This window comes from Phyllobacterium sp. LjRoot231, from assembly GCF_964253365.1.
Lineage (GTDB): Bacteria > Pseudomonadota > Alphaproteobacteria > Rhizobiales > Rhizobiaceae > Phyllobacterium.
The window spans coordinates 3565981-3623482 of sequence record NZ_CAXUQT020000001.1 but is presented as its reverse complement, the minus strand read 5'-3'; the positions used below and the strand labels follow the sequence as shown (position 1 = coordinate 3623482).

The 57502-nt window shown below is 55.9% G+C and carries 52 protein-coding genes, 1 tRNA gene and 4 pseudogenes (2 of these 57 running past the window's edge); 22 read left to right on the top strand and 35 right to left on the bottom strand.

The window, feature by feature from the left end; translation table 11 throughout:
* Nucleotides 1–315, top strand: the 3' portion of a protein-coding gene (gene nusB / locus ACSQ3H_RS18035; RefSeq protein ID WP_436118298.1) for a transcription antitermination factor NusB. Its footprint begins 192 nt before the window's first position; only the last 315 of its 507 coding nucleotides appear in the window; its start codon lies off the left edge, out of view; it ends in the stop codon at nucleotides 313–315.
* A 572-nt stretch (nucleotides 316–887) separates the two neighbouring features.
* Nucleotides 888–3041, top strand: a complete 2154-nt coding sequence (locus ACSQ3H_RS18030; protein ID WP_436118297.1) for a sodium-translocating pyrophosphatase — start codon at nucleotides 888–890, stop codon at nucleotides 3039–3041.
* A gap of 66 nt (nucleotides 3042–3107) precedes the next feature.
* On the opposite strand, the gene ACSQ3H_RS18025 is transcribed toward ACSQ3H_RS18030, so the two are convergent.
* Nucleotides 3108–3629 (bottom strand): outer membrane protein assembly factor BamE, encoded by a 522-nt coding sequence (locus ACSQ3H_RS18025; RefSeq protein ID WP_436119488.1) that lies wholly within the window; start codon nucleotides 3627–3629, stop codon nucleotides 3108–3110.
* 125 nt (nucleotides 3630–3754) lie between these two features.
* Here ACSQ3H_RS18025 and ACSQ3H_RS18020 point away from each other — a divergent pair, with 125 nt between their 5' ends.
* The 6 genes from ACSQ3H_RS18020 (at nucleotide 3755) to ACSQ3H_RS17995 (ending at nucleotide 8151) form a co-directional block, all read left to right on the top strand.
* On the top strand, nucleotides 3755–4306 hold the full coding sequence (locus tag ACSQ3H_RS18020; protein WP_436118296.1) for a ubiquinol-cytochrome C chaperone family protein: 552 nt from the start codon (nucleotides 3755–3757) through the stop codon (nucleotides 4304–4306).
* 24 nt (nucleotides 4307–4330) lie between these two features.
* Nucleotides 4331–4897, top strand: a complete 567-nt coding sequence (locus ACSQ3H_RS18015) for a YceD family protein (RefSeq protein WP_436118295.1) — start codon at nucleotides 4331–4333, stop codon at nucleotides 4895–4897.
* A gap of 76 nt (nucleotides 4898–4973) precedes the next feature.
* The gene (gene plsX / locus ACSQ3H_RS18010) at nucleotides 4974–6059 is read left to right on the top strand and encodes a phosphate acyltransferase PlsX (RefSeq protein ID WP_436118294.1); all 1086 of its coding nucleotides are present in this window, start codon (nucleotides 4974–4976) and stop codon (nucleotides 6057–6059) included.
* The gene (locus ACSQ3H_RS18005; protein WP_436118293.1) at nucleotides 6056–7027 is read left to right on the top strand and encodes a beta-ketoacyl-ACP synthase III; all 972 of its coding nucleotides are present in this window, start codon (nucleotides 6056–6058) and stop codon (nucleotides 7025–7027) included. The genes plsX and ACSQ3H_RS18005 overlap by 4 nt, the downstream gene beginning before the upstream one ends.
* Nucleotides 7028–7138: 111 nt before the next feature.
* Nucleotides 7139–7459: an integration host factor subunit alpha gene (locus tag ACSQ3H_RS18000; RefSeq protein WP_106716952.1), complete on the top strand. Its 321-nt coding sequence runs from the start codon at nucleotides 7139–7141 to the stop codon at nucleotides 7457–7459.
* Between the two features lie 134 nt (nucleotides 7460–7593).
* On the top strand, nucleotides 7594–8151 hold the full coding sequence (locus ACSQ3H_RS17995; protein ID WP_436118292.1) for a MerR family transcriptional regulator: 558 nt from the start codon (nucleotides 7594–7596) through the stop codon (nucleotides 8149–8151).
* 149 nt (nucleotides 8152–8300) lie between these two features.
* Here the strand turns inward: ACSQ3H_RS17995 and ACSQ3H_RS17990 are convergent, their stop codons facing one another.
* From ACSQ3H_RS17990 to ACSQ3H_RS17965, 6 genes are all read right to left on the bottom strand, one after another.
* Nucleotides 8301–8612, bottom strand: a complete 312-nt coding sequence (locus ACSQ3H_RS17990; protein ID WP_436118291.1) for a hypothetical protein — start codon at nucleotides 8610–8612, stop codon at nucleotides 8301–8303.
* A gap of 16 nt (nucleotides 8613–8628) precedes the next feature.
* Nucleotides 8629–8880, bottom strand: coding sequence for a hypothetical protein (locus ACSQ3H_RS17985; protein ID WP_436118290.1), 252 nt, complete (start codon nucleotides 8878–8880; stop codon nucleotides 8629–8631).
* 45 nt (nucleotides 8881–8925) lie between these two features.
* Nucleotides 8926–9690, bottom strand: a complete 765-nt coding sequence (locus ACSQ3H_RS17980) for a membrane-anchored protein (RefSeq protein ID WP_436118289.1) — start codon at nucleotides 9688–9690, stop codon at nucleotides 8926–8928.
* A gap of 41 nt (nucleotides 9691–9731) precedes the next feature.
* Nucleotides 9732–10085 carry a hypothetical protein gene (locus tag ACSQ3H_RS17975; protein WP_436118288.1) on the bottom strand — a complete coding sequence of 118 codons (354 nt, stop codon included), beginning with the start codon at nucleotides 10083–10085 and terminating at the stop codon, nucleotides 9732–9734.
* Between the two features lie 140 nt (nucleotides 10086–10225).
* Nucleotides 10226–13339, bottom strand: coding sequence for an autotransporter outer membrane beta-barrel domain-containing protein (locus tag ACSQ3H_RS17970; protein ID WP_436118287.1), 3114 nt, complete (start codon nucleotides 13337–13339; stop codon nucleotides 10226–10228).
* Between the two features lie 231 nt (nucleotides 13340–13570).
* A complete protein-coding gene (locus ACSQ3H_RS17965; protein WP_436118286.1) occupies nucleotides 13571–14980 on the bottom strand; it encodes a DUF1254 domain-containing protein in 1410 nt (469 codons plus the stop codon).
* A 207-nt stretch (nucleotides 14981–15187) separates the two neighbouring features.
* Here ACSQ3H_RS17965 and ACSQ3H_RS17960 point away from each other — a divergent pair, with 207 nt between their 5' ends.
* The 3 genes from ACSQ3H_RS17960 (at nucleotide 15188) to ACSQ3H_RS17950 (ending at nucleotide 17449) form a co-directional block, all read left to right on the top strand.
* On the top strand, nucleotides 15188–15712 hold the full coding sequence (locus tag ACSQ3H_RS17960; protein ID WP_436118285.1) for a GNAT family N-acetyltransferase: 525 nt from the start codon (nucleotides 15188–15190) through the stop codon (nucleotides 15710–15712).
* A gap of 106 nt (nucleotides 15713–15818) precedes the next feature.
* Nucleotides 15819–15895 (top strand) — tRNA-Pro (locus ACSQ3H_RS17955).
* 507 nt (nucleotides 15896–16402) lie between these two features.
* Nucleotides 16403–17449, top strand: a complete 1047-nt coding sequence (locus ACSQ3H_RS17950) for an SPFH domain-containing protein (protein WP_436118284.1) — start codon at nucleotides 16403–16405, stop codon at nucleotides 17447–17449.
* Between the two features lie 89 nt (nucleotides 17450–17538).
* Here ACSQ3H_RS17950 and ACSQ3H_RS17945 read toward each other — a convergent pair.
* Nucleotides 17539–17736, bottom strand: a pseudogene (locus ACSQ3H_RS17945) (Cj0069 family protein); the annotation flags it as partial.
* A 392-nt stretch (nucleotides 17737–18128) separates the two neighbouring features.
* Here ACSQ3H_RS17945 and ACSQ3H_RS17940 point away from each other — a divergent pair.
* Nucleotides 18129–18344, top strand: coding sequence for a DUF982 domain-containing protein (locus ACSQ3H_RS17940; RefSeq protein ID WP_436118283.1), 216 nt, complete (start codon nucleotides 18129–18131; stop codon nucleotides 18342–18344).
* Nucleotides 18345–18664: 320 nt separating this feature from the next.
* Here the strand turns inward: ACSQ3H_RS17940 and ACSQ3H_RS17935 are convergent, their stop codons facing one another.
* From ACSQ3H_RS17935 to ACSQ3H_RS17885, 11 genes are all read right to left on the bottom strand, one after another.
* A complete protein-coding gene (locus ACSQ3H_RS17935; RefSeq protein WP_436118282.1) occupies nucleotides 18665–19495 on the bottom strand; it encodes an SURF1 family protein in 831 nt (276 codons plus the stop codon).
* Nucleotides 19492–19866 carry a cytochrome o ubiquinol oxidase subunit IV gene (gene cyoD / locus ACSQ3H_RS17930; protein WP_436118281.1) on the bottom strand — a complete coding sequence of 125 codons (375 nt, stop codon included), beginning with the start codon at nucleotides 19864–19866 and terminating at the stop codon, nucleotides 19492–19494. The genes ACSQ3H_RS17935 and cyoD overlap by 4 nt, the downstream gene beginning before the upstream one ends.
* Complete coding sequence (gene cyoC, locus ACSQ3H_RS17925) at nucleotides 19863–20498, bottom strand: cytochrome o ubiquinol oxidase subunit III (protein ID WP_436118280.1); 636 nt, start codon at nucleotides 20496–20498, stop codon at nucleotides 19863–19865. The genes cyoD and cyoC overlap by 4 nt, the downstream gene beginning before the upstream one ends.
* Entirely contained in the window at nucleotides 20495–22504 is a 2010-nt protein-coding gene (gene cyoB / locus ACSQ3H_RS17920; RefSeq protein ID WP_436118279.1) for a cytochrome o ubiquinol oxidase subunit I, read from the bottom strand. Before cyoB ends, cyoC begins: the two co-directional genes overlap by 4 nt.
* A 16-nt stretch (nucleotides 22505–22520) precedes the next feature.
* Nucleotides 22521–23726: a ubiquinol oxidase subunit II gene (cyoA, locus tag ACSQ3H_RS17915; protein ID WP_436118278.1), complete on the bottom strand. Its 1206-nt coding sequence runs from the start codon at nucleotides 23724–23726 to the stop codon at nucleotides 22521–22523.
* A 55-nt stretch (nucleotides 23727–23781) separates the two neighbouring features.
* The gene (locus tag ACSQ3H_RS17910; RefSeq protein WP_436118277.1) at nucleotides 23782–25113 is read right to left on the bottom strand and encodes an MFS transporter; all 1332 of its coding nucleotides are present in this window, start codon (nucleotides 25111–25113) and stop codon (nucleotides 23782–23784) included.
* Between the two features lie 191 nt (nucleotides 25114–25304).
* A complete protein-coding gene (locus ACSQ3H_RS17905; RefSeq protein WP_436118276.1) occupies nucleotides 25305–25481 on the bottom strand; it encodes a hypothetical protein in 177 nt (58 codons plus the stop codon).
* Nucleotides 25482–25899: 418 nt separating this feature from the next.
* Nucleotides 25900–26160: a hypothetical protein gene (locus ACSQ3H_RS17900; RefSeq protein WP_436118275.1), complete on the bottom strand. Its 261-nt coding sequence runs from the start codon at nucleotides 26158–26160 to the stop codon at nucleotides 25900–25902.
* A 20-nt stretch (nucleotides 26161–26180) separates the two neighbouring features.
* Nucleotides 26181–26858 carry a response regulator gene (locus ACSQ3H_RS17895; RefSeq protein WP_436118274.1) on the bottom strand — a complete coding sequence of 226 codons (678 nt, stop codon included), beginning with the start codon at nucleotides 26856–26858 and terminating at the stop codon, nucleotides 26181–26183.
* A 90-nt stretch (nucleotides 26859–26948) separates the two neighbouring features.
* A complete protein-coding gene (locus ACSQ3H_RS17890) occupies nucleotides 26949–27419 on the bottom strand; it encodes a chromate resistance protein ChrB domain-containing protein (RefSeq protein WP_436118273.1) in 471 nt (156 codons plus the stop codon).
* Nucleotides 27416–28387 (bottom strand): Fe-Mn family superoxide dismutase, encoded by a 972-nt coding sequence (locus ACSQ3H_RS17885; RefSeq protein WP_436118272.1) that lies wholly within the window; start codon nucleotides 28385–28387, stop codon nucleotides 27416–27418. Before ACSQ3H_RS17885 ends, ACSQ3H_RS17890 begins: the two co-directional genes overlap by 4 nt.
* Nucleotides 28388–28489: 102 nt before the next feature.
* Here ACSQ3H_RS17885 and ACSQ3H_RS17880 point away from each other — a divergent pair, with 102 nt between their 5' ends.
* The 3 genes from ACSQ3H_RS17880 to ACSQ3H_RS17870 are packed head-to-tail and all read left to right on the top strand — an operon-like array spanning nucleotide 28490 to nucleotide 32228.
* A complete protein-coding gene (locus ACSQ3H_RS17880) occupies nucleotides 28490–29473 on the top strand; it encodes a chromate resistance protein ChrB domain-containing protein (RefSeq protein ID WP_436118271.1) in 984 nt (327 codons plus the stop codon).
* Between the two features lie 16 nt (nucleotides 29474–29489).
* Nucleotides 29490–30905 (top strand): chromate efflux transporter, encoded by a 1416-nt coding sequence (gene chrA, locus ACSQ3H_RS17875; RefSeq protein WP_436118270.1) that lies wholly within the window; start codon nucleotides 29490–29492, stop codon nucleotides 30903–30905.
* Between the two features lie 3 nt (nucleotides 30906–30908).
* On the top strand, nucleotides 30909–32228 hold the full coding sequence (locus tag ACSQ3H_RS17870) for an MFS transporter (protein WP_436118269.1): 1320 nt from the start codon (nucleotides 30909–30911) through the stop codon (nucleotides 32226–32228).
* A 511-nt stretch (nucleotides 32229–32739) separates the two neighbouring features.
* Here ACSQ3H_RS17870 and ACSQ3H_RS17865 read toward each other — a convergent pair.
* Both ACSQ3H_RS17865 and ACSQ3H_RS17860 read right to left on the bottom strand, forming a co-directional pair.
* Nucleotides 32740–33120 carry a hypothetical protein gene (locus tag ACSQ3H_RS17865; protein ID WP_436118268.1) on the bottom strand — a complete coding sequence of 127 codons (381 nt, stop codon included), beginning with the start codon at nucleotides 33118–33120 and terminating at the stop codon, nucleotides 32740–32742.
* Between the two features lie 456 nt (nucleotides 33121–33576).
* Nucleotides 33577–34599 (bottom strand): IS110 family transposase, encoded by a 1023-nt coding sequence (locus ACSQ3H_RS17860; protein ID WP_436118267.1) that lies wholly within the window; start codon nucleotides 34597–34599, stop codon nucleotides 33577–33579.
* Nucleotides 34600–34834: 235 nt separating this feature from the next.
* On the opposite strand from ACSQ3H_RS17860, the gene ACSQ3H_RS17855 reads away from it, so the two are divergent.
* Nucleotides 34835–35308, top strand: coding sequence for a VOC family protein (locus tag ACSQ3H_RS17855; RefSeq protein ID WP_436118266.1), 474 nt, complete (start codon nucleotides 34835–34837; stop codon nucleotides 35306–35308).
* 135 nt (nucleotides 35309–35443) lie between these two features.
* Here ACSQ3H_RS17855 and ACSQ3H_RS17850 read toward each other — a convergent pair whose 3' ends face one another.
* From ACSQ3H_RS17850 to ACSQ3H_RS17825, 6 genes and pseudogenes are all read right to left on the bottom strand, one after another.
* Complete coding sequence (locus ACSQ3H_RS17850) at nucleotides 35444–35626, bottom strand: nuclear transport factor 2 family protein (protein WP_436119487.1); 183 nt, start codon at nucleotides 35624–35626, stop codon at nucleotides 35444–35446.
* Nucleotides 35627–35864: 238 nt separating this feature from the next.
* Complete coding sequence (locus ACSQ3H_RS17845; RefSeq protein WP_436118265.1) at nucleotides 35865–36650, bottom strand: LuxR C-terminal-related transcriptional regulator; 786 nt, start codon at nucleotides 36648–36650, stop codon at nucleotides 35865–35867.
* Nucleotides 36651–37501: 851 nt separating this feature from the next.
* Entirely contained in the window at nucleotides 37502–39202 is a 1701-nt protein-coding gene (locus ACSQ3H_RS17840; protein ID WP_436118264.1) for a S8 family serine peptidase, read from the bottom strand.
* Nucleotides 39203–39252: 50 nt separating this feature from the next.
* Nucleotides 39253–40038 (bottom strand): phosphatase PAP2 family protein, encoded by a 786-nt coding sequence (locus ACSQ3H_RS17835; RefSeq protein WP_436119486.1) that lies wholly within the window; start codon nucleotides 40036–40038, stop codon nucleotides 39253–39255.
* A gap of 232 nt (nucleotides 40039–40270) precedes the next feature.
* Nucleotides 40271–42268 carry an SARP family transcriptional regulator gene (locus ACSQ3H_RS17830; protein WP_436118263.1) on the bottom strand — a complete coding sequence of 666 codons (1998 nt, stop codon included), beginning with the start codon at nucleotides 42266–42268 and terminating at the stop codon, nucleotides 40271–40273.
* A gap of 237 nt (nucleotides 42269–42505) precedes the next feature.
* Nucleotides 42506–42756: pseudogene (locus ACSQ3H_RS17825) on the bottom strand (radical SAM protein); the annotation flags it as partial.
* Between the two features lie 299 nt (nucleotides 42757–43055).
* Here ACSQ3H_RS17825 and ACSQ3H_RS17820 point away from each other — a divergent pair.
* The 4 genes from ACSQ3H_RS17820 (at nucleotide 43056) to ACSQ3H_RS17805 (ending at nucleotide 47109) form a co-directional block, all read left to right on the top strand.
* Nucleotides 43056–44033, top strand: coding sequence for a D-alanine--D-alanine ligase family protein (locus ACSQ3H_RS17820; RefSeq protein WP_436118262.1), 978 nt, complete (start codon nucleotides 43056–43058; stop codon nucleotides 44031–44033).
* A gap of 118 nt (nucleotides 44034–44151) precedes the next feature.
* A complete protein-coding gene (locus ACSQ3H_RS17815) occupies nucleotides 44152–45996 on the top strand; it encodes a tetratricopeptide repeat protein (RefSeq protein ID WP_436118261.1) in 1845 nt (614 codons plus the stop codon).
* A 71-nt stretch (nucleotides 45997–46067) separates the two neighbouring features.
* A complete protein-coding gene (locus tag ACSQ3H_RS17810; RefSeq protein ID WP_436118260.1) occupies nucleotides 46068–46907 on the top strand; it encodes a tetratricopeptide repeat protein in 840 nt (279 codons plus the stop codon).
* Nucleotides 46908–46941: 34 nt separating this feature from the next.
* Nucleotides 46942–47109, top strand: a complete 168-nt coding sequence (locus tag ACSQ3H_RS17805; protein WP_436118259.1) for a hypothetical protein — start codon at nucleotides 46942–46944, stop codon at nucleotides 47107–47109.
* Here the strand turns inward: ACSQ3H_RS17805 and ACSQ3H_RS17800 are convergent.
* Nucleotides 47085–47171, bottom strand: a pseudogene (locus tag ACSQ3H_RS17800) (toxin); the annotation flags it as partial. The gene ACSQ3H_RS17805 and the pseudogene ACSQ3H_RS17800 overlap by 25 nt on opposite strands.
* Before the next feature lie 329 nt (nucleotides 47172–47500).
* Nucleotides 47501–47815, bottom strand: a complete 315-nt coding sequence (locus tag ACSQ3H_RS17795) for a hypothetical protein (protein ID WP_436118258.1) — start codon at nucleotides 47813–47815, stop codon at nucleotides 47501–47503.
* A gap of 176 nt (nucleotides 47816–47991) precedes the next feature.
* Here ACSQ3H_RS17795 and ACSQ3H_RS17790 point away from each other — a divergent pair, with 176 nt between their 5' ends.
* Nucleotides 47992–49431 (top strand): LuxR C-terminal-related transcriptional regulator, encoded by a 1440-nt coding sequence (locus tag ACSQ3H_RS17790; protein ID WP_436118257.1) that lies wholly within the window; start codon nucleotides 47992–47994, stop codon nucleotides 49429–49431.
* Between the two features lie 75 nt (nucleotides 49432–49506).
* Here ACSQ3H_RS17790 and ACSQ3H_RS17785 read toward each other — a convergent pair whose 3' ends face one another.
* The 3 genes and pseudogenes from ACSQ3H_RS17785 to ACSQ3H_RS17775 form a co-directional block, all read right to left on the bottom strand.
* Complete coding sequence (locus ACSQ3H_RS17785) at nucleotides 49507–51651, bottom strand: putative bifunctional diguanylate cyclase/phosphodiesterase (protein ID WP_436118256.1); 2145 nt, start codon at nucleotides 51649–51651, stop codon at nucleotides 49507–49509.
* Between the two features lie 665 nt (nucleotides 51652–52316).
* A pseudogene (locus tag ACSQ3H_RS17780) lies at nucleotides 52317–52514 on the bottom strand (SOS response-associated peptidase family protein); the annotation flags it as partial.
* A gap of 23 nt (nucleotides 52515–52537) precedes the next feature.
* A complete protein-coding gene (locus tag ACSQ3H_RS17775) occupies nucleotides 52538–52858 on the bottom strand; it encodes a hypothetical protein (protein WP_436118255.1) in 321 nt (106 codons plus the stop codon).
* A gap of 207 nt (nucleotides 52859–53065) precedes the next feature.
* Here ACSQ3H_RS17775 and ACSQ3H_RS17770 point away from each other — a divergent pair, with 207 nt between their 5' ends.
* Entirely contained in the window at nucleotides 53066–55222 is a 2157-nt protein-coding gene (locus ACSQ3H_RS17770) for a mechanosensitive ion channel family protein (protein ID WP_436118254.1), read from the top strand.
* Between the two features lie 22 nt (nucleotides 55223–55244).
* Here ACSQ3H_RS17770 and ACSQ3H_RS17765 read toward each other — a convergent pair whose 3' ends face one another.
* The 3 genes from ACSQ3H_RS17765 to ACSQ3H_RS17755 all read right to left on the bottom strand — a co-directional run.
* On the bottom strand, nucleotides 55245–55484 hold the full coding sequence (locus tag ACSQ3H_RS17765) for a hypothetical protein (RefSeq protein ID WP_436118253.1): 240 nt from the start codon (nucleotides 55482–55484) through the stop codon (nucleotides 55245–55247).
* Nucleotides 55485–55739: 255 nt separating this feature from the next.
* Complete coding sequence (locus tag ACSQ3H_RS17760; RefSeq protein WP_436118252.1) at nucleotides 55740–56999, bottom strand: O-antigen ligase family protein; 1260 nt, start codon at nucleotides 56997–56999, stop codon at nucleotides 55740–55742.
* Nucleotides 56996–57502: the final stretch of an undecaprenyl-phosphate glucose phosphotransferase gene (locus ACSQ3H_RS17755; RefSeq protein WP_436118251.1), read on the bottom strand. The gene runs 1035 nt beyond the window's last position; 507 of the gene's 1542 nt are visible here — the last part of the coding sequence; its start codon lies beyond the right edge, outside the window; it ends in the stop codon at nucleotides 56996–56998. The genes ACSQ3H_RS17760 and ACSQ3H_RS17755 overlap by 4 nt, the downstream gene beginning before the upstream one ends.

The window sequence follows — 57502 nt, the reverse complement described above, 5'->3', positions numbered from 1 at the left end:
CCGCAGTGGTTTCGCGCCATTGTTTCAGGTGTCGTCGCCGATCAGACCACGCTTGATCCGATGATCCGTCAGGCTTTGACCGAAGACTGGCCGCTGTCACGTCTTGATTCGACGTTGCGTGCGATCTTGCGCGCCGGCATCTGGGAACTGAAGAACAAAGCTGATGTTCCGACCGCTGTCATCGTTTCGGAATATGTCGATATCGCCAAGGCGTTTTATACGGAAGAAGAACCGAAGCTCGTCAATGCGGTACTGGATCGGCTGGCTTTTGAAATTCGCGGCGAGAGCAAGGGCGTCAAGAGCCCAAGGCGTTAGCGAGGATCGCGAGGGGGATGGTTAGGCGGAAACTTCCAGTCATAGAAAAGTACAGCACCGGCAACGACAAGGCCCATTACCGGCATATACAGAATCGAAATTACTTGTAGCGTGGTCACGGTCTCATCCTTTTCAGGAATCTGCTTGCTGTAAAGTGTAGTGTGAATGCGCCCAGAAAACAAATGGTGCTTACGCCCGCTAACAATCGGGTAGGACCTGTTGAACCATTGAAACTCGAAATCAGCGGCGCCAAGCATCCGACCGCGAAAATTGCAATCCCCAATCCATTCAAAAAAGTGGCAAACAGCTTGATGCGCTCATTATAGATGACGTCCACTGGCAATCTTTCAGCTGCTTATTCAGCCTATTAGTTGCCTGTAATCCATACTCCCGCTAGCCCTACTTTCGTCGCTCATTCCACTAAGATGCGAAAGACCTTGACGTTTTCACATTTGCTTCGCTACTCCTTACAGATACGGTCGCGTTTCTGCCGGCCTGGCAGATTTCTTTGTGTGCCGTACCGAACCTGACCCGGGGAGGGGTTTTTCCGGTCAAAATTCTGAGGGAGTGGCATGACAATACTGTTTTTGGTCATTGCCTGCGGTCTGCTGTCTATCGTCTACGCTATCTGGGCCACCAAATCGGTGCTCGCGGCGGACCAGGGCAATGCACGCATGCAAGAAATCGCCGGTGCAATTCGCGAAGGCGCACAGGCATATCTCACACGTCAGTACACCACGATCGCCATCGTCGGCGCCGTCGTATTCCTCGCCGTCTGGTTTCTCCTGACGGGAACAGCGGCGATTGGCTTTATGATCGGTGCCGTTCTTTCAGGGCTTGCCGGTTTCATCGGCATGCATGTTTCTGTTCGTGCCAATGTCCGTACAGCACAGGCCGCTTCCCGCAGTCTTGCCGCTGGTCTTGAAATCGCTTTCAAGTCAGGCGCCATTACCGGCATGCTGGTCGCGGGTCTGGCCCTGCTTGGCGTGTCTGTATACTACTGGATACTGACCGGCCCGATGGGCTATGCGCCCGCTGATCGGACGGTGATCGATGCCCTGGTTTCCCTCGGGTTCGGTGCTTCTCTCATTTCCATCTTTGCCCGTCTCGGCGGCGGTATCTTTACCAAAGGCGCTGATGTCGGTGGCGATCTGGTCGGCAAGGTCGAGGCCGGAATTCCTGAGGACGACCCACGCAATCCGGCAACGATCGCAGACAATGTCGGCGATAATGTTGGCGATTGCGCCGGCATGGCAGCCGATCTGTTCGAGACCTATGCAGTGACGATTGTTGCCACCATGGTTCTCGCTGCGATCTTCTTCGGTGCGACACCGATCCTTAATGTGGTCATGCTCTACCCATTGGCCATCTGCGGCGCCTGCATCATCACGTCGATCGCCGGCACGTTTTTCGTCAAGCTCGGCGCCAACAATTCCATCATGGGTGCGCTCTACAAGGGTCTGATCGTGACGGGACTTCTGTCGATCCTCGGGCTTGCCGCAGCAACGTCCATGACGATCGGTTGGGGCGAGATTGGCACCGTTGCCGGAAAGGCCGTTACCGGGTCGAACTTGTTCATCTGCGGCTTGGTTGGACTCGTCGTCACAGGTCTGATCGTTGTGATTACCGAGTACTATACCGGTACCAACAAGCGCCCCGTCAATTCGATTGCCCAGGCGTCAGTTACCGGCCACGGCACCAATGTCATCCAGGGCCTCGCGGTTTCGCTCGAATCGACCGCGCTGCCTGCTTTGGTCATCGTTGGCGGTATCATCTCGACCTACCAGCTTGCCGGTCTGTTCGGCACCGGTATCGCGGTGACGGCAATGCTCGGTATTGCCGGTATGATCGTTGCGCTCGATGCATTCGGGCCAGTCACCGACAATGCTGGTGGTATTGCGGAAATGGCGGGTCTCGATCCGGAAGTGCGCAAGTCTACGGATGCGCTTGATGCGGTGGGCAACACCACCAAAGCGGTTACCAAAGGTTACGCGATCGGTTCTGCCGGTCTTGGTGCGTTGGTCCTGTTCGCGGCCTATGCCAATGATCTGCAGTTCTTCATCACCGAAGCCAACAAGGAAGGTGCGACGGTCTTCTCCTATTTCAAGGGAATTGGTACCATTTCCTTCGAACTGTCCAATCCTTATGTCGTGGCTGGTCTGATCTTCGGCGGTCTTATTCCCTACCTCTTCGGCGCTATGGCGATGACGGCCGTGGGCCGTGCTGCGGGCTCTGTGGTTGAAGAGGTGCGCCGCCAGTTCCGCGAAAAACCCGGTATCATGCTGGGGACGGAGCGGCCGGATTATGCGAGGGCGGTGGACATTCTCACCCGTGCCGCGATCAAGGAAATGGTGGTGCCGTCACTCCTGCCGGTACTGGCGCCGCTTGTGGTCTATTTCGGGGTGTTGCTGATTTCCGGCTCGAAGGCTTCGGCTTTCGCAGCTCTCGGTGCCTCGCTGCTCGGCGTCATCATCAATGGCATTTTCGTCGCGATTTCGATGACATCCGGTGGTGGCGCATGGGACAACGCGAAGAAGTCCTTTGAAGACGGTTTCGTGGATAAGAACGGCACCCGGCACATGAAGGGTTCGGAAGCGCACAAGGCGTCCGTGACCGGTGATACAGTGGGCGATCCCTATAAGGATACTGCGGGTCCCGCAGTCAATCCGGCAATCAAGATCACCAACATCGTTGCCTTGCTGCTGTTGGCTGTACTCGCGCACTGATCACTCTCAGCTTTCCAACAAGAAACCCGCGAAACATGTTTCGCGGGTTTTTCTTTGGAGTGTTTGTTAGTCCGGTGCGCCCCCGGTAGGAGTGCCGCCGGCAGCGGGCAGAGAGCCCGGGGCCTTGCCGACGCCCTGCAGCAACTGGCCGAGGAACGAAAGGTCCTTGCCGCCTGTCGGAGTGGTGCGGGAAATGAAGTCGAATACCTTGCCATCCTGCAATCCATAATTGGAAATGCTGGCAACTTTACTGTCCTTGTCGAAATAGACGGCCAGGATGCGGCGTTCCGTAACCTTTGGCTGCATGAAGGCGACGCTGCGATGGGCCTTCTGCGAGATGTAGTAAAATACCTCATTGTCGAATGTCGCTGTCGTCGACGGACTGCCAAGCGACAGGATCACCTGTTCACGGCTGGAGCCCACAGGAACGAACTCCAGCGTCTTTTCGTCAAGGACATATCCTTGCGTCAGTGTCTCGGATGGATTGAGGTTGGCAGTATTGCAGCCAGCGAGCCCCGTAGCCAAAAAAAGGGTTCCGGCGAGAAGGTATTCCCTTGAACGGCCGGTCTTGAAAATCCGCTGCAGCAACGACATCTCCATTTCAAACTGGGCGCAAGTCTTTCGCTGCCCGCAGAACTTCGGTAAACCACCTTGAAGTCCGATGCAACACGCGACTCGTGATGCATGGAGGACTCAAGTTGAGGCCTAACTACATGATTCTCAGTCTATTCAGCCGCAAGGCCAAAGCAAATGAGGCGATTACCATTGCCCTCTACGATGCGATCGTGGCAGCGGCGCGGCAGCCGTATTTTTATTCTGACCTGGAGGTACCGGATTCGCCGCTTGGCCGTTATGAAATGCTCTCCTTGCATGTTTTTCTGTTTGTTCGGCGTATCAAGGGCAGGACCCCGGCGCTGAAATCGATCGGCCAGGAAGTGACGGACGAGTTCTTCAGGGATGTCGATCATTCATTGCGGGAACTCGGCATCGGAGATTCTGGTGTACCGAAGCGCATGAAGAAACTGGCGCGCATGTTTTACGGCCGTATCGAATCCTACGACAAGGCACTTGAAAACAATGACCACCCGGCATTGGTTGCCGCGCTTGCCCGCAATGTTCGGCCTGACAACGAAAACTGGTCGGGTGCAACCGCGCTGGCAGATTATGTCGGGCAGGTGGTCCAGCAACTGGAGAGCCAGCCGGACGATGTGCTCGCAAGCGGGAAAGTGATATTTCCTGACGCCAGCGCTCGTGAAGCGCCATAGAATTGACAGAGGAAAAGCAACGTGATGACGAGAAAAACTGACGGAGCCCTGAGCTTTCCTGTTTCAGTAAACCGGCTGCCGCAAAAGGGCGTCACCATCAAGATCGATGCCAATCAACGCGAACGCGAGGCACTGCGCGACTTTCACGAACTCGAAGATGTCAAATCCTTCAAGGCCGATCTGCAGATCGTGCCTTGGAAAAAAGACGGCATTCGTGTTCGTGGTACTGTTAAAGCAGAGATTGTCCAGTCATGCATCGTTACCTTGGAACCGATTGATGCGACCGTCGAGGCCGAGATCGATACGCTTTTTGTGCCGGAGAATTCCCGGCTTGCCCGTTTGCCGCTCGATGAGAATGGCGAACTCATTATCAGTGCCGAAGGGCCAGACGCACCGGAGACGTTTTCCGGCGACAGGCTTGACGCCGGTGCTATCGCCGAGGAGTTTTTTGAGCTTGCAATCGATCCCTATCCACGCAAGCAAGAAATAGAGGCCGCGCCACCGGTCGTGGTGAGTTTTGGTGAGGACGACGAGGCGGAAAAGCCCGCCAAACCATTCGCCGGTCTGAAGGATTGGAAACAGAAGACTTGATTGGTGCCATGTCCTCGGCATAAGTAATGCCGCCCGGATACGCGCATACGCACTGAACAGGACAGGACAATCAAGAGTGATCAGAATTTCCATTGATGCCATGGGCGGTGATTTCGGTCCTGAGATCGTCATCCCCGGCATGGCAACGGCGCTGGAGCGCCATCCTGATATCAGGTTCGTGATTTTTGGACGAGAAGAAGAGGTCCAGCCGCACCTGGCAAAACATCAGGCGCTGTCCAACGCGTCGACCTTCCATCATTGCGATGTTTCTGTGCGCATGGACGAGAAGCCGAGCCAGGCCCTGCGCAATGGTCGCTGGAAATCGTCCATGTGGCGTTCCATCGAAGCGGTAAAGACAGGCGAGGCGGATGTTTGCGTTTCCGCCGGCAATACTGGTGCGCTGATGGCTATGTCGAAGTTTTGCCTGCGTACCATGGCGAATGTCGAGCGGCCCGCCATCGCGGGCATATGGCCGACTTTGCGCGGCGAAAGCATCGTCCTTGATATCGGCGCCACCATCGGTGCGGATGCGCAGCAACTGGTAGACTACGCAGTGATGGGAGCAGCCATGGCGCGCTCCCTTTTTGACATCGAGCGTCCCACGATTGGCCTTCTGAATGTCGGGGTCGAAGAGATCAAAGGCCAGGATGACGTCAAGGACGCTGCGCGAATCCTGCGTGAAATCCCGCTGCCGAGCCTTGAATATTACGGCTTCGTCGAAGGCAATGACATCGGCAAAGGTACGGTCGATGTTGTCGTGACGGAAGGATTTGCTGGAAATATCGCGCTGAAGGCCGCCGAAGGCACCGCAAAGCAGTTCGCGCAATATCTGCGCGAGGCGATGAGCCGTACACTGATGGCAAGGATTGGCTACATATTCGCCAAGGGTGCATTTAATCGGCTGCGTGAGAAGATGGATCCCCGCAAGACCAATGGCGGTGTGTTCCTTGGCCTTAATGGTGTCGTTATCAAGAGTCATGGAGGCACGGATGCTTTGGGCTTTGCCTCGGCCATCGACGTAGGATACGACATGGCCCATAACAAGCTCCTGGACAAGATCGCTGCGGATCTTAGCCATTTCCACAAAAGCCCGGTCGGTGTTGCTTTCAAGGGCGAACCCGAGGCCGACGCAGAAGCTGAAATAGAGCAGGAAAGTAAATGATCAGATCAGTTGTCAGAGGTATAGGGGCGGCCAAGCCGGCACGCCTGGTCAAGAACGCTGATCTGGAAGGCATTGTCGAAACAAGCGACGAATGGATCGTCCAGCGTACGGGTATCCGCCAGCGTTATATCGCTGGTGAGGGCGAGACGACGGCTTCGCTCGGCGAGGCGGCGGCACGAGCCGCGCTGGACAATGCCGGCCTCACGCCCGACGATATCGATCTGATCATCCTGGCTACTTCGACGCCGGACAACACATTTCCCGCGTCTGCCGTCGACATCCAGGCACGTCTTGGCATGACACATGGCTTTGCGTTCGACATGCAGGCGGTCTGCTCGGGCTTCGTCTACGCCATTACCACTGCCGATCTCTATATTCGCGGCGGCATGGCCAAGCGCGTTCTGGTAATCGGGTCGGAGACGTTCTCGCGCATCCTCGACTGGAAAGATCGCACGACATGCGTCTTGTTCGGTGATGGCGCCGGTGCTGTTGTTCTGGAAGCCGGCGAGGGCCGTGGGCTGACCTCCGATCGCGGCGTCCTCACCGCCAATCTGCGCTCGGACGGATCGCACAAGCAGAAACTATATGTAGATGGCGGACCATCCACGACGCAGACAGTCGGGCATCTGCGCATGGAGGGCCGGGAGGTCTTCAAGCATGCCGTTGGCATGGTCACCGACGTCATCGAAGCGGCGTTTTCCGAGGCAGGAATTACCGCTGCGGACATTGATTGGTTCGTCCCGCACCAGGCCAACAAGCGCATCATCGACGCCACGGCGAAGAAGCTTGATCTCCCCGCCGAGAAGGTCGTTATCACCGTTGACCAACACGGAAATACTTCAGCCGCTTCAGTACCCTTAGCTCTTGCGACCGCTGTCGGCGACGGCCGAATCAAGCAAGGCGATCTGGTGCTCCTCGAAGCCATGGGTGGGGGGTTTACGTGGGGAGCAGTTCTGCTACGGTGGTAGCAGGTCTTTTGGGCTAGCAGTTTCGTTCAACCCGCTTGCCCGATTGGTTTTCATTCTATAACTTCCGCTGTCACCTGGTAGTTTTGCAACAAACGAGAGCTTTGAGATCGTATGGGGGGTAAGACCATTACGCGCGCTGATCTGGCTGAAGCAGTCTATCGTAAGGTAGGGCTTTCGCGAACAGAGTCAGCTTCACTTGTCGAAACGATTCTTGATGAGGTATGTGACGCAATTGTTCGTGGCGAGACCGTCAAATTGTCGTCTTTCGCCACGTTCCAGGTAAGAGACAAGAACGAACGCATTGGCCGCAACCCGAAGACGGGTGAAGAGGTTCCGATCCTCCCGCGCCGGGTCATGACGTTCAAGGCGTCCAACGTACTGAAGCAGCGCATTTTGCGCTCGCACCAGACGCGCAAGAAGAAAACGGCCTGAATATAGCTCGATTCGCGTCCTTACACGCTGCGGATGCAAGATTGCTGTGGTGTAATTCAGCGCCAGCTTGAAAAATGGTCGATAAACCGCTGAAATAGAGGTCGAATCAGAATTTCTCCTGAGAGGGTGAAATCATGGACAAGAGTCCCGACGCATTTAGAACCATCAGCGAAGTTGCCGAAGACCTCGATTTGCCCCAGCATGTCCTGCGGTTCTGGGAAACACGCTTCACGCACATCAAACCGATGAAACGCGGCGGTGGCCGGCGATATTATCGCCCGCTGGACGTCGATCTTCTGAAAGGCATCCGCCACCTGCTCTATGATCAGGGTTATACGATCAAGGGCGTGCAGCGGCTTCTACGGGAAAACGGCACGCAGTTCATCATTGCCCTGGGCAGCGGCGATACAGCGGCAGCCGAAGCGATCAGCCAGCAGAAGCAGGCCTCAGCCCGCCAGGAGGAAGCACTTGCCGCCGAGCAGGATCGGGTTGACGCCGACGAAGAGGCTGCGGTTATGGGAACGCCGAAATCTGCGCCCCACGGCAGGCGTCTGTTCGGCCTGATCAAGGGCGATGATGAAGGCCCGGTTGCCGCTGATGGCAAACGGCTTTCCAAAGACAATCGTACGCTTCTTCAGGAAACCCTGTTCGACCTGCTTGAATGCAAGCGTCTGCTTGATCAGGTCCGTTGATTTGTCACACCAATAAAAAAGCCCAGCTCCCACCGAAGTGAGAGCTGGGACTCGGGGTTGGCTGTGGGGTTGCAGCCTAGCTGGTTGGGGGACCAGTTTCCGTAAAACGCCGTTGTGCTGCAAAGGTTCCGCGGAAATAAAAATTTTTTCTAGCGAGCCAGCATGCCGATAATGACGCCGAGGCCAGCGATAATCATCAGGGTCGAAACCGAATTCTGTGTTGGCGTATCGGCGATTTTCCTCGCCTGATGGCCCAGAGCACTGGCAGCGCGGGCACCGCGTTCCTTGATTTCATCAAATGTCGAGCTTTCGTCGTCATCCGATAAATTGTCGATGAATTCGATACCCCTGTCGGACAGGGTCTTGGTAATTGCCGCCAGATCACGTTTCAAATCGGCGATTTCACGTCTGAGTCTCGCCTTGTCTGTCTCACTTTGCATCGCTTCAGTCATATCGTCCATGGGAGTCATCCTTGTATCAACGGCGTGAGAAGAGCCCGATCAGCAGGGCGGCACCGGCAACGAGCGCCAGCGTGGCCACGGGATTTTCCTTGGCGGTATCGGCGGCATAGCGCGCCTGCCGCGATGCAACACGCTTTACCTCATCGAATCGTTCGGAGCTCAGATCAGACAAACTGGCCGAAATTTTCGAAATCTCGTTGCGCAAGGCAGCAATCTGCGCCTCGACGTCACCTTGGATATCATCTGCGTTTTTGGAAAATATTGCCATTTGACGCTCCTGTTAATTACAAGAGCTATAACGGACCTTCAGCGCTTATGTTCCCGCCGGACCGATTAACCGAGCAGTTGCGGCGAGGGCTTTGCCTTCCCAGAGCGGCAGTCCTACGGACTCTGCGACTTCAGGGTCCGCGGTGTAAACCGGATAACCCTGCCGCAACAGCGCCAACAATATGTCGCTGTCCATCTGCACATGGAGCCGGGACAGGTTCTCCTGGTTATAGACGTGCCCGGTAGAATTCGGATTGATTCCGCTGATGATAACGGCTGTGGCACCGTTGAGCAGGGCGAAGAGCACAGCGATCACACCGTTCGAACATTTGGAGATTGCGTCCAGTTCGAAGACCTTCAGCCCACACACCTTTTCCACCAACGCGATACGCTCATACCGGTTGACGATCTGAACATTGTCATAGCGATAGTCGAATGCTTTCAGGTGCTCGTTCAGGCTTGCCAGACCCTTGCGCCACAGCAGAGCGTAAAGCATGCCCGTGCGTTCGCCGAAGAGTACGCGGCGAACCTCGACTGCGTTGGTGTTGGTGCCATCGAGCTGTCTATACTGCATAAGCGTAACGTCGGGCACCGCGACGCCCCATTTCCTGGTTACTGTCTGGGAACCATTGATGGTGATCACGCGAAATGTTTCGTCAAAATCGATGGGCTTGTGCGAAACCGGAGCCGAGCCGACAACAACGACGGGTCCGTCAAACGGCACCGGCAGGGTCGGCGCCTTGGGGCGGCGGAGCACATATTTTAGTCTCCGGAACAGAAGTGTCTTTTTCTCCGAAAACGATGCGGTCATTCACCAAATCTCCAGCCCATATGCCTTTACTCGACCAGAGTCTAAATTGGCGTGATGCGAACCTTGTACTGGCCGACTTTCGGTGAAGTCCCCAGAATCTGCAATTCTCCGTCCTCGAACCTGAAAATAGAGGAGGTCAGTCTGAATTCCGTATGCACGTGGACAGGATTCAAGTCACCCTTTTCGGTAAAGCGTACCGGCGAAATCTCGTCGTCCCGAAAACTTATGTGAACCCGTGTGCGTTCATCGACATCCCGATCACTTCGAAATGAAATATCGGCCTCAAACCGGCACCGGTCGCCTCGATCTCTGTTGATGCCGGAATATTCCACGAAATTGGCCAATGCTTCCCAGTTAGCGTCTTCGTCTACACTGTCTGTCTCTGGGCGTTCCATTGGATGATCTCTTGTCGGGTGCGCAGGTGAAGGCTTGAAATTCCGTAGAATCTATTGCGTTCACCATACGCGCACTCATTTCCCCGGCATACCGAAATCGGAGCATGTTCGGTGCGCAAACGCTGTCGGCCGTGAAACTCTCAGAACTTGAAGGAGATATCGGCTTTAAATCCATTGTCCTGCGCTTTGCTGCCGAACTGTCCGGTGTAGGACAGGCCAAGGGTCGCACTGTGCGTAATATTGAGTTCAAGACCCGCTTCGAGCGCCAGCGCATCCTGATCGATGGGCACGCCCCATATAGTGAAGGCATCACTGCCTGTGAAAGCGAGTCGGGATTGCGGTGTTGTATCGTCGAACGCATGACGCCAGCCCAACATGCCACGCGCTGTTGCCGACATGCCGCTCACTACGAAATCCGTGGAGGCCCGGAAGCCAAGGGTCGAAAAGGTAGTGTTCGTGGTTTCACTCGATGCCGATAGCGCCGCTGCGCCACCGGATTCGGAAAATGAATCGCTCCTGAAGTTGACATATGCCAAATTGGCGAAAGGCTCGAACGCAACCCGACTGGTATCGATGCGATAGCCGAGTTCGCCGAAGACCTGAGCTGTTCCGGCATCATAATCCGCATTCAAATCGTTGGTGAAACCCGGGAACACCACCGAGCGATCGGTTTCGATATTGTTCCAGGTATAGGCCGCACCGGCGCGGAAGCCGAGATTGCCCCATTGCGAGCCGCCATAGACGCCAAGATGATAATTGTCGCTGTCACCTGACGATGAGCGATCATCGACATCGAACGACGTGTGGCTATATCCGGTAAGCATGCCGACACGCCAGTTACCACCCACAAGAGCGTCGGCACCGACGACAAAACCGCCGGTCGAACGGTCGAGAGATGCAGCACTGCCATCGCTATCCGTCGAGCCCCAATTGCCGAATCCCGTTCCCCAGATGCCGAATTTCTCGGTTGTAGCGGGCGCGAGTTCCGGGCCGCCTTCGCCATAGGCCATAATCGGCACTGCAGCCGTGGCCACGCCACCAAAGGAACTCCGGACCCTGTTGATAGCCGCATCGCGGATGAAATGGCTGTCTTCGATCAATGCTGTCTTGGTCGAAGCGTAAATTTCGCCGGACAATGAATCGAATGCATCGCGGGCCGTTGCCGCATCGAGGACGAGAAGGCTGTTGTAGAGCGCCAGTGAGCTGCCGCTCTGAACCAGGGTGTCGAGAGCACCAGCCGTCGCGAACTGGTTGCGCGTCTGGGCAGCCGTCACAAATACCTGCGGCGGACCAGGCGGATTTGGTGGATTGGGTGGCGTCTGTTGCACCGCAATCGTCAAGTCGACGGCATTGGCAGTATTGGCGAGCGTCGCGCTCAAAAATGCGGAATTACTCAGTACGTTTGGATCAAAGGTGCCACTGACGCCGCCTTGCGCCGTCAAGATCCTGTAGGTTTGACCATTCTGGTAGCTTGTCTGCGGATCAAGTGTGGTCACCGCCACCGAACCGCCCTGCAAGGTTGCAACACCCGTAGCGGCGATGAGGTCGGATGCGCCCGATCCGGCGAGTTCAACACTGTAGATCGAACCCGCAGCAAGCGTGATGTTTCCGGCGACATTCAGCGTCCCGATCGAGTTGCCCGGCGCAATGGTAGCGCCGGAAGCCACGATGGTATTGCCGACCGTGCCGATACCGCCAAGCGTAGCACCATTCATCACGTCGACAGCGCCAATCGTGCCATTCACGGAAAGCGTGCCTTGATTGACTGTCGTTCCACCTGTGTAGGTGTTGATACCCGATAGCGTCAGCGTGCCTGTCCCGGTCTTGATCAGAGAAGCGCCGGTGCCACCATTGGCGCCACCGTCCTGGATCACGCCGGAGAATGTAGTGGACAGATTGTTTGAGCCGACGGTGAAATCGATTGCTCCGAGCCTCAACTGACCGCTGCCTTCGATCGAGCCGGCCGTATCTGCCGTATTGGCACTTCTCGAAAAGTCGACGAAGCCTGTGCCGATTGCAACCAGGCTAGCGTTCCCGGCCGTACTGTTGTCGTCGAAGAACGTGCCACCGCCATTATCATTGGTGATCGTGGCGCTTCCGGCCGTGCTTGTATTGAAGAAATTTGTGCGTCCACCGTTTAAGTTGGTGATCGACGCGTTACCCGCAGTGCTGGTGCTATCAAATTCGGTCGTCGAACTGTTAAGTGTTCCGACGCCACTGTTTGTAATAATGGCGTTGCCTGCCGACGTGCCTCCATCGGCGAATATGACCTGGCTCCCGGTAGTGTTGTTTATTATTGCAGCACCCGCCGTGCTGTTACCAAGAAAACGAACTGTTCCGGTGTCGGAGCTCATATTCATAGTGGCATTGCCGCCAGTCGCATTCTGCGAGAATAAAATTGTGGCAGTTCCGCTTAGCGTAGCATTGCCTGCAGTGCTGTTGCCTTGAAAGCGGACATCGCCACCGGGTAGGGAAAAATTGGCATTGCCGGCCGTGCTGGTATCGTTGAAGACAGTGAGACTTGGGTCGCCGGGGCTTATGGCGTTGGTGATAGTCGCGTTGCCGGCCGTGCTGCCGCTGTTGAAAACGGTTTGGCCACCTTCACGGTTTATAATGGTAGCGCTTCCAGCCGAGCCACCGACGAAAAGTGTCGCGCCTGTGGATTCGTTGGTGATGTTCAATGATTGAGCATCGAAGCCATTGGTCAACTGGAGTTCGGCAGAGGCACCCCCGAACGCATTCCCGACGCTCACGGCGCCTGTTCCGAGCGCTCCTGTTGTCGTTGCGCGGAGGAATCCGGATGTAACGTCCGTCCCGCCGGAATATGTATTGGCAGCCGTCAGATATAGAAAGTCAGTGCCTGCCTGCGTTACGGTGCCGCCGGTAATAGTGGCTGACACCAGAGTAGCCGTTCCTGTGGAGTTAATCAGCCCAGTAGCAAAACTGACGCTGCCGGTTTGTACGACGTATTGGGTCGACGCACCGGTGAATTGCCAACTGTTGACCTCGTACGCAACGCCGCCAAGATCAACCGTTGCAGAGCCTGCACCATTGAACGCGGCGCTCTCTGTCGACGTATCTGGAACATCGGCAGGCGACGACCAGTTGCCAGGCGTACCATAATCGGGGGTTGCCCCAACCCACGTCTGCGCATTTGCTTCGTCGAAAACCGAGAGGGAGACCGTGGCAGCCATGCCGAGAACCGAGACCACGGTCAGCGCAGTCGATGCGCGCAAAGCTTTGCGTAGCGTCATACCAATACCTATCCCACCTTTTTATTCGCGCGAAGCCGCTAAGGTCCCCTCCGCCGCGTCGAATCTAGAAAATGCATAAAACGGTCATTAGTCGCTCGAGTCAAAGCTCACTTATAAATCTAAATATTTAGTTTTCGAATACAATCAGGGCGGGCATTCATGTTTGCGTGCAGGTGTTGCCGAATTGATACTTAACGCTGCTGCTCTGCAACCGGAGCGCGATCCAGCTGCCTACGTCATGCGCTTCATCGGCGGCTGCTTCCACGTGCCGTCGAGCGCTTGTTCTTTCGGCCAGTAGAGGCGCATCGCAATAAAGAAGGGACCCTTTGGGGCGGGCAGCCAGTTCGGTTCCTTGTCTTTGCCCGGAGATTCATTCTGGACATAGAATGTCAGGCTGCCATCGGGGTCCTTCATGAACTGCGGCAACATCGGCGAGTTGACGAGGTAGCGGTTGATTGGATTCGCGACGAGCAGGCTTGCGGGCAGATCATACATCGTCAGCGACCAGAAGGCGTTGACAGGCGGTAGTTGGCCCGGCGCGAAGTGCACAGAATATTGATGGGTGCCGTCGAGTTTCTGACCGTCCGCATCGACGGCATACACCGGATACATCGCTTCCTGTTTCGAATTGCCGTAAATACCGAGCTTGGCAGCCGCCATGCGGTACAGATAGTTGTTCTTCAAATACTCCCGCGTGCCGAACAGTTGTCCGGAGGTCACTTCCCCCGCATCTATTCGTTTACGCAAGTTCTCAAGGTCGACCCAGGCATCAGCCATTCCTTGTTCGATGGCGTTTTTCGTTTCGGGCGACAGCTTGCTTGCGTCGAAGGTCTTCCCCGCGCCGATCCCGATCTTGGCAAAACGCGCCATCAGTTCGGTTTCTGAAGGATCGGTCGGGCAATATTGCAGGATGAAGTTGAGGACGTTGAAAAACTCCAGCGATGCTTTCTCTTCGTCCGGTGTCAACGGTTTGATGAAATCAATCGTCGGTGCGGCTTTTGGCGCGGGCTGACCGAGAAACGCAGAAAGTGGCTCAGCCTTGTAGCCAGCCTGGATTTTCTTCACGTTGTCCAGATCACCGGGGTTGAAAAGTTGCGTGCGGTAGGCGGCGAGCACCAACTCGGTTTCCGAGCGGATCACTTTCTTCACGCCCTTGGGAGCCTCGCCTTTCCAGTCCGGCCCGGCGATGACGAAGCTGCCGCCATCATTGCCGGTCGCGCGGCTGCCAATATAGTCGAAGTTGAAGGTGTACACATCGATCAGCTGGATGCTGAAATAGCGGTCCTTTTCGATTGGCGGCACCGTCAACACCATCGGCTCTGCGCGCAAATCCATGCCGATCATCGAATAGGGCGTATCCGAGTTGGGCGTCTGGATCGCCGTGTCGGCGGGAGTGTAGACACGCGGGATGTTGACGAGATGGTTCCAGGGGTCTTTGAATTCGGGATTCTTGGCGTCGACGAAATAGGCGTATTCAATGCGGTAATTGTCCACCATCGGGAAGCCGTAGATATAGGCTTCCTTGGCAATCGTGCGGGCTTCATCCGGGCTGGCGCCGGTTTGGGCGCGCGCCGCCGTGAAATGCAAAGCCGGGAGCAGAGCAATCCCGCAAGCAAAGCCTCTGCGTGTTATGGTTGTCATGACCTTGATCCTCCCCAGTTCGATTTGAGCAGGTTGGCCGTCCAACATGCCCCGGTTCAGCAAGTGGGTTCCCGTCGGGAGGAAAAACAAGTACGTAACTGTTAATGCGCGGATTTCGGAGAAGGGCGTTCAGAATTTGGCGCCGCGCAAGAAAGCGGTTATCAAGCCTGGATCACTCGCAAACCCAACCTCACATCAAGTAAAACCATGATTGAAACAGACCGCCTGCTCCTGCGTCCGATCCGCATTGATGATTTTGAAACCTATACGGCTGTGTGGGTAAACAAGCCGATGGCCAACAACAATGCTCCCGGTCTAGCCCAGCTAAGCGAGGAAGAGATTTGGAATCGGTTGCTGCGTTGGATTGGACATTGGAAGACTTTCGACTTCGGTCCATTTGCCGTCATTGACCGTGTGTCCGGCACGGTTATCGGCGAGGTGGGGCTGGCGCACTTCCGTCGAGGTCATGGCCCTTCTTACGATGGTGTCCCGGAGGCCATGTGGAGGGTAGAACATTCCTGGCATGGACGAGGTATCGCAACCGAGGCTACGCAAGCCGCATTTGCCTGGTTCGACGCGAAGCAAATTTCAACTCGCACAGTTTGTATGATCGATACGTGGAATGATGCCTCGAAGAGGGTCGCGGGACGGCTGGGTTTCAAAATGTTCCGTGTTGCAACGCACCGAGGCAATTCCGTACAATTATTCGAGCGAGTGCTCGACTCGGACTGATTGATCTCGTGCATCCGGGAGTATCCGACCGAACTCACAATTTATTCTTTTTCTGATTTTTGCCCCTTGCGCAAGAAACCTTAGTAATCTAGGGCTTTCCCCGGTTCGGAGTGTAGCGCAGCCCGGTAGCGCACTTGACTGGGGGTCAAGGGGTCGTCGGTTCGAATCCGGCCACTCCGACCAATAATCACCTAACAAAAACAATATGTTAGGTTGTCAATTTGTCTATTCCAAAAGAAAGGTCGGTCTCAGTATGTCTGTGCCCGGCCTTTTTCTTTGAGTTTTGCGCTAATGAAGACACCCATGCCTTTCGATAGAGTCGTTCTAATCGCGAGCCACGGGGCGATCGATCAAGCCTAGCACCACACACTTTGAGGAAGACCCTAATTAACTGCAGCGTGACACAAACGGATTGCGCTCGCCGCGCTCGCCCCGAACCGTTCGGCTGCCTGACAGCGCGAAAGCCTCGCGTCAATCGCATTCAGAACACGGTAAACAAAGAATAATGGGAACATAGAAAGCATAAATATCCTATATTGAAAACGGAATTAAATATAAATAACGTATAAAGACAGATAGTTATTTGTCGAAATGTATATAAAATCAATTAATTCGTTTTTATCCTTCACGAAATAGGCGCATTTGAGTTTTTAGAAAGAACATGCGCTTAAATATGTAGAGGATGAAGTTGTGCAAAACGAACGAGGACCTTGGGGTTCGGCTCCCCAGCCGCCATTTAAGACCCCGCAACTGCCGCCTGCGCTGGCACGGCTTTTAGGTGTCGGCGGTTTCGCCATCGTTGCAATCGTAGCTCTTCTGCTCGGCAGCTTTTATGTCGTCCAACCAACGGAAATGGCGGGCGTGCGGCGGTTCGGAACAGTCGTCACCGACAAGCCTGTTGGGCCTGGGCTACATTTCAAGTTACCGTTTATTGATGTGGTCGATACCATCCAGACCAGTCTTGACACTCTCAATCTCAGCAATCTCACCGTCTACACGATTGACAACCAGGCGGTCACCGTCAGCCTCGGGGTCTCTTACAGGATCCCTGCGACTGCCGTCTTGAAGTTACTCTACCAGGTCGGCCGGACGGGAAACGTCGATATAACCGAGAACATCAGACCGATCCTCTCCGATAGGGTGCTTCGCGTCTTCGCTACACAGAGCACTGTCAGCATCTCCGCCAATCGCGAGCAGATTGCTGCCCAGATCACCAAGAACGTTGCCGAGGCACTGAACAGCATCTTTGGGCTGGAAATCACCGACCTGCAACTCAGCAGCATCACCTACAGTCCGAGCTTTCAGGCTTCGGTTGAAGCCGCGGTCCAAGCCAAGAACGATGCCATTCGTGCGGAGAATACGGTGACGAAAGTCCAGTACGAAGGCGAGCAGGCGAAAGTGCAGGCCGCCGCACAGGCCGCGGTACGCATTGCGCAAGCCAACGGCGAGGCGGAAGCGGCGATCGCTCAGGCGCGCGCCCAACGCGAGGCCTCAATCTTGCAGGCTGAAGGCACGGCTCAGGCGACCACGCTAACCGGGGAAGCTGAAGCGAAGATCATTCAGCAGGTCGGCTCCGCCGTCGCTTCCAACCCTGGTGTCGTCGCCTATGAGACGGCACACCGTTGGAACGGGATGATGCCCGCCACAATGCTGGGGAGCGGATCGAATCCGCTGACCATGCTCAATCTGCCGCCGACTGGTCAAAGTCGACCGAACGCAGAAAATGCACAAAAATAAAACGTTGGGGCGCGGATGTCGCTTAGCACTCAGGTGTAAGAATGCAGCCATTGCAATCACGTGAGGCACTATGCCCGTATTAAAGAACTGAGCGGATTCACCCAGACCAACACGCCGTCCACTGTCAGAAGCTGAGCGCGAACCTCCTCCGCAAACTCCTCGTCATAAACTGCAGGCTCAGCGTGAATGCCAATCGCGGCGAGTTCCTCGAACACGCGATGAAAGCGGCTGTTCTGGGGCGTCGCCGTGCGTCGTGTCTCGCGGTCGCCGCGCCAGACCGCTGCCACGTCACCTGCGCTTCCGACGCAAGTACTGGTAGGTTATCGAAGGCGGGAGCGCCTTGCACGCCGTTGCTCGCCAGCAGCCCTTCGGAAAGGTTTTCGAGGCGAGGTGGCTTGAATGGGAGCGGCACAATCTGGTGCATCGTTTCCTCGCTAATTGGGCGGATCAGCGCTCGCTACTCCTGATCCATTAGCTACGAACAAAGCCAGCCTATTCCTGGTGTCGCACTGCACCTGTATGGAAATTTCTTTGTCAGCAATCTTTTTGCATCTAGTTTCATAGCCCTTTTCGATTGGAGGATGGTCCTTCATAATCACAATGTTGGGGCATTGGCGCAGGGCGAAGTGAACTGCGATCGTCACGGGGTGTCGATGCCGAGACGATTGAATCGCACCGTTTGGGTAAGCCCAAGAATATCTGCTCCGTGACCGAGGCAGCCGAATTTCTGTTGATGAAGTGGCCCGTACACGAAGGCCACAAATTGAAGGCAGCACATCAGCGGTGCTTTGACGTCTTGGACGGAAAAGCATCGGCGGCCGATGTACGCTCCGCATTCATCGCAGCCGCCAAGGAAGCCGACATTTTTGTCGACTACATGAAGAGGGGCAAATAGCAAGTTTGGCAATCGCACGGGCAATCGACTAAGTTGTTTATTTGTTTTCCCATCCTAATAGGTTTGGTTCTGTTGTAAACTCGATCTATACTTGTCAGTCGCAGGCGAAGAGCATCATCCGATGTGCGAAAAATCAACACCTTAGTTCACGGAGCAGCGTAAACCTAGCCTGACGTATTTGCTCTTTGGGCGCACTGGTGGCTTTGTTGCTGATCTTATGCAGCTTGCACGCATGTGGTTTCACGTCACGCATCCACGGTGACAAGGTAGATCACGAGCCTCCGTCATCACTCAAAGTCACAAAAATAATCGCTAACTGGTTAAGTTGACGGTGCCCTCTGCGGACCTGCCATTCGCCGCGCGATGAGAACCGAGGCGGCAGCAAGCATCAGCGCCATTGCAAACCAGGTCAGCGCATAGACCAGATGATTGTTGGGAAAGGTGGTGACGGTCAGTCCTCCCACCGGCAACCCATCCTGATTGGCGTTTGCGTCGGCATCGATAAAGTAAGGCGCGACCTGTCCAATGCCGCGAGCTGCCGCAATCGCAGCGACATCGCGCGAGTACCAGCGATCGGTGGTGGGATCATTCCCCCGCAGAAAACCGCCGCGGGGCTCGGTCATGCGCATAAGACCGGTCAGCTTCGTAGCTGCTCCAGTGTCAATATTCGACTGCCATCCGCTCCGTGCCAGTTCACCTGGTAAAAAGCCGCGATTAACGAGAACGGTAAAGCCTTCCGTGGTATGAAACGGAGCGAGAACCCAGAAACCACCACCTCGATCCGTTACGGCCTTCACCAGCGTTTCGCGGTTGTCCAGAAAGCTTCCGGTCACACCGACATGGCGATAAGCGTCGTCGATGGCATTGATATGGTCCCAAGCGGCTGGGCCCGGCGCTGGGAGCGCTACGGCATGAACCCGTTGTTGAACGTGATCGATCAGTTCCAGCTTCCAAACCCGGCGTTCAAGTTGCCAGATGCCGAGACCGCTCAACACAATCACACCCAGAAGGGCGGCTATGCCCAACACGCAAAGCTTCACAGGAGAATTTGGCACAGAACCCTGATCGTCACCGGCGAAAGTGTGTGCCCCGAGGCGATCGGCCTTGTCGTCGCTGTCGGCGAGTTTGTCAGCTGCCGGGGTCGCAGTCATAGCATCTGGCTCATATCGCCGGGCATCATGTTGACATTGAGATGATACATCACCCAGAGCGATCCGGTCAGCGTGATGACCACCAGAACGAGGGTGAAGATCAGGGCCATCATTGTCCAGCCGTTTTCGGATCGCACATCCATATGCAGGAAGAAGACCATATGGACGACGATCTGCATCACGGCCAATGCCATGATTGCCAGTGCTGTTGCTTGCTTGGAGTCCAGTGCGCCGGTCATGACGAGCCAGAAGGGGATAGCCGTCAGAACGACCGAAAGGCCGAAGCCAATCAGGTACGACCGAAGTGAACCGTGAGCCGCACCGCGGTCGTGCCCATGAGCGTCGCGATTGCCTTTCGCGTCCATATTCATCTCAACATTCCCATCAGGTAAACGAATGTGAAAACGCCGATCCAGATGACGTCGAGGAAGTGCCAGAACATGCTCAGGCACATCAACCGGCGCATATTTGCCTGGATCAATCCATAGCGGGTAACCTGGGTCATCAAGGTTACCAGCCAGACTATGCCGACAGTAACGTGCAGACCATGCGTTCCCACCAATGTGAAGAAGGACGAGAGAAAGGCGCTGCGCTGTGGGGTTGCACCCTCGTGAATCAAATGTGCGAACTCGCTGAGTTCGATGCAGATGAAAGCGATGCCGAACAGGCCGGTCAGGGCCAGCCAGGCTTGTGTCGGCCCGACGCGCCTCTTCGCCATCGTTAGCATGGCGAAGCCATATGTGATGGACGAGACGAGTAGCATGGAGGTGTTTACCGCCACGAGGGGCAAATCGAACAAATCCTTTGGCGCGGGCCCGGCGGCGTAATTACCACCCAACACGCCATAGGTTGCAAAGAGGACTGCGAAGATGAGGGAATCGCTCATCAGGTAGATCCAGAAGCCAAACATGGTGCTGCCGCCTTCGTCATGATCATGTTCGTCCGTCAGGTGAAATACAGGAACGTCGGCGCTGTCTTGCGCGGTGGCGGTTATCGTACTCATTGTGCCAATCCCGCGGCGAGAAGGCCGGTGCGTTGGTCTTCCGTCTGCACGACCTCATCGACCGGTATATGGAAATCGCGTTTGTAATTGAAGGTGTGACCGATCGCGACCGCCAGCAATGCGATAAAGCTCACTGCGGCCAGCCACCAGATGTACCAGATCATCGCAAAACCGAAGATCATGCTCAGTCCAGCCAGGATGATGCCCGCACCGGTATTCTTCGGCATGTGAATCGCCCTGAAACCTTCGAGCGGACGGCGATAGCCGCGTTTCTTCATGTCGTACCATGTGTCGAGGTCGTGGATCACCGGTGTGAAGGCGAAATTATAGACGGGTGGTGGCGATGAAGTCGACCATTCCAGCGTCCGGCCATCCCAGGGATCGCCGGTCAGGTCGCGCAACGCCTCACGATTGCGGATACTGACATAGATCTGGATGAGGAAGGACAGGATACCGAGGAGGATGAGGAATGCCCCGAAAGCAGCGATTATGAACCAGATCTGGAGCGATGGATCGTCGAACACACGCAGTCGCCGGGTCACGCCCATCAGCCCGAGCACATAGAGCGGCATGAAGGCGAAGTAGAAGCCGATGACCCAGAACCAGAACGACATTTTTCCCCAGAACGGATCGAGTTTGAACCCGAAAGCCTTGGGAAACCAGTAGCTGATGCCGGCGAACAGGCCGAACAGCACGCCGCCGATAATCACGTTGTGGAAGTGGGCGACGAGGAACAGGCTGTTGTGCAGCACGAAGTCTGCCGGTGGTACGGCGAGCAGCACCCCGGTCATGCCGCCGATGACGAAGGTGAGCATGAAAGCAATTGTCCACATCATCGGGAGCTCGAAGCGGATACGGCCGCGATACATGGTGAAGAGCCAGTTGAATATTTTGGCGCCTGTCGGGATCGAAATGATCATGGTGGTGATGCCAAAGAACGAGTTCACGCTCGCGCCGGAGCCCATTGTGAAAAAGTGATGCAGCCAGACAAGATAGGCAAGAATGGTGATGACGATGGTCGCGTATACCATGGAAGTATAGCCGAAGAGGCGCTTGCCCGAGAAGGTCGATGTGACTTCGGAAAAGATACCGAAGGCTGGCAGGATGAGGATGTAAACTTCCGGATGGCCCCAGATCCAGATGAGGTTCACATACATCATCGGATTGCCGCCAAAATCATTGGTGAAGAAGTTTGTGCCGACATAGCGGTCGAGCGTCAGCAAAGCCAGTACGGCGGTTAGCACCGGAAAGGCAGCGACAATCAGAATGTTGGTGCACAATGCCGTCCAGGTGAAGATCGGCAGCTTCATCATGGTCATTCCCGGCGCGCGCATCTTTACGATGGTGGCTATAAGGTTGACACCCGAAAGAAGTGTTCCGATACCTGCAATCTGAAGCGCCCAAATATAGTAATCCATGCCGGCGTCGGGACTGTAGCCAATGTTCGAGAGCGGTGGATAGGCAAGCCAGCCGGTGCGGGCAAACTCGCCAACGAACAGCGACATCATCACCAGGACCGCGCCGGCAGATGTCATCCAGAAGCTGAAATTATTCAGAAAAGGGAACGACACGTCGCGCGCCCCGATCTGCAGGGGGATAACGAAATTCATCAGTCCCGTAACCATTGGCATCGCGACGAAGAAAATCATGATCACGCCATGGGCCGTGAATATTTGGTCGAAATGCTGCGGGGGCAGGTAACCGTCCGAGCCGTTGAACGCCATCGCCTGCTGAAGGCGCATCATGATGGCGTCCGAAAAACCCCGCAGCAGCATTACGATGCCGAGAACCATATACATGACGCCGATCCGCTTGTGATCGACGCTGGTGAACCACTCGCGCCAGAGATAGCCCCACAGCCGGAAATAGGTGAGGGCTCCTACCACCGCCGCGCCGCCCAGCGCAACTACAGCAAAGGTGACGACCAGAATGGGCTCGTGCAACGGAAGGGAATCCAGAGTGAGCCGGCCGAAAACGAGTTTAAGAAGATCGGGATTGTCAAACATGTCGGGTTCGATTCGTTCAGGAATTCGACAGCCGGCGCTGGAAGCCGAGCAAGGGAGCAGAAAAGGGCCGTGGGAGATTAGCACCAGTGATGGGTGAGGGGTCGCGGGGCGACATTAGCTGCGCATCGACGTCCGCCTTGAGCGCCTCGCTCGTGCTGCAGATAGCCGCGACGAAACTGATTTCGGGGCCGAAAACGGCACCGCGCCTGGCATATTTATTATATTCGAGCGGGCGGACATTATAAATCCCGGCAAGACCAAGACCGCCTTGTGCGTCGATAGCGCTCATCTCGCTCATGCACATCTTACCCGGCTCGACACACCGATTGAGAACGGCGCCGAATAGCTCGGGATCGACGGACGCATAGCGGCGCTCCGGATCATTTTCGCTCGGCTGCTCAAGTTGCAGATAGATATTGCGATCCAGCGCGCTGCCTTGCGCCTTCACATCGGCAACCCACTTGTCGAAATCGGCCGTTGGCAGGCCCCGGAACGCAAAGCGCATGCCGGAGAAGCCAGCACCGCTGTAATTTGCGGAAAACCCCTGATACACGCCGGGGTGGTTGATGACCGCGCTCAGCTTTGTTTGCATTCCCGGCATGGTATAGATCTGCCCCGCCAACGCGGGAACATAGAAGGAGTTCATCACTGACGAGGAAGTCAGGCGGAACTCGATCGGTCGATCCACCGGCGCTGCCATCTCGTTGACCGTCGCCACGCCATATTCCGGGTAGATAAACAGCCATTTCCAGTCGAGCGCGACCACTTCCACCTGCAGCGGTTTTGTTTCTTCCGAGACGGCTTCGCCGGGAGAGCGGCCCAATGCTCGATAGGGATCGAGCAGATGCGTTGCCATCCAGGTCACCGCACCCAGGCAGATGATGATGAGCAGCGGGGCGGCCCAGATGAGCAACTCGAGCTGGGTTGAATGATCCCAGTCTGGGTCATAAGGAGCGTCGGTGTTCGATTGCCGGTAACGCCAGGCAAAGAACACGGTCAAAATCATGACCGGCATGATGATGAGCAGCATTAGCACGGTAGAGATGATCACCAGATCGCGCTGCTGAACCGCCACGTTGCCAGAAGGGTTCATGACCACAGCGTTGCATGCAGTCAGTGACGCGAAAAGCGGAAGCAAGGCGATGGCGAGAAAACGGTTCCGGCAAGCACGCAGCCGGCTACCGAGGTAAGCTCTCACGGATCCGTCGCTTTTAATCGTCATCTCTTCAACTTCCGCTACAATGGCTGGTTCTGGGTTGATGTGGGCCGGTGCCTTGTTATCGATCGTAGGCTACAATTTGGCGATTCATTCCCAGAGCGACCAGCGTGCATACAGCGCCCGAAAGCAAATAGGCACCGGCGGCGATCAAGCCGAAGCGGCTCGCCAGAATGAGTGCTACCAAAGGTGCAAAACCCGCGCCGAAAAGCCATGCCAGATCGGATGTCAGCGCAGATCCGGTGTAGCGGTATGCTTTTGAGAAATTCGATGCAACTGCGCCCGATGACTGGCCAAAGGACAGGCCAAGAAGTAGGAAGCCGAGGATCATGAAAATCATTTCGCCAACATCGCCGCCATCAAGCAATTGAGGGGCGAAACCACTGAAAACGGCGATGGCTAACGCAGTAACTCCGAGCAAGGTGCCTCGCCCTACGCGATCTGCGATAGTGCCGGATGCGAAGATTGCGGCCACGCCGACCGCCGCGCCAATCGTCTCGATCACCAGAAACCGCGCCGGTCCCTGATCTGTAAACAGGAACACCCATGAAAGAGGAAATACCGTGACCATGTGGAACAGCGCGAAACTAGCGAGAGGAGCGAATGTTCCGATGACGACATGGCGCCCCTCGGCCTTGAGCGTGTCCGTGACAGTGGTCGGCTGGAGCTCCTGGCTTTCGAAAAGCTTTGCGTATTGTGGCGTCACGACCATGCGAAGCCGTGCGAACAGCGCAACGACATTGATCGCGAAGGCCACGAAGAACGGATAGCGCCAACCCCAATCGAGGAAGTCCTGGGCGGAGAGGTTCGCTACAAAAAACGCAAACAAAGCCGCTGCGACTATAAGGCCGAGCGGTGCCCCTAGTTGCGGGATCATGGCATACCAGCCCCGGCGGCGCTCGGGAGCATTGAGCGCAAGAAGCGAAGCGAGACCGTCCCATTCGCCTCCCAGAGCCAGTCCCTGACCGATCCTGAACAGCGCCAGAAGCAAAGCTGACGCCCATCCGACTTGATCGTAGCCGGGCAAGAAGGCAATTGCCACGGTGGAGCTTCCGAGCAGGAACAGCGTGATCGTCAGCTTTACACCTCGGCCGTAGGTGCGATCGATTGCCATGAAGAGGACAGTACCAAGCGGTCGCGCGATGAAGGCAAGAGCAAAGATGCCAAAGGAATAGAGTGTGCCCGTCAGCGCATCGACATAAGGGAATACAAGTTTTGGAAAGACCAGCACCGATGCGATGGCGTAGACGAAAAAATCGAAGAATTCCGACGTCCGTCCGATAACCACTCCGATCGCGATTTCACCAACGTTCACATCGCTGTGGCGGGCGTTCAGTCGCCTCGCGTCCCCTTCGAGCGTCGCTGATGAGGGTCCCCTGGTTTCAGAGCTCATAACCGATTGCGCTCCTCATTCAAAGAATCCGGCACGCGCGGAGTCGGGGGCGGGCGCTTACAGGAGCCATAGGCGGGAGCAGTCGGGGGCCCTTGGGAGGCACCGGCCTCTGCATCTTGTGCGCGCTATTCTGATCTTGTGCATTAATGCGCTCGACAGAGTTCGATCCGTTGCCATTGCTCGTCATGTCGTCACCTTCGGATGGCGGCGATTGAATCACGGTCGTCTTGCGAGCCCCAGCCAACAGTCCAGTCGGCACCGCCAATTGCCCAGGCGCCAAAGCCGACACGTGTAATTTCCATGTCGGTATGACCGAAGCGGCGGGTGGGGAGGGTGGTTGCTGTTGCGGAAGAGTTATTTGCGGCCATGTGCTGTCTCCTGTTCGCCGTGCTATCCAAAGCCATGCAAAGGCTCTGGACTGTCCCGAGTAAGTCACCAAAAGGGGACCGCCCAGGGGCACTGGGGGCCGGCGGATCGAACTCTGCTGCAATCCTGGAGTGGGAGGACACCGAAGTAATAGCGGGGGGTAGAGTTCGCTCCCGCCTCTCTGGGAGACGAATAAGGATTATACCCGAAACCCTTGTGGCGAAATCATACTTAGGTTTGTCGCGACTATGCAGTGGTATGGGAATCCAAACTTTCGGAATGAGGTAATAAAGAGGGTTCTTCTCTATTCGGCGTGTTAAGGTCAAGCGCTTTCGAGCTTTCCGTTTCACCGGCATCCGGCGTTCTTCGCGGGTCCTTGCTTCTCTTCGGGATCGGCTGCCTGGCCCTCCCGGCATGGGATCAGTAGAATGAGGCGGCCCAATCTGTGTCGACCCCGGACGCTTCGTTATAAGCAGCCTCAAGATTCTGTGGCAGGTTGAGGCGCGCCACTCCGGTCGGGTCAACAGAGACATACCGGGCAAGGTCCGTTGTGCGCAGACTGAGTTCCCGATTATTGAGCGTATCGGCGGTGTCGTATGCGTGATACACCAATACGCCGACGATAATCACGCTCGTCACCAGATAAAGGACGACCAGGCGCGTTACGAGGCGTAACTGCAATGACCGAAAACGACCTCGGATCATGTCTCGGACTCGGTCAGCAGGTAACCCACGCCCCTTACTGTGTGAATCTCGGCCGTAGCCCCCACATCTGCCAACTTGCGCCGGAGGTGGTGCACATGAACCGGAATGGCATTGGACTCGAGTTCATCATCCAGGCCGTAAATCTTGTCCTCGAGAACGGTTTTCGGAACGACGCGGCCCATACGGCGCATCAGATATTCCAGGATCGAACTTTCGCGCCGCGGCAGCGACAATGAGGTTTCGTCGACGCGCACGTCCCGGCCAATTGTGTCGAACATAATATTCCCGGCACTAAGCGACGTTCCCAAGGCCCCTCCGGGGCGCCGCAACAAAGCTTTGGTTCGGGCTATCAGTTCGGACATCGCGAATGGTTTGACGACATAATCATCGGCGCCGGTGTCAAGACCGCTGACGCGATCCTCGACTGCATCGCGTGCTGTCAGAACGAGAATGGGGACTCGAACGCCGCCGGAGCGCAGTTTCCGGAGCAAGGCAATGCCATCGCCGTCGGGAAGCCCCAGATCAAGAATAGCCGCATCATACGGAATATCGGAAAGAGCGGCTCGCGCATCCTCGCAGAGACTAACGGCGTCCACAACGAACCCGGATCGCATCAGCGCCACGCGAAGCAATTCCGTAATACGAACCTCGTCTTCCACGATCAGAAGACGCATCTCTCATCCACCAATTTTTGCCATTGCGTGCCTATGATAAGGGGAAAGCCAAAGAGAGCTCCCCCGACCAAACACGTTCCATGACGGGTTTCACGCCGCGGTTGGCTTCATGGCTGGCGGCCAGCTATGTGTTTCGCCTTTGCGGCGCGAGGCCCAGGCATAGAGCGCGTCGTATATGACGAAGCCATGCTTCAGCACCTCATGGTCATCGGGCGTCACGTCCCTGAGCCCCATGGAGATCGCCAGCAAACCCGGCGATTGCGGCGTGAGGTCGTGCCGATCGGTATCGGCGCCGCGCACGATGGCGGCAATCGTCACAATCGCCGGATCGCGATCGAGGCTGTATTTTGAGACGAAGGTGTCGAAACTGCAGCCTTCACCCACATGTGTGAACTCGACTCCCGGTACATCATAGGGCGTTGCTCCAGTTTCCTCGGCAACGCGCATCACCTGATCCGGTGCGACGAACAGGAACTCGGGTTCTTTGTCGATGAAGCGAGCAATCAGCCAGGGGCAGGCAATACGGTCGATGACCGGGCGTTCGCGGGTGACCCATTTCATGATCTCATCTCCTTCTGGTTGAGCGTCAGTGGAACCGTGGGTGCGCCAATCGCGTGCCAGGCGGCAATGCCGCCTGAGAGCGCTCTGGCATTGATGCCGCGCCGGCGCAGCTCAGCAACAGCATCGCCGCTGACCTGGAAGCCGTAGACGCAATAGACGATGACCGGCTTGTCCTTCGGCAGTTCGTCGGCCCATTCGGTGACCCTCTCCGGGGCGCGAATCCTGGCAGCTGGAAGCATGTCGCTGCGTTTCGCCATGTCCTCGGCGAGGCAAACGTCGAGCAAAACGAGATCGTCACCGCGATCGAGACGCGTGCGGAGCTCTTCCGGAGCAATGGCAAGCGTGCTGTCCTCGGAGACCGGTTTTGTCCAGCTATCTTGCCTGGTAATTGCGCGCCCATGGCGGGCAGCGACCCGCTCCCAGTGAATGTTCTTCATGAACGCGTCGACATAGGCGCCAGCCTTGGCGCCGAAGTCGAGGTGATAGGCGTGCTCATACATATCGAGCGCCAGGATCGGAATGCCGCCGGCAAGGCAGTTCGTGTGATCGGCGGCCCATTGGATTTTCAGCCGCTCATGGCGCACTGACCAGGTGAGGAGGGTCCACCCCGAGCCCCCGGCCTGCGCTTTGGCGCAAGCCATGAACTGGGTGCGCCAGTTGGCGACGCTACCGAAATCCCGCTCGAGAGCAGCGGCGAGATCGCCTCCGGCATCCCCTGAACCGCCGAGGCCATCGAAATAAATCTCGTGCAGGATTGCCGAATTGGCGGCGACCAGCTCCTCGCGCTTCAGACCGTTGATATCGAAGACCGGCGCGGCGCTCCAGTCGGTTTCGTCAAGCCGGCGCTCAATCGCATTCAGGCGCCTGACCGCGCCGCCATAATTGTTCTCATAGTGGCTTGCCAGCAGCCGTTCGGAAAGTCCTTGTAGGCGTGGCGGCTTGAAAGGAAGCGGGACAATCTGGTGCATAATCTCCTCGCAGCGGAACGGAGTGCCGGGAAGATGAAACTACGCCCGAATTGAAAATGATACAAGTGTTGCAATTATCAATTTTGATGATACGGTATGCGCATGAGCGAAGGGGAACTTGGGACGGATCAGCGCTGGCTACTTCTGATCCATCAGCTACCGACAAAGCCAGCCTATTTCCGGGTGAAGATCTGGCGGCGGCTGCAAGGCATCGGCGCGGTCGCGGTGAAGAACACCGTTTATGCATTGCCTGCCAATACCGAGACACAGGAGGATTTCGAATGGCTCCTGAAGGAGATCGTCGATGGCGGCGGTGAGGCGATGGTCTGCGAGGCGCGTCTCGTCGATGGTTTGTCGGACGCACAGGTCCGCGCCCTTTTCGATGCAGCGCGTGACGCCGACTACGCGGAGATCGCCAAGGAAGCACGCGATTTGATTGCTGGGCTCAATATCGAGGCGACCGTCGAAAAGCGCGCGGACGTCCGCACACAACTCGGCCGAATACGCAAGCGGCTCACCGAACTCGTGACGATCGACTTTTTCGACGCCACGGGTCGTCTTGCGGTCGAGGGATTGCTCGCCGAGCTTGATGCTCGGGTCACGGAGGATAAAGTGATGACCAAGGACCCATCAAAGGCTGCCGATCCGATCGCGGAACTCAAGGGCAGGACCTGGATAACGCGCCGCGGCGTGCATGTCGATCGCATCGCCTGCAGCTGGCTGATCCGTCGTTTCATTGATCCCGACGCCATCATCCGTTTCGTGCCAGGCAAGGGCTACGTACCAAAGTCGGGGGAGCTGCGCTTTGACATGTTCGAAGGCGAGATCACCCATGAGGGCGACCGCTGCAGCTTCGAGGTGCTGTTCGCCCGCTCCGGCATAACTGATCCCGCGCTGCAAGCCATCGCCGAAATTGTTCACGACGTCGATCTCAAGGATAGCAAGTTCGGTCGCGAGGAAACAACGGGAATTGCCAGTCTGATCGCCGGGATCGCGATGACGAACGAAGGTGACGAGCAACGGATCGCGCAAGGCGCTTCTGTCTTCGACAATCTCTACCAGTATTTTCGCGGACAACGCGGATGATCGGAAGTATCAGGTAATGGCCAATCTTGAGAGCACCGCTACGGTGCCGACCCAATCACCCGATGCCTCGAACCATGGCATTTCGTTTCGCGATGCCATGTGGGTCTGGGCACGGGTTGCCGCCCTCAGCTTCGGCGGTCCGGCCGGCCAAATCGCGGTGATGCATCGGATCATCGTCGAAGAGAAACGCTGGATTGGCGAGAACAGGTTCCTGCACGCACTCAACTACTGCACGTTGCTGCCGGGTCCGGAGGCGCAGCAACTCGCCATCTATATCGGCTGGCTGTTGCACAAGACCAAAGGCGGGCTCGTGGCTGGTATTCTGTTTGTGCTGCCGGGCGCCATCGCCATCATGGCGCTCAGCTGGATCTACGCGATCTTCGGCAATGTCGGTGCGGTCCAAGCGCTGTTTTTCGGTTTGAAGGCAGCGGTCCTTGCCATTGTGCTTGAGGCAGTCTCCCGGATCGGCAGGCGGGCCCTCAAAAACAACGTGATGGTGGGCCTCGCCGCGGCGGCTTTTGTCGCTCTCTTTTTCTTCCATGCGCCGTTTCCTTTGGTCATCCTTGCCGCAGGCGTGATCGGTTACTTTGGCGGACGGTCTGGCCTCGCTCCGTTCCTGACCGGAAACGGGCACGCCAAAGTCGGCAGCAACCAGGTCGCTGACGCCGACTCCGCGCTCGGTGAGGACATCCCGGCCCACGCGCGTCCGCCGGCCAGTTGGTCGCTGAAGGTCGCCGCGGCGGGGCTGCTCTTGTGGGTCCTGCCTGTAGTCGCGCTGTTGGCGTTGCTCGGCCCCGGCAATGTCTTCACGGACATCGCCGTCTTCTTTTCCAAGATGGCCATGGTTACCTTCGGCGGCGCTTACGCGGTGCTTTCCTATGTCGCGCAGCAGGCGGTCGATCACTACGGTTGGCTGAGGCCTGGCGAGATGTTGGATGGTCTCGGCATGGCGGAGACCACTCCCGGTCCGCTGATTATGGTCACCCAGTTCGTTGGCTTCATGGGGGCCTATCGGGCACCGGGTAGCCTTCATCCCCTCGTCGCCGGAACTCTTGGCGGGCTGCTCACCACCTGGGTGACTTTCGTTCCCTGCTTCCTATGGATTTTCCTCGGCGCGCCGTTCATGGAAACGCTGCGTAGCAACAAAGCCTTGTCGGCGGCGTTGGCGACAATCACGGCAGCGGTCGTGGGGGTGATCCTCAATCTCGCAGTGTGGTTCGCGCTTCACGTCCTGTTCGGTGAACTGCAAGAAATCCGCTGGTTTGGAATGACGTTGGAGGTGCCCGTTCTTCGATCCGTCAACGTACCGTCTCTGATCCTGACGATCGGTGCACTGCTGGCGGTGTTTCGCTTTAAGGTCGGCATGATCCCGGTGCTTGCAGCGTCTGCGATCCTCGGGCTGCTTTATGGGTTGGCCACAGGAGCAATCTGACCGATGCAGCCGACTCCACCCATCAACGCGCACGAAGCGTCGTTGACAGGCCAAAGCTCGATCGAGGCTTTGCCTGGAGGGCATGCGAAGTGGAGATTTGTCTTTCTGCCCAGCGGAGCCGAACCGACGGCTGCCTATCTGTTGACCTCCAGGGGATTGCGGGCGTTCGGCGATGGACTGGTCAGCATTCTGCTTCCCACCTATCTGGCGACGCTGGGCTTCGACGCCTTCAAAATCGGGATCCTCTCGACGGTGACGCTCGCGGGCTCGGCCGCTCTCACCTTGACTGTCGGAGTCGTCGCGCACCATTTTTTTCGCCGCACTCTGCTGATCGCAGCCGCCGTCCTGATGGTCCTCACGGGGATCGCCTTCGCCTTGGTTCAGGACTTCTGGCCGCTGCTTCTCATTGCATTCGTGGGTACATTGAACCCATCCTCCGGTGACGTCAGCGTGTTTCTGCCACTCGAGCACGCAGAGCTGGCCCACACCGTCACCGACAGCGACCGCACCGCGCTTTTTGCCCGCTATAGCCTCATCGGTTCACTTGCCGCCGCCGTCGGTGCGCTTGCCGCCGGCGCGCCCGACATTCTCCGCGATGTTGCCGGCCTCGAGCTCAAACATGCTCTCCAAGTTGCTTTCCTGCTTTACGCCTCTCTGGGGTTGGTCGCTCTTCTCCTTTATCGACGCCTGCCGGACGATCTGCCAAGTGCGGGAACCGCGCCCGCCGAGCCGCTGCGCAAATCCCGCTCTGTCGTCCTAACGCTCGCCGCGCTGTTCAGCCTCGACGCGTTCGCAGGCGGTTTCGTCATCCAATCGCTCTTGGCTCTTTGGCTCTTTCAAAGGTTCGATCTGTCGCTAGCCGCGACCGGGGCAATCTTTTTCTGGATGGGTGTCCTTTCCGCCGGCTCTTACCTTGTGGCTGTGCGAATTTCGAAACGTATCGGTCTTGTGAATACCATGGTGTTTACGCACCTACCGTCGAGCCTCTGTCTCATGCTCGTCCCCTTCATGCCGAGCCTTGCTCCGGCCATCGTGCTTCTACTGATTAGAAGCGCGCTGTCGCAGATGGACGTGCCCACGCGCACCTCTTACGTCATGGCCGTGGTGACGCCGGGCGAGCGGGCGGCGGCGGCAAGCGTCACCGCCGTCCCACGCAGCCTCGCGGCCGCGGCAAGTCCGATCATCGCGGGCTCGCTTCTCGCTACTTCCGGTTTCGGCTGGCCGCTGCTCATCGCCGGCGCGTTGAAGATTGTCTACGACATTCTCTTGCTGGGGATGTTCCGGAAGCTCCGTCCGCCAGAGGAACGTCGAGAAGAGCCGTAACGATGATGCGGCTCAGGGTCGTAACCACTCCGCGTCTCGGACAATGCTACCCGAGCGATGCCGCATATGTCCGTGTAATTCAGCTTGCCACCCCACCGCAAAGAACACGACTTGGATTGAGCGGTAACAGGCGTGCTGCGGTTGGTTCGAGCCGTCTCGTTGCCAAGTGATCGTGGGGGCTGTTGACAGGTTGTGCGACCGTCCACGTCCTTCAGCTTGGACGGCGGATTATTACATTGTTGACAAAGAATTATCGGGATTGCCGTGCCCGGGTGCACACCGCGTCGAGATGATGATAAGCCCGGTGGACCAGACCGCGCATGCTAATGTATCAAATATAACGTTGACCATAAGCTGGAAAGTTTGACCCATTCCGGGTTCATCCCAGCCCCTGACCGACAGCCACCACTGTTGCAGAGACGCTGCTATTGTAGGGCATTTCGCTCTCCAAATTTCAAAGTGCCGACATAGGTTTACGGGAAGTCGAAAATCGCCGCGGATGCACATCAGGTCACTCGACGTTGGAATTCTTGCAGCGATACGTAAACTTATATTCACCTTCAGGCTTTCCCGGGTTCCTGTCGGCTCCTCGGTCATGATAACAAGCGCCCCACCTGATTCCGGCACGCCCACCAACGCTCAAAATCTGCAATCCTTCTTTTGCGGCGATCAACGTGGCCGGATATAACCGATCACCCTGGTGCTGTATTACGCTTCCACAATTTAATGGTTCATCGGATGTCTCTTCGAAGCAGATCTCGATGACCACTTCGCGATCACAGTTGTTGACGAAGAGCCATCCTTTTTCGTTTTCGGTTCCGGCTACGCAGCTCTTGGCCCCGTCGCCAAAAGAGGGGGTGATTTGGCCGGAAGACAGGATCAAGGCAATCACGGCAAGCGTCCTGCATTTCCCCAAAAGGCTCGTGTGATTCAATCTAATGCGCCTCCGGTTCGTCAAAATTGATTTTTGGAGCAACCTACGGCGACTATTTCATCTTGGCCATACGGCAAACTTATAACGGGGCATTCAAGGTGCAGCGGCCTGAACCGCAGCGATGGGTGGATTTCGGACCTTCGGGCCGTGTGTGGACACCTCCGGGAATGCAAGCGATTTCTTTCACTTTGGCGATGAGCAATGCGGTCGAGTTCGGTCGTGTGTCCGGCCTCATAGTGCGGCTTACAACGCCGCGGGCCCTTATGGATCGTTCGGGGATCTGGTCCACATCGACAGGGCGTGTTCAAAGACACTTGGCCCGAAACTGGTTTTCCTGATCCCGTCTTTCTCGACTTTTCGCCCATAAACCTCCGCTCAGAACCACCGCATTCCTACGTCTCCAACCAGTCGCCGTCAGGCGGCAGCTGGAGCCTGGTACACCCCGCCGCTGGCCATTAGTGCCCAAGCGACACGGGCGATCTTGTTTGCCAGCGCGACCGCCACCAGCATTTTCGGCTTTCGCGCAAGCATGCGTGCCAGCCAGGAGCCTACCGGTGCCCCGCGCCGCGCCGCGTGTCCCACCATGGCCATTGCGCCAATGATCAAGAGACGCCGCAAATCTCTTTGTCCCATCTTCGATGTCTTACCCAATCGCGTTTTGCCACCCGTCGAGTTCTGTTTCGGCGTGAGCCCGAGCCAGGCAGCAAAATCACGCCCCTTCGCAAAGGTTGAGGGCGGTGGAACGACTGCCGCCATCGCGGCAGCGCAAATCGGACCGATGCCTGGGATCGTCATCAGCCGCCGCGCAGTTTCATCCGTTCGTGCGGTCTCCTTGACCCGCTCGCTCAGCACGGCAACGCGCTCGTCCAGTGTTTCAAGATGATTGAGGAGCTCTCTGCCGAGTTCGACGACAGCCGGCGGTAGGGTCGCTTCGGGATCGTCGAGGGCCTTGGCCAATTGGCCAATATTCTGGATGCCTTGCGGAGCAATAACCCCGTACTCTGCAAGGTGACCGCGCAAAGCGTTGATCGTCTGGGTTCGTTGAGCCATCAGAAGATCGCGGGTCTTGAAAGCCATCGCCTGGCTCTGCTTCTCCGCGCTTTTGACCGCGACGAAGCGCATCGTCGGACGAGACGCCGCCTCGGCGATTGCCTCCGCATCCGCCGCATCATTCTTTTGCCGCTTTACATACGGCTTCACATATTGCGGCGCGATCAGACGCACCTCATGGCCAAGTTTCCCAATCTCCCGGCCCCAGTAATGAGCGCTGGCGCAGGCTTCCATCGCCACAAGACAGGCCGGATGCTCAGCCAGAAATGGCAGCAACCTCGCCCGCGACACCTTGCGGCGGAACGCTACCGAGCCATCGGCCCGCATCCCGTGCAACTGAAAGACATTTTTGGCCAGATCGATCCCGATGATAATATTGTTTTCCATGGACGCCTCCTTCGTAGCAAAGTTTCGACATCGCTACCTTGGCACATCGCGATGCCGTTAGGAGGTGTCCACCCCATCGATAGGCTGGTCGGATGTTCGCTCAGGGTAGAGACGATGGGCGAGAGCTCTAGCCATTGTGACTGCTGTGGCAAGGAGAGCCGCTGCATCTGGGCTTCGTCCACTACGGTGAAGTCGCATCGGCATAATTGGAAACGAAGAGCGAAAGGACCACGCAATGACAAAGAACACGATCTGCCTATGGTACGACAAAGACGCCGAGGCTGCCGCCCGCTTCTACGCAGAGACTTTTCCCGACAGCGCGCTGGGTGCCGTCATTCGTGCACCTGATAACTATCCCGAGGGTAAGCAGGGAGACGTATTGGTTGTTGAATTCACCGTTGCGGGTATTCGGTGTATCGGCCTGAACGGCGGTTCCGCGTTCAAACACAACGAAGCCTTCTCATTTCAAATCGCAACTGACGATCAGGAAGAAACCGACCGCTACTGGAACGCCATTGTCGGCAATGGCGGCCAGGAAAGTGACTGTGGCTGGTGCAAAGACAGGTGGGGTGTGTCCTGGCAGATCACACCGCGGGTTCTGACCGAAGCGCTCGCGGCAGGCGGTGATCAAGCAAAGCGTGCTTTCGATGCGATGATGACCATGAGGAAGATCGACGTCGGGGTGATCGAAGCGGCTCGGCGCGGCTGAGCCAGCCTCGCGTCGGGCGGCATTTTTTGCCAGAGCGTCCGCTGCTGGCCGCAAAGCCGCCGTTCAACACTGTGCTCTCCGGATCGATATCTGAAGTTCGGCTCCTTCAGTCTTGAAGAGATGCAATCGGAGGAGCTAGGATCGTCCCGCCGGCCTCGCGCGGACGTGCTTGCCGTCGCGAAACGTGTAGAAGTCACAACCCCGGACTTCCTTTCTCGTCCCATCGGGGTTAGTGCCTGTAAGGGTCCATTTTGAGATGCCAGTCTCGGTATCCGAATCTACAAAATGCTGCTCGTTGCCGTAATGAACATCGGGCAGGCCCTCAAAACGTGTTGCCAGCGCTTCACTACGTTCCGTTTAAACGAGAACCCCAAGGCTTGTTTCCCCGTAGCATCTCCAATACACAATCATCAGAAAAGAACGTCATGATGCGATCAAGATTGTGCGCGTTGAAGGCCTCACATAGCTCCGTCAGTGTCGATCGAATGTCCATCGCCGCGTCCCCGTTGAGCGGCCCCCGTCGCCCCCAACGGCGTTCTATTTGCTGAACGACGCTCTAAGCGATTTCGTCAAACATCGCGTTGATTTTGTAAATTGCTTCCGCCCGGTTCGTCGCCCGAACCTTCTTGAGGATATTTCGGACGTGAACTTTCACGGTGTTTGGAGCAACACTAAGAGCATAGGCAATCGTCTTGTTTGCCTTTCCCTGCCGCAGGACTTCGATGACCTCATGTTCCCGTCGTGTGAACATTAGCTGGCGCTTGGATTGATAACGTCTGGTTCCGAGGACGCGTTGAATATCATCCAGGCTTTCGGCCGCGACGAACACACCACCGGCCAACGCCATCGATATTGCCTCAATACAAACAGATATTCCGGCGTTGCCTGGAAGGTAACCACGTGCACCTTGCTCGAGAATGCTCAGGATTTGCTGAAATCCGCATAGTTCTGCCTGAACAATGACCGGGATACCCGGAAATCTCCGAACAAGCGCCTCGATCTTACGCACAACGGAATTATCCATGAACCCGGAGTCGTCGACACACATAAGAATGACCGAAAATTCCTTCGCTTCGTATTGCTCTATATCTTCGACAGAGCCATATGTGACCGTGCGCAGTCCAAGCCCGTTCGATAGAAGCTCCCATGAAAGGTGTTGTCGAGTAACGGCACGCCCGTCAATAATGGCAAGGGTCTGCTGTGGACGGAGTTCGGTCGATACAATTTGGAATGCTGCACGGCGGGCAGCCGCATGCCGATTTAAAACGGCATGATCAGCATCCGGTATTCGTTCATACATGATTCCTGACATTTTCTTACCCCCAAACATGCTCACTGCCACATGCTCGCAACATTGAAATTCAATTGCACCACGTTTGACTATCGCTATTTCGCGCTCGGCTAATGCGTGCCATGCGTTCGCTCAAGAGCCGCATTGCAGCGTAGGAGAGTTCTATTCCGCCCCTCTTCCTTTGCAGTGCACCGATATCTGTCAGGCGTTTAACCGTTTGACAGTTTAGTTGCCGGATAGTTTCGCCCTGCAACAGGCGTTTCAGTGCTTCCCATTCGTCTTTCGATAGATCACTCATTAGAACCACGTCCGTCGAGCTCCGATCATAAATTGGTGGGCGAGAGCGGGATGCCTGGCACAAGCTGTGAATAGCCCCCCCGCTGCCGAGCGGCTTGTCGTCGGTGCGAGCCGGCGATATTTGTTTGATCCAATCGACGAGCTCATCGAAAATAGCGGGAGCTGCCGCGGCAGGTCCGTTGCTCATGGGATGGCCCCCTCAAGTTGTTGATGATTGGACATGGTAAAAAGGCAGGCTTATGCACTGGAGTTAAGATCGTAGTATGAATAACACGGATCTCATGCTCCACTGATGCTTTGAAGCATTTGTAAGAGAGGTGCAAACCGACGGGCAACTTCGGGCGCTTGATCAACTTGGCAAATGATGACCATCGGTATTTTCTGGCAAGAACTATTGACATCGGTTCGCCTCCTATAGGCTAGTGAAATTCTATCGATCGACTGTTATCTCCGGATCGATCGGGGTGCCGGTGTATTTATTGAATACTACTCGACCGGGCGTCTCTCGAACGCTGTCTGGCCGTCAACGCACCGTTAAAAATGAAGGGAAATACGTAAAAAGGACCCGCAAGCGGATCCTTTTTCTGTGTTTAATCGGGTTTGCGTCAGCTGTTCAGCACAGCGCTCACAGCCGCGGCTGCATTGAGTAGTCCCGCTCCAAAAAAGTAGCTGGGATCGATGACATCTTCGTTGTCCGCATTCATGCAGTCGGGTGTGAGAGGACGCAAACCCGGCTCGACATTGCTGTTTCGGTTTGACGCTGCCTCAAGGATATTCTTCACAGCTATACCGTTCAACTTTCCCGATCCACCGCGAACGGCGCGATGGGCCCGTTGCATGAGAGCTGCAACTCCGCCGACTAAAGCTGTCGCTCCGGACGTGCCGCCAAAGCTCGTATAGTAACCACCACCAACGCCGGGATTATCTGCATAGGGGAGCAGTGAGGACCAAGGTGCTTTTCCTTCATCGTAACCAAAGACCCCCGGAAGGTCTGTGCTGAGAAGACTGAAGCGGGAATAGCAATATTCCTTCCCAGTATCCGCGCTATACTGATGCTTGGCCGTAAAGGGAGACAGGCGATCGATCCGCAATTGATGGCGATTGAAAACCTCGCCATCATCGGAAGGTGCAACGAGAGTGAGCCCTTCGCCATAATTGCTGTAGCCGGACCGAAAACCTTCAACCGTAACAGCCCCGACAGCAACAATGCCATTGTCGGGAGCTGCAAGACTTGCTGGATAGATTAGCTGGCTTTCACCGCTATTGCCGGCAGCGCAGATCACCGGGATTTTTCGGCTCACGCCAATAATCAACCGCTTCAGGATTTTCCACAACCGGTCCGGATTGGAACCTGGCTGGGAGGCCTTGGGTTCGAGTTCCACCGACCCCTGTTCGGCCACCGCGATACGAGCAAATAGATCTGCAGCATCACGATTGGCCCAGCGCTCAAGGTCCGCCTTCAATTCGTTCTTGGGCTCAATGGCGCTTCGCTTCGGATCGGGTATGCCGCGGGGCATAACGATGACGTCAACGTTCTGCAAATACGCATAAAGGAAAGCAGCAATGAACTGCCTCGCGTCCTCTTCGAATGAAGTCGTGATATTAACGAGGCGCGAAAAAGGATCAGCGCCAAAATAAGGTAACAGGTTGGGATTCTTGTTGGGATGCGCCTCGGTCGAATCTGGATTCGTGAGGATATTTTCTGGAGGAGATGGACTTTCGCCGTCCTCGGATAGCAACACGGCCGGCTCTCCCACAATCAAACCGGCGCAGGCAGTGCCGTGAGATGCGAACAACGTGTTCGAATCGAGGAGGCGGCGCAAAACGCCGTTTGAGGCAGCGTACTCCGCCACGATATCATCCAAGTATTCCTTGTCATCATTCGATAGTCCCAGGTTTCCAAGACCGGATATGTCCAGTCCAGAGAAGAACGCCTGTTTCTCCTCCTTATAGGAACTGTTTGTATCGTCGAGGATTTCCAAGGCACGCGCGCCGTATCTGTGCGTTGCAAGGTCGATCGAGGCGTTGTGGTCGATCCGAGTAGCCAGGTTCGGATGATCTGGAGAGATCCCGACGTCAATCAGTGCCACCTTTGCAGGCGAAATCGCACCACGATCGGCAATAGCGTCCCAGACAGACGTAGAAATAACGGGAGAAGCGGCGTTGCGAAGCGCACTTTCATTGTTGGGGGGGAGGGGCTCATTCGAGGGTCCAAAATCCGCGGTAAGCACCCCTAAAGCAGCCAAATGCCAGAGATAATAATAACCAGCAGGTGCGGGCTTCATTTCGTCCGATTGGTGGGCCATCTATAACCTCATTTGCGCTAGAGGATTCGCCGAAGACGGATGCATGTTCTTCACACCCATTCCTGGTGTACCGCGTTAAACGTCGCGGCGAACGCGTCTCTCAGATAAGGAGCAAACCGACGGGCCAGATCACGTCCTGCTTTCGTATCACTCGGATAATGAAGACCTGCCCATTCACGATTTTCCGCGACATTTTGGGCAACTCGCGCCAACTCTTCGGTCGCAGGATGCTCGGGAAGGATCGTGTTGAATGCAAACACAATGGAAAAGCATTGGAATGCATGATTGCTTGGGAAAGCTTCGTGCGCTGGAACTGCCAAAAGGGGTCGCAGGCGCGGTTCGAACTGATTGGGTCGTATGCGATTGAACTTACTTTTGTAAATGAGTCCGACATACTCGCACGCCGTCAGGATGCTCTGAAAAAGCCCCTCGGTCTGTTCGAACCCGCCTATGTTTTCAATGTAGAGAGGTCGCGTAAACTCGGCGACAGATAGTGACGCTTCCTCTTGAATATCCGATAATCGCCTGGCCCGTTCACGGTCGCGCTTCTGCATTGACAGAAGCACTTTGGATTCAAGGCGACTGAAATCTGGCCCCGGCGGTGGAACGATGTCGAGCATTTCCCACGTGAACCGCGCCGCCGCCGTAAAAGCATTCCGGGAGGGTTGCTGGTGTAGCCGGCGTAACTCGAAAGCAGGAATCAATTGTGCGTCGCCGGAGCTGATCCCGCCGAATGCCATTTTATTCTTATTCTTGTTTTTATTCTTGTTCAGCGAAGACTTGTTCAGTACCGATTTGTTGGCAACACCGGCGCTCATGACGCCGCCACTCCCCATAGCCCCCGCTATCGTTAAAGTTGGGCCGTCGCTATCGAATTCAACCTCGGCAGGCAGTACCGATTGCTGGTCAATTGCGACGAGGGGTGAAGGAGGACATGGCGACACCTGATCGGCGTCGATCTGAAATCGAAAACTGTTCAAGAACCGTATCAGAGGTGATTGCGGAATGTTGTCGACCATATTCGCGTTTCCTTCATATGCTGGAACCGAAATTTGACTAAGGGAAAAACTACCGGAGCTTGACGCCAGCTTTCGTGAGGCCGGCGATCAGCATCTTGCCGCCCGCAGTGTTCAACAGCGGATAGCGATTGTCCTGGAGGGACTCGATCGAGAAATTCGGTTCGACAGTCTCAAGTCGCTCCACGCATCTTCTCGCCATTTCCATCTCGTCGCGATGTGCATGACTTGCTGCCAGGTAGCGCAAAAGAGAATTAAAATCCGGCCGCATCTTCAGCGCCTCTTCACCCGCAGAAATGGCGGCGGCGTGATCGCCAGCCAGAGCGGCGCTGATGCACTTTGTGGTATCGAAATAATACTTGTGCGCGCTGTAAAAACCCAGGTTCTGAACCCAATTGGCCATGGCCATCGCCTTCTCAGGCTGTCCAGCATAGCAATGTAACATGGAATAGAGATCCCAACCGAGTGGTTGTGCGGGATTGAGCCTTATCGCTCGCTCGAACAATCCGGCGGCATAGTCGTATTCGCAAAACAAGAACGAATGGACGTGTCCAACGAGAGCAAGCGCTATGGAATTGTTGACATCCAACTCCAGTGCCTTACGGGCGTAGAATTGGGCTTCTTCAACTATTGTTGAGTCATAGGCATTGAAACGCTGCCCAACCCGAAAGGTTCTGATAAAGGCGAGCCATGCATAGACAGAGGAAGAGGGCCGGTCAGCAGCAATGTTATGAAGGATGCGTTCCGCTCTGTCGAGATCGTCCCGAGACAATCGAAAGACCGAGTTGACCGCCTCGATCATAGTGGATTCGCGCTCCATCTTTCCGCCTTCAGCGCGGAAAAGAAAGCAACCATGGACTTCATCTATCAAGTGATTGATTAGCGCATGTAACTGATTGCTTTCACCTCTTTCGAGGAGTTGCCGATCGGCAATGCAACTGTCTTTCCAGATCAGGCTGTGATCGGCCAAACGCAGAATGCTCACCACGACAAGGACGGTTTGACTGGCGAGCGTTAGTTCCAGCTGTATGCCGATGGGCGTTGCCAGTGAAATTTCACTACCCGGTTGATTGTCATTCGGCGAGCCCGCCCAACTTCCTCCGCCGAAGGAGAAATCGGTGACACGGATATCAGTTCCCTCAACGAGTGTTTTTGCGATGAGGCTCGTTACTTCCGATGCAAGAATCTGTCCATTTTCGCTTTGTCCGGCAATGCGCGAGGGCAAGATCGCGACAACCCATTGTCTCGAACTGACGCCGGCAATCGAGCCGTGGGCAACAGCTGCATCGTCCGACAGCTCATTTGCAGTCCCGTCATCATCTTTACCCGGATTGATCGCCGTCAAAGGAACGAGAAGCGTCTGTTTCCGGTGTTCACGAGCCAACTCGAGCTTTGGTTCGAATTTATGCTGGAGCTGTCCCTCATCGTAACGGCGCTGCCAGACCTGTCGCTCAAGCGTCAGCCATTCCTCGAATTCGGGATCTCTGACGTCGACCCCTTCGAGAAAATGTTCAGCAGCCAGTTCGTCATTTCCTGTTGTATGGCCCTCGGTAAGGATTTCGTCGATATCCAGCCGTATGCGGTCCATGCGAAGCGAGACGGTGTTTTTGTCAGCCACCAGGATATCGCGTGCATCACCCAGACATTTACGGATATCGAGCAATGCTTGGCGAAGACTGGCAGAGGCCTGGTCTTCAGGCCTGTCGCTCCAAAGCTTGTCACGGAGCCAAACTCTTGAACGTGATCCCCTGAGGGAAAGAGCCAGCATGGCAAGGACAGCCTGAGACTTTTGGGATTTGGGCGTCAAAGCCTTCCCCGCCGGATCAGTGATCGCGAAGGGTCCAATAAGATACATGCGATAAGCCGCTTCGTGCTGATGACTGCGGTCCATCAGGGTTAGCCCCGGAGTAGCGTCGTGGGTTGCTTTATCTTTCTTAAAATAATGCTCTCGCCCCAAGTGTGGCACAAAACACGACTTTAGCAATACGTTTGCAGGTGTTGGGAGCCCCCGCAGGTAAACAGGAGCGCTTATTTCTGAAAGGCCGTACACTATTCCGCTCCCATTTTTGATGCCAGCTGGTCCGGCTGAATTGCATGGAATACAGTTCATCTGTCATTCCAGCGTGAAACCAACGTGAATCGTGGTCGAAAAGCGAGTTCCGTTTTGAAACTTTTCAACAATATCGGCGCAGATCAGATAATGCTGGATGGCTGGTATTGGCGCGTCGCAACAGCGCGTCGAATGTCCGGTTTTGGCCAAAAAGCGGTCATTGAGCGTTGTCCGCAGGACGGACAGCGGTGCATCTCGGAACGGGCAGGCAATATCGAGGGGGCGGATATTGATTGGACGGGACGCCAATCAGAGCGACCATTCCGAAATTGTCGTTTCGCCAAAATTGAGCCAAGAGCGCCGGAATATTTACTCGAGTATTGGTCTCGTCAATGACCGTTATATCAATAGTGACGTCCGGACCCGAGCACCTCACGATCTGCACAGTCAACAGCAGTTCCATAAAGAGCAGTGGGTGAGTTCGCCGGTTGTCGACACATAACCACTGGCGAGCGCGAGCCACACACCCGTGATGCAATCGAACGCCTGCATTACTGCCAAAAATCGGCCTCTGCGGTACCGCAGGTGAACAGTCGACATTTGCGTTGTTTCGCTCGGTATTATTTTGACCGTAGGAGTACCCAAGAACGCTGGTCAGTTCCCAATTTCCAGCCAAGTATAACGCCCATACGCGCCGATGTTCAAATCTTCTTATCTATGGCAGACGATTGGATGGTAGATTACGAAACGCGCTGGAAATTGTGAGACTACGAAGGCGGGCCAAACGATGAATATTGGCATAACATTCGATCTCCGGGACGACTACGCGAAGGAAGGATACACCGAGGAACAGATTGCCGAGTTCGACAGGCTAGAGACGATCGAGGCGATAGAATCTGCATTGCACTCGCTTGGTCACTCAACTGAACGCATCGGTACTTCCCGGGCGCTGGCAATGCGCTTGAGTAAAGGCGATCGATGGGATCTCGTTTTTAACAGCGCGGAGGGAATGTACGGTTTCGGCCGCCAAGCGCTGGCACCTGCCCTGCTGGACGCTTATGAGGTTCCTTATATTTTTGCCGATCCGCTTTGTCTTACTGTCACATTGCACAAGGCGACGGCGAAACAGGTTGTTCGCGACAGCGGTATCCGAACTTCAGATTTCGCGGTTGTCGAAACGCTCTCAGATATCGCAAGGGTTGCCCTGCCATTCCCTTTGTTCATAAAACCCATTGCCGAGGGTACCAGCAAGGGAATCTCCGCGGCGTCGAAAATCCACGATCGGGGAGGATTGCAGTCAGGGTGCGAGCGGTTGCTCGCCCGTCACAGACAACCGGTGCTTGTCGAAGTCTATTTGCCCGGCCGCGAATTCACGGTGGGCATTTTAGGAACAGGGTCGGCCGCTTATGCACTCGGGACAATGGAAATAGTCCTCAAGGACGGGCCGGAGCCTGAAATATACTCTTACGATAACAAGAAGCATTTTGACGAGCGGGTCGCTCCCCGTCTGGTAGATGACGCGACAAGCAGAGCCGCCGCGGACCTCGCGCTCGCGGCGTGGAAGTGTCTCGGGGGGCGCGATGGTGGCCGCGTCGATGTCCGTTGCGATAACGCCGGGGAAGTCAACTTCTTGGAAGCGAATCCGCTCGCGGGCATGCATCCCAGAGATTCGGATCTCCCCCTCATCGCCCGAATGACCGACCTGTCTTACATCTCGCTGATCGAGAGGATCGTGGCGTCTGCTTCAACACGTACTCCTCGATAGCTTGGGCGGCTTCCTTTTTTTAAAATGAACCAATCTCAAAGACTTAAGCCTTACTGACTAGAACCGTCCGTTACCCGCTCCCGTCCAATTAATGGTATACTGGTGAGGGGAAGAGAACATGCTGCAGCGCAGGCTTGTCACGATACTGGCCGCTGACGCGGTCGAGTACAGCCGTCTCGTCGGGAAGGATGAGGATGCGGCACTCGCGCTCTTCAAGGATTGTGCCGCAATCATCCAGGAACGTGTTCAGGCGCACAATGGCCGCATATTCGGCGGGGCTGGGGATAGTATAATCGCGGAATTTCCTAGCCCGGTTGAAGCGATGCGTTGCGCCTTGGAAATCCAAAATCAAATAACGCAACTGGATGAGAAGCTGTCAGAAGACTGGCGCATGCTCTTCCGTGTTGGCCTAAATCTCGGGGATGCCGTTGTCGAACAGGACAATCTACTTGGCGAAGCGGTGAATGTCGCAGCACGTCTTGAAGGATTGTCCGAGCCTGGCGGAATTTGCGTATCGGGGAGTCTCTACGAGCAGGTGAAGCACCTGCCGAACCTCGGCTTTACAGACCTTGGCTCAAAGAAACTGAAGAATATCCCTTTCCCGGTACACGCATACTCTATCAAGGGAGTGAGTTCAGCGCGTTCGCGCAAGCGCATCCCCGCTTGGGGACTTGCGGCAGCAACAACAGCGCTTCTTGCAGTTATTGCTCTTCCGGTCTGGTGGAAGTACGTACCCGAGATAACAGCCAAAAGGGAAGCCGGATCGCAACTCCTGTCTCCTTCGCAACCTTCGATCGCGGTTCTGCCGCTTGACAATGTCAGCGGCGATCCATCGCAAGAATACTTCAGTGATGGTGTCACCAATGATATTACGAGCGACCTTTCCAAGTTCTCGGGCCTCTTGGTCATCGCATACAACTCGGCATCAACCTTCAAAGACAAGCCGGCCAAAGTCCAGGACATCGGGAAAGCACTGAGCGTACGTTATGTGCTGGAAGGCACGGTTCAAAAGACGCCAGAGCGACTGCGCATCAATGCCCAGCTTATCGATGCCGAGACTGGTTATCACGTATGGGCAAACCGCTACGATCAGATTCTTGGAGACACGTTCACTGTGCAAGAGGATATCACGAGAAACATCGTGACTACGCTTGCCGTAAAGGTGACGGCGGCCGAAGAGCGGCGCTCCAATAAGAAGCTCACCCAAAATATGAGCGCATATGACTATTACCTGAAGGGTAAGGCGATTTGGGCCGATTCCAGCAAAGTCACGCCCGAGGGAAATGCCGAGGCACGCCAGCTTTTTGAAAAAGCGATAGAGCTCGACCCGAGCTATTCATCGGCCTATGCGGAACTGTCCTACGTGTATGTCCGGGCGTATCAGAACGGCTGGAGTGATGATGGCGCAGCATCACTCCAAAAGGCCGAAGACCTTGCGAACAAGGCCCTTGCATTGAACGACGATTTCAGCAGCCATTGGTATCTGGCAATTGTCGCGTGGAACAAGGGCGATTTCGACAAGAGTTTCCGGGAATACGAAACCGCCCGTCAGATAAACCCTAACGATCCGGACCTCGCTGCCGACATGGCAGAGGCGTTGATTTACGGTGGCGAACCCGAAAAGGCGATAGAGCAGATCGAAGCTGCCAAGCGTCGCAACCCATTTTATGATTTCTGGTACGATTGGAACGAAGGCAGGGCCAGGTATATGGCCGGACAGTATCAGGCCGCCATCGACGCCATCGGCAGGATTAACTCTCCACCCAACGACGTCCGTTTGATCACTGCAGCCAGCAAGGCGCAGCTCGGCGATATCCCGGAAGCTCAAGCCATTATGGCCGAGTTCAGCAAAATTGATCCCGACTGGTCGATCGCAAAATCGGCCGCATATTTCTATCGGAAGGACAGTGACCGACAGCACTGGCTGGATGGCTTACGGAAAGCCGGGTTGAAGGAGATGTAGAGCTGAACGTCCCTGAAAGCTCTTTAGTAATTGGCCAAACCACAACCGAAGTAAAAACAAAGGGGAATAACATGACTACCGCCCAAGCCAAGGAGAATACCCGACTCGCAAGACAGCAACCGTTGACTCCAGAAGGGAACGAAGAGGCAAAACGGCTCTTCCGGTTGGCAATAGACGAGGATGCCGACTATATGCCCGCCTACGCCGAATTTTCCTACGTCTGGGTGCGGGAGTGTGAGAATGGCTGGGGCGAATGCCCCGCCGCGCTAGCGGAGGCCGAGCGGCTGGCCAATATAGCCGTCGATTTGAGCAAGGATGAGAACAAAGGCTGGCTCAATGATTTCAGGGGCCTATGGTATCGTGCGATGGTGACTTGGCATCAGAATGACTTTCCTAAAAGCTTTCAAGAATACGAGGCCGCCCGCGCACTTATCAGCAATCCTGAGTGGATCAACAAGAATACCGCCGAACTTGACGCAGATATGGCGGAGGCATTGATCTACTATGGTGATCCCAAGCGGGCAATTCAGCTTGTCCTCGATGCGATGAAACTCTATCCCGATCACGCATATTGGCTCCATTGGATCTTGGCAAGGGGGTATTACCAGGTAGGGCGTTATCAGGACGCCATCGACGAGATCGGAAAAATTGAAGCCGCCAAGAAGCCTAACGATGTCCGCCTGATACTGGCTGCAAGTAAGGCCCAGCTCGCAACCACAGACGAGGCAAACATTGGCAAGGCAAAGCTAGACGAGGCAATGTTAAACGAGGCAAAAGCGATCATGAAGGAGTTCAGCGACATTGAGCCAAACTGGACACTGGAAAAGTCAGCGGCCTATCCCTATGACAGCGCGTCTGAACGGTACCACTGGATCGACGGACTTCGCAAAGCAGGGCTAAAGCCGAACTGATTCCCAAGGATCTGAGACCGTCCAAGGGGTGGCGTTGGGGACGCCAAAGGAGGCGGCCGAGAAGCTCGAGTTCACCCTGCCGTTACCGACCGGGGACAAATACCAGCTGCCCGGTCACCTCGTTGCCGGCAGCTATGAGTTCGACGCTGCAGCACAGACAGTTGCATTGCAGTGGAGTGGCACGCCTGCCTGCGTTATATGAAGCTCGGTCCCGACCGACACTTTGGTCAGCGTCACAGCCATCTCGCCAGGCAGGTTGGGTTGTCGAATTTGTTCTCACCCAGTCAGGCTGGTATCGGAAGCGGGACTCGATAACCGGCGAGGCGCACGCAGCGAGCGTAGGCGAGTTTTTGTTGACCACCCTTGCCAAAGAATAAGGATTAATGATCAGGGATTCTTGGCGCTGAGAGCTGCACGAGCGACAAGCGCAACGTTCTTACATTCACCACGAAGGGAGTGCCACGATGTCCGCCGCTTCGCTGCCAAAAGAGGACACTCAGCTCAATATTTCTGGATGGACGACAAGACACTTGATCTAGATTGGTCTAGCAATCGAGTGAAGGAAGCCACCAGGCGGGGGTGAACGGCAAGCTTCAAAGTTCCCTTTGAGACAGCCGCAAGTTTCGATCCTGCTCTGCATATTGTGAAACGATCGTGTAACCCTGAGCGATCAGTTGTAGCTTCAGTTCTTCAAAATGACGATTGAACCCGCTTTCGATCTGTCGTCGTGGATAGCGCCATCCCTTTTCATAAGCTTGCCGGAGCAAATTGGAATACGCCCTTGCGCTGATGAGCCTGACCGTTTGTTCCGAGATCAGAACCTTTCGTGCGCCTGTTTCTTGGGACAAACCTGGTCCGGATGAAACGGCCAAAGCAAATAGACTAACAGCTGCAAAAAAAGTTTTCATCGATGCCTCCTCTAGTTGACCGAACCGGAGTGATATCCTCGAGATCACGCTCCGCGGCTCAACGCTACAGACAGGTCTGCGGTGACGGCATCCTGCAAATGCAGTGTTTTTGCCTCGCAAATGTAGTATTTTGTAACAGCGCGACAATGCAGTCGATCCATTGGGGATTTCCATCTGTGTCCAGCCTTGAGGTGAACGCCAACCCAATCTCTGGACTGTCGACCAGGGAACATGTCGTTGCTACCAAATTTGCCAAAGGACTGACTTACCGCGAAATCGGTGAGGCTCTATTCATTTCGCCTATGACCGTCCGCACACATTTGTCAGTGATTTATCAAAAACTCGGCGTCCATAGTAAACTTGAGCTTGCAAGCCTGCTTGCCGTTCAAGGAGAGCAGACAACTGCTGCGGCTATGCCGAACGGTACCGACAGGACCGGGCCGACCATCATTGCGGTCCTACCCTTTGACAATCTAGGCAGCGATGTTCGTTGGGCTCGTTTGGCTGACGGCTTGTCGGCAGATATCATCGTTGATCTATCGCGATATGCGGATTTGGCAGTGATTTCTCGAAAAACGATGCTTGCGTTTAAGGGCAACTGCGACACGTTGCTTATAGGCCGGAAGCTGAATGCCGACTATCTGCTGGAAGGGAGTCTGCAGGCAACCGAAAAACAGATCCGCATTTCCGTTCAGCTTGTTGACGGCGTAAGTGGGGCCAGTTTGTGGGCCGAACGTTATGAACGACCAATGGACGATCTGTTCGCGGTTCAGGATTCGGTGTCGGAGAACGTCATCAATGTTCTTGCAAGCTGTGGCGGCAAACTTGCGAAGCTTCGCCTCGACGTAGCGCGGCGTAAGCCGCCGACCAGCTTGGGAGCTTACGATTGCTACCTGCTTGGTGTGGAACAACACAATCTCTACATCCCCGCAGCCAACGCCGAAGCCATTCGGTTGCTTTCACGCGCCGTCGAGCTCGACCCTGGACTGGCGCGTGCGTGGATGGAACTCGGGTTTGCATACTCTATTCAGGGCAGCAACGCTTATTGCGACAATGCAACGGAGGCACTGGAGCGGTTTCGCGACTGTGCTGAGAAGGCTTTGTCCCTTGACCCTGGCGACAGCATCGCGCGGCAATGTGTTGGTGACCTTTGCGCCTGCGACGGTGACTTTGGTCGCGCTATCGAGGAAAACAACCGCGCGCTAGCGATTGCCCCCAACGACGGTGACACACTCGCCCTTGTGGCCGGCAGTCGCGCGTTGGTAGCTGGTGATCCCCACGAGGGCTATCAACTGATCCAACGGGCACTGAGAATCAACGCTCTTGCTCCCGCCTGGTATTATAGCATGCTCGGCCGTGTAACCTTTGTAATGGATCGGTATGCGGAATGCATCGCGGCATTCCGGCGTGCTCCGGAAATGCCTTCAACACTCATGTTCCTCGCGATGGCATACGCTACGATCGGGGAAACGGCTGAAGTTACAAAGCTCAATCAACGGCTGGCGAAAGAGTTTCCGCAATTTACGCCTGAGGCATACATAACTGCGTATCCCGTTACGAATCCGATCGCCCTAGCTGCAATTCGGCAAGGCGCTCAACGTGCGGGACTAAATTGAAAAGGTTGTACTCGCAGCGGTGTATGGACACGCTCACAGGAAAGCTCAGTCTGGCCATGCGGCGTATAGTGTCGATCAAACAGGGGATCGCATTCGAGGCCCAAAATCCAGAAATGCTGTAGTTTCGTCAAAGCCATGGCCAGCCCCATTCCGCGAGCGATCCCGAATTGTCGTGTCACGCATCGTGCCTGTGTCAGTCATGGTGATTTGACCGCTGATCATGATCTGCTCCAATGGGGCCGGCCGGCCGAGGAAGAACCCCTGCGCCGCATCGCAACCTTCGTCATCCAAAATTGACAACTGACTCTGCGTTTCAATTCCTTCGGCCAACACGGGTATACTCAGGCTCGTGCCCAGGGCAAGCACCGCACGAATGATGGCCTTGGCCTGCGGACTTGTCTCCACCTCTCTCATGAACGAGCGGTCGAGCTTGATCGTGTCGAACGGAAATGCGCGCAGCGTGTCGAGAGAGGAATAGCCCGTCCCAAAATCATCGAGCGCGATGGTGACGCCGAGCGCCTTTATCCGCCGCAAAATATCCAAAGTACGAATCTTGTCCGAAATGATCGTCGATTCCGTCAGTTCCAGTTCCAAACGGTTAGCCGGCAGCCGCGTTTCGAGGAGGATTTCATGGATGAGTTTGGGGAGATCGGAATGAGCGAACTGAACGGGAGAAAGATTGACCGCAATCTTGTATCGCGGCGTCCATGTTGCCGCCGTGGTGCAAGCGGTTCGAAGAACCCATTCCCCCATTTGGAGGATAAGTCCGGTCTCTTCGGCTAGCGGGATGAATTCAGACGGAGGAATGAAACCATGCTTCGGATGGTTCCACCGCAGCAGCACTTCGTAGCCGCGAACCTCGCCCGTCGAGACGGATGTCTGAACCTGATAGTGCAGATCAAGCTGGTTGTTGTCCAAGGCTTCGCGAAGCTCGCCCGCCAATGTCCGGCGAGCCCGGACCGTTTCATCCATGGATTGTTCATAAAAACAGATGGCCTTTGTCACGTCGGCCTTGGCCCGGTACATCGCCAGATCGCCATTGTTGACCAGCATTTCCTTGGTGTCGGCATTGTCGGGATACAGTGCAACGCCGATGCTGGCTCCCGTCGTGACCTCGTAATCATCCATGCGAATGGGTTTGAACAGCGCCGCTTCGACACGCGACAGAAACTCGACAAGGTCCTCGTGGTCCTTCATGCGATGAATGGCGGCAAATTCATCCCCGCCTAACCGCGCAGCGAATTCCCCCTCACGCAATAGATTGCTCATTCGAAGGGCGAGGATGCGAAGCACCTCATCTCCGGCACTGTGGCCTCGAAGGTCGTTGACCTCCTTGAAACGGTCGAGATCAATGCAGACAAGCGCGAGTTTGCCATTTGTGCCTCGGGCAAACCCAATCTCCTGATCGAGGCGCTCATTGAAGCTTGCCCGATTTGGCAGGCCCGTCAGATTGTCGTTCAACGCCATGTGGCGCAGCTGCTGGTAAGAGTCCGCGCGCGTCCGGTCATCGATGAGATAGCTGGCGAGGCCTGTGCCGATGATGATCAAGCCTACAAGGGCAATCGCCAGCGCCATGGCGTGCAGCGCACCTTGGTCGGAAAATGCGTTCGCGATGGCAAGCGGCGTGACGCGGAACGCCGCCATAGCCGTAAAGTGCAGACTGACGATGGCAAGGACCAGCACTCCGGACGCAACAACCTTGTTTGGCCCGAAACTACCCAGCCTTGCAACATGTAGCGAAATTGCCGACAGCACCACGGAGAGCACAACCGAGGCCACCAGATAGGACATGTCCCATTCCATGATACCCTGAACGCGATACGCGATCATGCCCGTGTAGTGCATGGCCGAGATTGCCAACCCCAGCAAACTGCCGCCGACAATCGGGGCCAAGCGCGTCAATCCACTTGCTGCTATCGTGAATCCCAGCAAGGAGCCGCCGATCGCCACCAGAAGGGATATGATGGTCAATACCGGATCGAACGTGACAGGTGCGCCCGGTTCATAGGCGAGCATGGCAATGAAGTGTGTACACCAGATCGAGCACCCGGCAGCCGTGGCTGTCAGAAAATGCCAACCAAGACTTTGCAACCCTTTTGTGCTCGCGGCCCGCTGAAACAACCGGATTATGGCCCATGAGCCCGACGTGCAAACGAGGGCGGCGAGCAGGACAAGCCAGAGGTTGTGTTTCCCGGTTACGCACGCCACCACTGACATCATGACTATAATACTCTCTGCCCGCTCTTGTTGCCCTTTCCATCTAATAGGGAGAAAGACTTTATGTTGACTTAATGCATCAGCTTTCTTTCAGATTGCGTTGACAGAAAGGCGTAGCACACTACCCACTTCACGTTGGAACTGATGAAGAATTGGAAGCTGACAAGGACGCGCTAGAAATGGTCGATCATACTTTAACTGCGCCGAAGCCTTTCGGATATTTAGCTATATCTGGCCAAACTATCCGTTTGCCGATAGCCAACGAATTATATCCCTCTGTAGATTGTCTCGACAGTAGCTAACTAGGTTGAACATTTAACGCTAAGCCATCAATTTTTCGGGAAAACATCCCGAATTGATGCGCCGTAGGGCGTGATAAATTGAGATAGCTGGTACCAAGCCCGACCTCAGCCGAACGTGGGGCCCATCGGACGGGAATCCTGAAGCCGGATCAATTGGACGTCCTATGACCGCGTCATCAAGCCGTTGGAAAATGCAGCTTCGTTTTCCCTGCGCGCCAGGATTAGCGGCACACATTACGAAGAAACGTTCTCGGAATCTCGATCCTCCCCATCCGATGGTCGTGCCGAACTACGCCGAGACTCGATCCCGTCTTGCCAAGACCATGGGCCTGGGTCGAAAGTCGGTGAGGGCGTGTTGATCAGCAGTCAGTCCGCTCCCGCCCGCACGGTCTCAACGCTCAGCGAGCCTTCCGGAAGCGGCCGCAGCAGTTCTGCCTCGGGCTTCGTCAAGTAAATCCATGCCGCCCAGTTTTCAGGGCGAAGCACGACCACCTGGCGGTTGTGGTATAGTGCCACGTCCGGTCCCGGCATCGTTGTCAGCATTGTAAAGGCGGCGGGATGATTGCATCTGGCTTGATTCTTTCAGATCAATCGTGCTTCGAAGCGAGTTCCGCGGCTACTTTCAGTACCTGGTCTTCCCTGATACCGACCGTGAAATCCTCGATGTCGTCGATCGTCTCGCCATCAGGAATACGGATGGGATTGTGTGTGCCAACCAGAACAGTCTTTATCCGCCGCGGCAGCGCGGGGAGCAAAAATCGTTTCACGCATTCGATCAGAACCGCCCGCTTGTCCGGTGCAAGCTTTCCGAGTTTTTCCCGCAAAAGGTGACCGAACATATTGCCGTCCGCGAAGCCGAAGGGGCTTGCGAGATCAAAAGCATGCAACCTGTATTCGATCCGGGTCATGACGGTTCCTCGAGTTGGCAGAACTTATATGTAAACCCATGCGATTGGCAGCAATAGGGCCGGACGGCCATGACACCATTTATTTTGGCGGAACTGGTAAATAAGGCCGGAAACCTTATTCTCGCATACGCAATGCTGTACTATTGGTGAGACAGACCAGTATTTTCTGGGCATACTATACCGAAATGTCTGTCAGGGGGCAAACGAATGAGTACCGCCGTTTTTCGGGCAATGACCGCCAAGATGCGTGTCGTGCTTGCGTTGAGTTGCATGGTTTTCCTGGTTTTGATTGCAAGTTCGCAAGCGCAGACTGCGGCGACCCAGCCTTCACCGCAAAAAGTCGAGCAACTCCTGAAGCTGCTGGATGATCCGGAAATCAAAGCCTGGATCGCCACCAAGGGTGCGCCCCCGGCGGCAGAGACTCCGCTCGCGGCTTCAGCGGATGATTTTATGCTTTGGTCGAACGCCATTCGGGCGCATTTGCGGGGCCTGGGGCAAGCCATTCCGGCGATTCCTGCCGAGTTTTCGGGGGCAAGCTCCACGATCATGACCGAAATCAACGGGAGAGGTCCGGGAGCAATACTGGTTCTGTTTGTTGCATTTGCAGCGCTGGGTCTGGGAGCCGAGTTTGTCTTCCGGCGTTTGGTCAGTCAGGCGAGCCGACGGAACGTTGCGCCCGGCACGATCGAGGATGGCGCGCCCGCACGGCATCATATGATCGGTCGCTCGATCTTCGCCGCCATCGCGCCGCTGGTGGTCTTTGCTTTAGCCAGCATCGGTGCCTTCCTTGCTTTCACTTGGCCGCCGCTGCTGGCCATGCTTGTCCTTCCCATGCTCGTCGCCCTGATTGCCTGGCGCGTGATCATGCGATTGACCGCCATTCTGCTGGGCTTTCAACGCGGGCAGTCAACCGGCGATGCTGGGGACAAGATGCGCCTCATTCCGATGGATGATGTCATGGCCGCCTTCTGGTATCGACGGGTTGCCTTGTTCGCAGGCATCTTCTTTACGGGATGGGCGGTGGCGCGAGTGATGATCGCCCTTAATTTCACCCCCAACGCCAAGAGCCTGGTCGTTTACATACTCGGCCTCGGTCTTCTGGCCGTCGCACTCGAAACCGGGTGGCGCCGCCCGGAAGCACCCGCTGCTTCCCGGGCCTATCGCGTCAAGGAATGGCTGCTCACACTCTATCTGTGCCTGCTCTGGTTGTTTTGGGTCGCCGGCATGAGCGGGGCGCTGTGGGTCGGCATCTACGCGCTCATCCTGCCGCCGATTTTGAAGACAACCAGCACGATCGTGAAGTCGTTCTTCTCTGGCCCTGACGATACGGCTAAGCCCAGGAATCCGGTCTTCGAAGTCCTGATAGAGCGGGGAGCAAGGGTGGTCATCATCGCGCTCGCCGCCGCCTGGCTCGCCACAGTCATCCGCTTGCGCGCAAGCGGATTGATGGAGGACGAGGCTGCCAGCCGCATGATCCGTGGCGTCTTGAGCGGCATAGTTATCCTGCTGGGAGCTGACCTGATCTGGCACATGGTCAAGGGCCTCATCAATCAGCGCATCGAACGCGCTCGCGTCGAAGGCGGCGATGAGGCCGCACTGGCCCGCAGCGGACGGCTGATGACGCTGCTGCCGATCCTGCGCAATTTCCTTGCCGTGCTCATCGCCGTCCTCGCCGTCATGATGGTTCTGTCAGGGCTCGGCGTCGCGATCGGCCCATTGATCGCGGGTGCGGGCATTTTCGGCGTCGCGATCGGTTTCGGCTCGCAGGCGCTGGTCAGGGACATCATCAGCGGTGTGTTTTACATGACCGACGACGCTTTCCGGGTGGGAGAATATATCCAGAGCGGCAGCTACAAGGGCACTGTCGAATCCTTCAGCATCCGTTCTGTCAAACTTCGCCACCATCGCGGTCCGATCTTCACTGTGCCCTTTGGTACACTGGGAGCGGTGCAGAACATGAGCCGGGATTGGGTCATCGACAAGTTCCTCATTTCGGTCAACTACGACACGGATATCGCCAAGGTCAAAAAGCTGGTGAAGGGTGTCGGTGCGGCGCTGCTCGAAGATGAGGAATTCGGCCCGCAGATCATCGAGACGGTCAAGATGAAGGGTGTCGAGGCCTTCGGTGATTATGGCATCAACCTGAGCTTCGCCATGATGACGAAACCCGGCCATCAGTCCACCATCCGGCGGCGCGCCTACGCAATGATCCGCGAAGCCTTCGCCGAGAACGGCATCGGATTTGCTTCGCCGACGGTGCAGGTTGCCGGCGGCGAAGATCATGCGGCAAGCGCCGCGGCAGCCACGAGTGATGCGATGGCACGTAAAAAGGCTGCCGAAGCAGCAAAGTTACAGGAGAACTGAGTCTGTAGCGGTGGAAAGGGCTCTAATCCTTCGACCGGCTCTTGCGTCGCACGAGGACCGCCTTCACCGCAAATTTTGCCATGGATTCCACATCTCGATTGCCGATAATGAAGGCGGCGCGCACAAAACGCGCCAACGTGCTGAGTTCGTCGTCCGTTTCGTCCGTTATACTCAACCTTTCGGCAGCGATATCCAAAGCGCGTTGCATGAGTTCGCCATCCGCTTTCGAATAGTTGGGATTGTCGTTGTTAAGAAATACCAATTATCACACCCATTCATCCGGTCTTGAAAACGGCAATCACGTTTCCAGCGTCAGATTATAAACCAGAACCAGAAAATCTTTGGAGTAAACATCAGTTTACTTGAGTTCAATCCCTGGCGAACACGCAAAGGTTGCTTTGTCAATCAGAATTCAACTGGAGGTATATTTTGATTGTGTATTTCACCATTTACAGCTGAACTTTTCAATCACAAGAAGAGATTAAACTGCAAACTTACATCTAGCACATTTTCGTTATCACCGCTTGGGAAGGTAGGGTAACCCTCCGCTTTGGTACCGGACTTCGAGCGCGGCGCAACCCCAGATAATGCCTATGAGCAGCCAGAAATGCCGCCAGTGATCCGTGTCGATGACATTGCCGATCGCCACATGTGCCACGTAGACAAGATACGTGCAGAGCAGAAAGGGTTGCCACGGACGCTCGCGAAAAAGAATGCGCAGTCCGAGGCCCAGCGTCAACATGGTCAATGTCAGATAGCTGATAAATCCGATCCAGCCATAGTCCAGCGCTGCCTTCAACCAGATATTATGGGTGTCCTCGCCAAAGATCGGTCCAAACTCCAGCGGACCTATACCAAGCGGGTGATCGATGGATATGAGCATGCCGTACCAGTGGCGGGCGAATCGCCCGAATTGAGCATCGTCATAATCCTGCACGAGTTGCGCTCGCGCCGTGAAAAGTTCGGCAACGCTTGGGATTTGCAGCGCGACGACGACCGCGACCAGGACGAACACGACCGCAAGACCCGCCAAAAGTATAATTCTCATCCGGAAGACCGGATTGGGATTTCTGATGAACAGCAAGAGCGCAAGGCCGGCAATGATCAGCGCAGCCATTCCCCAAGCCGCGCGTGAGAACGACAGGAAGATGCCGAGCGTCAGGATGAGAATCGGGATCAGGCGCAATGGCAGCGCGCGAAGATTGCCAACGAGCACACCGTGCACCAGCCAGGCGAGCGGCAGCATGAGAAACGGCCCAAAAACATTCGGATCCTGGAAAGCCCCCATGGCGCGGCCATAGCGTGTGAACAGCTCCGCGCCGGGGAAGGCATCGAAATAACCGAGGATACCGAGAAGCGACGTTGAGACGGCAGCCAGGATATATGCCTTGAAGATAACAGGGAGGATACGGTGGTCGGAGTTGATGATCGCTGCGAAGAAAACTGCCGTAAAGCCGAGGAAAAGCGAAACGGCGATATACATCGGTGCCGTCTTCAGGTCGGGCATCTGTGCCATGGAGACAAGACCGCCAATATTGAAGACCACCAGAATGGCGAGGAGGGCAGCAACAGCGCGCGACAATCTGAGGCCGAACAAGGCCCAGATGGCGATGAGGCCTGCCATGTAGAGCTCGTACGGCGCGGGTTCATCGATGACGAAGCCGCTGAGAAACACCCCCAAGCCCACGGCAAAAGTCGAAATCAACTTGATCAGAGCACGGTTTTTTACGGCGTGATCGACGCTTGCTTGCCGGTTCTGATCAGCCAAAGCGCTCAATAGGCATTGTCCGTGTTGAGAAGACGCACCGGCGTGAGGAACAGGATTTTCAGGTCGAACCACAGCGACCAGTTCTCGATGTAGTAAAGATCGAATTCGGTGCGCATCTTGATCTTGTCGTCCGTATCGACTTCGCCGCGCCAGCCATTGATCTGTGCCCAACCGGTCACGCCGGGCTTAACCCGGTGCCGCGCGAAATAGCCGTCAACGACCTCGTTATAGAGCAGATTGCGCGTATGCGCAGCGATAGCATGGGGCCGGGGTCCAACGAGTGAAAGCGTTCCCATCAATGAATTGAAGAACTGCGGCAGTTCGTCGATCGAGGTCTTGCGAATGAATTTGCCGACGCGGGTTACACGCGGGTCGTCCTTGACCACGGCATTGCGCGCCGTCGGGTCGCACATTTCGGTGAACATCGAGCGGAACTTCCAGACCTCGATAATCTCGTTGTTGAAGCCATGCCGCCGCTGCTTGAAGATCACGGGCCCCTTGCTTTCGAGCTT

Bases quoted from the DNA above. Each gene is read 5' to 3' on its own strand.
- ACSQ3H_RS18030 (WP_436118297.1), top strand. From the start codon at position 888: ATGACAATACTGTTTTTGGTCATTGCCTGCGGTCTGCTGTCTATCGTC.
- ACSQ3H_RS18020 (WP_436118296.1), top strand. From the start codon at position 3,755: ATGATTCTCAGTCTATTCAGCCGCAAGGCCAAAGCAAATGAGGCGATT.
- ACSQ3H_RS18015 (WP_436118295.1), top strand. From the start codon at position 4,331: ATGACGAGAAAAACTGACGGAGCCCTGAGCTTTCCTGTTTCAGTAAAC.
- ACSQ3H_RS18005 (WP_436118293.1), top strand. From the start codon at position 6,056: ATGATCAGATCAGTTGTCAGAGGTATAGGGGCGGCCAAGCCGGCACGC.
- ACSQ3H_RS18000 (WP_106716952.1), top strand. From the start codon at position 7,139: ATGGGGGGTAAGACCATTACGCGCGCTGATCTGGCTGAAGCAGTCTAT.
- ACSQ3H_RS17995 (WP_436118292.1), top strand. From the start codon at position 7,594: ATGGACAAGAGTCCCGACGCATTTAGAACCATCAGCGAAGTTGCCGAA.
- ACSQ3H_RS17990 (WP_436118291.1), bottom strand. From the start codon at position 8,612: ATGGACGATATGACTGAAGCGATGCAAAGTGAGACAGACAAGGCGAGA.
- ACSQ3H_RS17985 (WP_436118290.1), bottom strand. From the start codon at position 8,880: ATGGCAATATTTTCCAAAAACGCAGATGATATCCAAGGTGACGTCGAG.
- ACSQ3H_RS17980 (WP_436118289.1), bottom strand. From the start codon at position 9,690: ATGACCGCATCGTTTTCGGAGAAAAAGACACTTCTGTTCCGGAGACTA.
- ACSQ3H_RS17975 (WP_436118288.1), bottom strand. From the start codon at position 10,085: ATGGAACGCCCAGAGACAGACAGTGTAGACGAAGACGCTAACTGGGAA.
- ACSQ3H_RS17970 (WP_436118287.1), bottom strand. From the start codon at position 13,339: ATGACGCTACGCAAAGCTTTGCGCGCATCGACTGCGCTGACCGTGGTC.
- ACSQ3H_RS17965 (WP_436118286.1), bottom strand. From the start codon at position 14,980: ATGACAACCATAACACGCAGAGGCTTTGCTTGCGGGATTGCTCTGCTC.
- ACSQ3H_RS17960 (WP_436118285.1), top strand. From the start codon at position 15,188: ATGATTGAAACAGACCGCCTGCTCCTGCGTCCGATCCGCATTGATGAT.
- ACSQ3H_RS17935 (WP_436118282.1), bottom strand. From the start codon at position 19,495: ATGACTGCGACCCCGGCAGCTGACAAACTCGCCGACAGCGACGACAAG.
- cyoD (WP_436118281.1), bottom strand. From the start codon at position 19,866: ATGAATATGGACGCGAAAGGCAATCGCGACGCTCATGGGCACGACCGC.
- cyoC (WP_436118280.1), bottom strand. From the start codon at position 20,498: ATGAGTACGATAACCGCCACCGCGCAAGACAGCGCCGACGTTCCTGTA.
- cyoB (WP_436118279.1), bottom strand. From the start codon at position 22,504: ATGTTTGACAATCCCGATCTTCTTAAACTCGTTTTCGGCCGGCTCACT.
- cyoA (WP_436118278.1), bottom strand. From the start codon at position 23,726: ATGACGATTAAAAGCGACGGATCCGTGAGAGCTTACCTCGGTAGCCGG.
- ACSQ3H_RS17910 (WP_436118277.1), bottom strand. From the start codon at position 25,113: ATGAGCTCTGAAACCAGGGGACCCTCATCAGCGACGCTCGAAGGGGAC.
- ACSQ3H_RS17905 (WP_436118276.1), bottom strand. From the start codon at position 25,481: ATGGCCGCAAATAACTCTTCCGCAACAGCAACCACCCTCCCCACCCGC.
- ACSQ3H_RS17895 (WP_436118274.1), bottom strand. From the start codon at position 26,858: ATGCGTCTTCTGATCGTGGAAGACGAGGTTCGTATTACGGAATTGCTT.
- ACSQ3H_RS17890 (WP_436118273.1), bottom strand. From the start codon at position 27,419: ATGAAATGGGTCACCCGCGAACGCCCGGTCATCGACCGTATTGCCTGC.
- ACSQ3H_RS17885 (WP_436118272.1), bottom strand. From the start codon at position 28,387: ATGCACCAGATTGTCCCGCTTCCTTTCAAGCCGCCACGCCTACAAGGA.
- ACSQ3H_RS17880 (WP_436118271.1), top strand. From the start codon at position 28,490: ATGAGCGAAGGGGAACTTGGGACGGATCAGCGCTGGCTACTTCTGATC.
- chrA (WP_436118270.1), top strand. From the start codon at position 29,490: ATGGCCAATCTTGAGAGCACCGCTACGGTGCCGACCCAATCACCCGAT.
- ACSQ3H_RS17870 (WP_436118269.1), top strand. From the start codon at position 30,909: ATGCAGCCGACTCCACCCATCAACGCGCACGAAGCGTCGTTGACAGGC.
- ACSQ3H_RS17860 (WP_436118267.1), bottom strand. From the start codon at position 34,599: ATGGAAAACAATATTATCATCGGGATCGATCTGGCCAAAAATGTCTTT.
- ACSQ3H_RS17855 (WP_436118266.1), top strand. From the start codon at position 34,835: ATGACAAAGAACACGATCTGCCTATGGTACGACAAAGACGCCGAGGCT.
- ACSQ3H_RS17840 (WP_436118264.1), bottom strand. From the start codon at position 39,202: ATGGCCCACCAATCGGACGAAATGAAGCCCGCACCTGCTGGTTATTAT.
- ACSQ3H_RS17835 (WP_436119486.1), bottom strand. From the start codon at position 40,038: ATGGGGAGTGGCGGCGTCATGAGCGCCGGTGTTGCCAACAAATCGGTA.
- ACSQ3H_RS17820 (WP_436118262.1), top strand. From the start codon at position 43,056: ATGAATATTGGCATAACATTCGATCTCCGGGACGACTACGCGAAGGAA.
- ACSQ3H_RS17815 (WP_436118261.1), top strand. From the start codon at position 44,152: ATGCTGCAGCGCAGGCTTGTCACGATACTGGCCGCTGACGCGGTCGAG.
- ACSQ3H_RS17810 (WP_436118260.1), top strand. From the start codon at position 46,068: ATGACTACCGCCCAAGCCAAGGAGAATACCCGACTCGCAAGACAGCAA.
- ACSQ3H_RS17795 (WP_436118258.1), bottom strand. From the start codon at position 47,815: ATGAAAACTTTTTTTGCAGCTGTTAGTCTATTTGCTTTGGCCGTTTCA.
- ACSQ3H_RS17785 (WP_436118256.1), bottom strand. From the start codon at position 51,651: ATGATGTCAGTGGTGGCGTGCGTAACCGGGAAACACAACCTCTGGCTT.
- ACSQ3H_RS17775 (WP_436118255.1), bottom strand. From the start codon at position 52,858: ATGACCCGGATCGAATACAGGTTGCATGCTTTTGATCTCGCAAGCCCC.
- ACSQ3H_RS17770 (WP_436118254.1), top strand. From the start codon at position 53,066: ATGAGTACCGCCGTTTTTCGGGCAATGACCGCCAAGATGCGTGTCGTG.